The following is a 54,970-nucleotide window of genomic DNA, read 5'->3' on the forward strand; positions in this document are numbered from 1 at the left end:
GCTCTTACAGCCCAGAAAACCCCAGTCATATCTGACTGGGGTTTTTTGCTTTGGGCATGACGCTAATGCAGTGCAGGATGGCTTCGAGAGCGTTGCGTGCCGACTCTCCGGACACTGAAGCTACACGGCCAAAGGCTCCCGCCCGAGAGCAAGCCCTCTTGACCGCATCGCGCGCACAGCGCCAGGCCTTAGACGTCCAGTCTTCTGCCTTCGCAAAACACCAGCAATTCGCTTTTACCAAACGCTGTCCAGGTTTCATTGGTCGTCAGCGGGCTCGTCACAATCACGGCCACTTCGTCTTTTTCATTGGTTTCTCGCGAAAAGTCGAGGCTGACGTCTTCATCACTCAGTTGCGCCTGTCCAAACGGATACCGCCGCTCCAAGTAGTACAAGCTGGTAGTTGCATGGGACCATAGCGCCTGACCATTCGAGAGCAAGAAATTGAAGGTGCCGTGGGGGCTGATCCGTGCGGCCAGCTCTTTCAGCGTCAAGGTCAGTTCCGGGACGGACGGCACACTGGCATGGGACTTTGCCAACTCCTGCATGATCCAGCAAAAAGCATGTTCGCTGTCGGTGTCGCCCACCGGGCGGAAATGCGAGTGGAGGCGGGGGCGGAAATCCTTCAAATCGCCGTTGTGGGCAAAAACCCAATAGCGTCCCCAGAGTTCACGCACGAAGGGGTGGCAGTTTTGAAGGCTGACAACGCCCTGGGTCGCCTTGCGGATGTGGGCGATGACGTTTTTGCTTTTGATCGGGTATCGGCTGATCAGCTCTGCCACCGGCGACTCCACCGCTGCCTGATGATCTACAAAATGTCGTAGGCCTTTGTCTTCAAAAAAGGCGATGCCCCATCCATCGCTGTGGTGATCCGTTTTTCCTCCCCGTTGCGCAAATCCCGTGAAGCTGAAGGTCACGTCGGTGGGAACATTGCAATTCATGCCGAGCAGTTGGCACATGGGGAGATTCCGTTTCTCTGAAGTCTTGGCGGTGCAGCCAGATCATGCCCGATGCGGTCCAGCGAAGGCGATGGCGATAGGTGGCCCGTTTAACGGGGCTTGGCTTCCCGCAGTTGCCAGGCGGCTACCAAGGCCAGCAGGCACAACAAGGTCAGCATCAAAAAGGTTTCGCCGAACGCAGTGATACGGGCCGGGCCGCTGGCGCCCGCGACCAGCGAGGCGCCATGGGCGCTCAATCGCCACTCCAGGACGATGCCACACAGGCTGACGCCGGCTGCCCCGCCCAGCATGCGCAAGAAGCCGATGGTGCTGGAGCCCTGCGAGATAAGTGATTTGTCCAGAGGCCGCATGGCCCCGAGGTTCAACGAGGGCAGGATGAAGCCTAGACCAATGCGGCCCAAAATTGCAAACGCCACCAGCATCGACAATGAAGAGCCCAAGCCTACAAACACCATGAGTCCAAACGAAAGCGCCAGCAAGCCCAGTCCGATGCTGACCAGAAAATGGGTGGGCTGGCGGTCGGCAAGCCGGCCCACGACCGCGATGGTGATGGCAAGGACAAATCCTGCTGGCAGCATGAGCGTACCCACATGTGATGCCGACAAGTCCAGCCCCAACTGCATGAACACTGGCAGCAGATAGGTGGACCCGAACAAGGCCGTACCGTAAATGAATGCCACCACGCTGCCCATGGCGAACTGGCGGTACTGAAACAGACGCAGATCCATCAGCGGCTTGCGGCCCATGCGCAGCAACTTGCGCTGCCAGGTGATGAAACACGCGACGGCTACCACCGCGCCCGACAGCAGGCCGAGTGCTTCGGCCACGGAGCCGCCATGCAGCGACACCAAGCCATTGAGCAAGCACAGCGTACCCACAGTGCCCAGCAGGAGCCCGCGCCAGTCCAGCGCCTCACCTTGGCGGTTGGCCTCCACGCCGCCGGGGGCGGTGACGGGCACAAACTTGTAAGCCAACCAGATGGACGCCAGGCAAAGCGGCACCACCATGAAAAAAATCGAGCGCCAGCCAAACCAGTCCACCAGCAAGCCTCCGATGCTGGGCCCGATGGCGGGTGCCAGTACAACGCCCATGCCGAAGATGCCGCTGGCGCGGCCCTGCTCATGGGGTTTGAAGGCGTAAAGAATGATGACGGCCGGGACGGGCTGAACAACGCCTGCCGCCAGGCCCTCCGCCACCCGGGCGACCAGCACCAGGCCGAAGTCCTGGGCGAGTCCGCCGCCAATGCCACCCGCCAGCAGCAGCAACATGGCGCCCACGTAGGTTGCGCGGTACCCGTAGCGCGACAGCAGCCAGGGCGTGGTGAGCATCGAGACTGTGGTGGCCACCATGAAGCCCGAGGTGACCCACTGTGCGCGTTCCTGGCCCAGCGTGAAATAGTGGCTCATGTCGGGGATGGCCACGTTCACGATAGTGGACGACATGATCGACGCCATCGTTCCCACCATGACCGACAGCAATACCAGCCAGCGGTAGCGCTCTCCGTAGCGCTCCCTCAAAACGGCCAGCGAGCCTGCCTGGGTCATGGCGTCGCGTGCGTTAAATTTCTGAAACGGTGCGAGGGCGAAAACGCTAAGAGCCGCTCAGGTGCGCTCGGACCAGAGCTTGCCGCCCGTGGCCCAGTTTTCGCGCTTGATATCGGTGATGAGAATGTCCACCGACTCGGGCGAGCCGCCCAGGATTTCAACGGAAACGCGGGTGATTTCCTCCACCAGCTTCTTCTTTTGTTCGACCGTGCGGCCTTCCATCATTTCGACGTGGTACGTGGGCATTTCAGCTTCCTTGCAGTAGGGGTGGTTGCACAAACAAAAAACAAAGGCGAAATCATATCGACGCGGGCTGCTACGACGGTGCAAGCGGCGGCGACGACGGAGAGCGCGGCCTCCCGCGTGATCCGCAGGCCGGGCAGATACAGGTCTTGCCCCGTTGTTCGGGCCGCAGCGCGACCAGCGCCTCGGGGGCAACGGACCCGGGGGCCATGCACCAGCAACTCTCGGCTGGCTGTCCGGCGGCAATCGCGCAGAGGTTTGGCTGCCCGCACAGGGGGCAGACGGATGCGGTGGGCGCATCGGTAGTGCTACTAGCGCTGGGCGAAGGGGAAGTCATGGCGGATTCGGCTTGCAGATGGGTGGCCCGCCACGGGGGCGGGCGTGCCGAGGGCCAGTGTACGGCGCAAGCACATACCCCGCTGCGGAGCGAAACTGGTTGAACCCTCTGCCATGGGCCGATTCCCTCGACCTGTCGCACGTTCGTAAACCAACTTTGGGTTGTGCGCAGCGAGGTGGAGATGGGTTGAAAGAAGACTTTAAACAAAAATAGCTGCTAGCGCTTTACTATCAAGCGCAAGCAGCTATCAAAAACGGAGCAATCGCCCCATTGAAGCGCGCGCGATGCCCACGCGCGCGCCACCGCCTGCTGCTCAGGCGGCCTGCGCGGCCTTCAGCTTCAGGCGCCAGGCGTGCAGCAGCGGCTCGGTGTAGCCACTGGGTTGCTCCATGCCCTTGAAGACCAGGTCGCAGGCCGCCTTGTAGGCCATGCTGGTGTCGAAGTGGCCGGCCATGGGCTGGTACAGCGGGTCGCCAGCGTTCTGGCCGTCCACCACGGCCGCCATGCGCTCGAACGTGGCGCGCACTTGCGCCTCGGTCACCACGCCATGGTGCAGCCAGTTGGCAAGATGCTGGCTGCTGATGCGCAGCGTGGCGCGGTCTTCCATCAGGCCCACGTTGTGGATGTCGGGCACCTTGGAGCAGCCCACGCCCTGATCCACCCAGCGAACCACGTAGCCCAGGATGCCCTGTGCGTTGTTGTCCAGCTCCTGCTGCTTTTCAGCGTCTGTCCAGTTCGGGTTGGCGGTGACGGGGATGGTCAGCAGGCCGGTCAGCAGGTTGTCGCGCTCGGCATTCACGTCGGTCTTTTCCAGCTCGATCTGAATGTCGCTCACCTTCACCTGGTGGTAATGCAGCGCGTGCAGCGTGGCGCCCGTGGGGCTGGGCACCCAGGCGGTGTTGGCACCGGCCTTGGGGTGGGCGATCTTCTGCTTGAGCATCTCGGCCATCAGGTCGGGCATGGCCCACATGCCCTTGCCGATCTGCGCCTTGCCGCGCAGGCCACAGCTCAGGCCCACGAGCACGTTGTTCTTCTCGTACGACTGGATCCAGGCGCTGGTCTTCATGTCGCCCTTGCGCACCATGGGGCCGGCGTGCATGGCGGTGTGCATCTCGTCGCCGGTGCGGTCCAGGAAGCCGGTGTTGATGAAAGCCACGCGGCTCGATGCGGCGGCGATGCAGGCCTTGAGGTTGACGGACGTGCGGCGCTCTTCGTCCATGATGCCGAGCTTCACGGTGCTGTCGGGCAGGCCCAGCAGCTTCTCGACGCGGCCGAACAGCTCGGCCGCAAAGCCGACTTCGGCCGGGCCGTGCATCTTGGGCTTGACGATGTAGACGCTGCCCTTGCGGGAGTTGCGGATTCCGTTGGCGCCATGGCCTTGTAGGTCGTGCAATGCGATAGCCGTTGTGACCACTGCATCCATGATGCCTTCGGGGATCTCGCGCTGCGTGCCCTGCGCGTCGGTCCACAGGATGGCCGGGTTGGTCATCAGGTGGCCCACATTGCGCAGGAACATGAGCGAGCGGCCATGCAGGCGCACTTCTCCGCCTTGGGGGGCCGTGTAAACACGGTCAGGGTTCAGTCCGCGCGTGAAGGTCTTGCCGCCCTTGGCGACCTGCTCGGTCAGCGTCGCCTGGATGATGCCCAGCCAGTTGCTGTAGCCCAGCACCTTGTCTTCGGCGTCCACGGCGGCCACGGAGTCTTCCAGGTCCAGGATGGTGGAGAGGGCCGCTTCCAGCACCAGGTCGCTCACGCCCGCAGCGTCGCTCTGGCCGATGGGTGTGGAGCGGTCGATCTGGATATCCAGGTGCAGGCCGTTGTGCTGCAGCAGCACCGATGAAGGCGCTGCTGCACTCCCCTGGTAGCCCTTGAACTGCGATGCGTCCTTGAGGCCCGTGGTGCTGCCATTGGCCAGTGACACGACCAGCTGGCCGCCTTCCACCTTGTAGCCGGTCGAATCCTTGTGCGAGCCCGAGGCCAAAGGCGCCGTGTCGTCCAGCACCTGGCGCGCAAACGCAATCACCTTGGCGCCGCGCACGGGGTTGTAGCCCTTGCCCTTTTCGGCGCCGCCTTCTTCGCTGATGGCGTCCGTGCCATACAGCGCGTCATACAGGCTGCCCCAGCGCGCATTGGCGGCGTTGAGTGCATAACGTGCGTTCAGGATGGGCACCACCAGCTGCGGGCCGGCCTGGGTGGCCAACTCGTCGTCCACGTTGGCGGTGGTCGCCTTCACCTCGGCGGGCTGGGGCACCAGGTAGCCGATCTTTTCGAGGAAGCTGCGGTAGGCCACCATGTCCTTGATGGGGCCGGGGTTGGCCTTGTGCCAGGTGTCCAACTCGGTCTGCAGGCGGTCGCGCTCGGCCAGCAGGGCGATGTTGCGCGGGGCCAAGTCCGACACGATGGCGTCAAAGCCCTTCCAGAAGGCGGCGGCATCGACACCCGTGCCGGGCAGCACCTTGTCTTCGACAAAGCGGTACAGGGAGGTGGCCACTTGCAGGCCGTGGATTGCGGTGCGGTCGGTCATGAGGGTGCCTAAAGAGTTGAGTTGTTGAAACGTGGATCAAAGAAATGTCGGACCTTGGCGAGAAGGCCATGGACAGACTGTATTGCAAATGTTTGCCCACATAAATACGCTGAAAAGCTCGAAACCAGTGACTTTTACGCAAAACTGGCGACAGTCCGTAGTTGCACGGAATGGCGCACCGGCCGGTTAAGCACTACGCTGCGCGAAGAGCCAGGGCGGCCCCGCAACCTATTGCGAGGCCGTGACCTGGCTCATAAAAATAACCCCACCGGGAGACAAATCCATGCAGGCACCCTTGGCCGCTGGCGCGCTGAACGCTGCCTACAAGAACAAGATCGTCAGCGCCGCCGATGCGGTGCAGCTCATCCACGACGGCGATACCGTGGCCACCGGCGGCTTTGTGGGTATCGGCTTTGCCGAGAGCATCGCCGTGGCGCTGGCCCAGCGCTGGGAGTCCACGCAAACCCCGCGCGACCTCACGCTGGTCTACGCCGCAGGGCAGGGCGATGGCAAGCAGCGTGGCCTCAACCACCTGGGCCACGCGGGTCTGCTCAAGCGCGTGATCGGTGGGCACTGGGGCCTGGTGCCGCGCATCCAGAAGCTGGCGGTGGACAACCAGATCGAGGCCTGGAACCTGCCCCAGGGCGTGATCACGCATTTGTTCCGCGACATCGCTGCGGGCAAGCCCGGCACGCTCACGCGCGTGGGTCTCGATACCTTTGTGGACCCGCGCCACGGCGGCGGCAAGCTCAACGCGCGCACCACCGAAGACCTGGTGCGCGTGCTGCCCATCGACGGGCAGGACTACCTGTTCTACAAGGCCTTCCCGATCCATGTGGGCATCATCCGCGCGACCACAGCCGACGCGGACGGCAACCTCACCATGGAGCGCGAGGCGCTCACGCTCGAAGCGCTGGCGATTGCCATGGCCGCGCGCAACTCGGGCGGCGTGGTCATTGCGCAGGTCGAGCGCATCGCCGAGCGTGGGTCGCTCAACCCCCGCCAGGTCAAGGTGCCGGGCGTCCTGGTCGACGCCGTGGTGCTGGCCACCGAGCCCGCGCACCACCACCAGACCTTTGCCGAGCCCTACAGCGCAGCGTTTGCGGGCGAGCTGCGTGTGCCCGTGGACACCCTGGAGGCGATGCCGCTGACCGAGCGCAAGATCATCGCCCGCCGCGCGGCGCTGGAGCTGCGCCCGCACCAGGTGGTGAACCTGGGGATAGGCATGCCCGAGGGCGTGGCCAACGTAGCGGCTGAAGAGCGCATCATCGACCTCGTCACGCTCACGGCCGAGCCCGGCGTGATTGGCGGCATTCCCGCGGGTGGCCTGAACTTTGGCGCGGCCGTGAACCCGCAGGCCATCATCGACCAGCCCAACCAGTTCGACTTCTACGACGGCGGTGGCCTGGACATTGCGATCCTGGGCCTCGCGCAGGCCGACCAGCACGGCAACCTCAACGTGAGCAAGTTTGGCCCGCGCTTGGCGGGTGCGGGCGGCTTCATCAACATCAGCCAGAACGCTAAGACCGTGGTGTTTGTCGGCACCTTCACGGCAGGCGCGCTGCAGGTCGAAGCGGTGGACGGCCACCTGCACATCCTGCACGAAGGGGGCGCACGCAAGTTCGTTCGCGAGGTGGAGCACCGCACCTTCAGCGGCGCCGAAGCCCTGCGGCGCGGCCAGCGCGTGCTGTATGTGACGGAGCGCTGCGTGTTCCGCCTGGTGCCCTCGGGCGAGCCGGAGGGCGGCGGCGCGCTGGAGCTGATCGAGCTGGCCCCCGGCATCGACCTGCACCGCGACGTGCTCGCCCACATGTCCTTCACGCCGCGCATCAGCCCCGGCCTGCAGACCATGGACATGCGTCTGTTCGAGCCCGGCCCGCTGGGCCTGCGTGAGCAACTGCTCAATCGCCCGCTGGTGCAGCGCTTTGAGCTGGACGCCGCACGCCCACTGCTGCACATCGACTTCTCGGGCCTGCAGATCAACACCGCCAGCACCATAGCCGCCATCGAGCAGGAGGTGCGCCACCTGCTGGCCCCGCTCGCCACGCGGGGCGAACGCGTGGCGGTGATCGTGAACTACGACCACTTCACCATTGCGCCCGACCTGGCGGATGCCTATGCGGCCATGGTGCAGGGCCTCACGCGCGACCACTACGCGGAGGTCAAGCGCTACGGCACCGTGGGGTTTCTCAAGTCCCGATTGACCTGATTGCTATATTAATAATAGCTATCAAGGCAATGTGGTCGAGCGCAAGGGCCTGTTTTTGCCTCAGGTTTTTCAGCCACCGGGTGCTTCCGCGCTGCAGCGGCCGTGTGCAGGCCCCCGCGTAGATGTCTCCATAATCACCGCCCATGGACAAACTCAAGGCCTTCGAATCCTTTGTATCGGTGGCCACGCGCGGCAGCCTCACGGCAGCCGCCAAGGCCGAGGGCGTGGCGCCCGCCATCATGGGCCGTCGGCTGGATGCGCTCGAAGAGCACCTGGGCGTGAAGCTCTTGGTGCGCACCACGCGCCGCATCAGCCTCACGCACGAGGGCAGCGCGTTCCTGGAAGACTGCCAGCGCCTGCTGTCCGACGTGGCGAATGCCGAGGCCAGCGTGTCCGAAGGCGGGGTCAAGGCCACGGGCCACCTTCGCATCACCGCGCCCGCCGGCTTTGGCCGGCGCCATGTCGCGCCTCTGGTGCCGCGTTTTCGCTCGGCGCACCCGGACGTGACCATCTCGCTCAACCTCAGCGACCGCGTGGTCGATCTGGCTGGCGAAGGTTTTGACTGCGCGGTGCGTGTGGGCGACCTGCCCGACTCGTCGCTCGTGAGCGTGCGCATCGCCGACAACCGCCGCCTGTGCGTGGCCACGCCCGAGTATCTGGCGCGGCGCGGCACCCCGCGCGCCCCGGCCGAGCTGGTGCAGCACGACTGCCTCACGCTGTCGAGCGACGCCTCGCAGACGCGCGGCTGGGCGTTCCGGGTGCCCCTTGCGGATGGCGCCACGGAGGTCATGCACCTCAAGCCCGGCGGGCCGCTCGACTGCTCCGACGGCCAGGTGCTGCACGACTGGTGCCTGGGTGGCTGGGGCATTGCCTGGCGCAGCACCTGGGAGGTCGAGGCCGAGATCGCCGCAGGCCGACTGGTCGCGGTACTGGAGGACTTTGCCGCCCCGCCCAATGGCATCTACGTGGTCTTCCCCCAGCGCAAGCACCTGCCTCTGCGCGTGCGGCTGTGGATCGAGCACCTCAAGCACCAGTACGCGCAGCCCGCGTTCTGGAAAGGCCCCCAGGGCGGCTGATGGCCCCTTGGCAGACTGCACATTCCATGTCCTCCGCGCCCACGCTCCTCGTCGCTGACGACCACCCGCTGTTCCGCGCGGCCGTGCTGCACGTGCTGCGCGAGCGCCTGCCCCAGTACCGCACGCTGGAGGCGGCCAGCGCCACCACGCTGGGCCAGGCGTTGCAGGAGCACCCGGAGATCGAACTCGTGCTGCTGGACCTGAGCATGCCCGGCACGCGCGGCTTCTCGGCCCTCTTGCATGTGCGCGGCGAATACCCCGAGCTGCCCGTGGTCATCATTTCGTCCAACGACCACCCCCGCGTCATCCGCCGCGCCCAGCAGTTTGGCGCGGCAGGCTTCATCCCAAAGTCCGCGCCTGCCGACGCCATGGGCGACGCCATTCAGGCCGTGCTGGACGGCGGCAGCGGGTTCCCGCCCATGGCTGCCGAGCGCTCCGAGGCCGACGCCGAGTTGGCCGCGCGGCTCGCGCAGCTCACGCCCCAGCAGTTCCGCGTGCTGCTGTGCCTGGCCGACGGGCTGCTCAACAAGCAGATCGCCGCCGCGCTGGGGTTGGCGGAGAACACGGTGAAGGTGCACGTCACCGCCATCCTGAAAAAGCTCGCGTGCTACAGCCGCACGCAGGCGGCGGTGCTGGTCAAAAGCCTGGAGACGGAAGACGGCGTGTCTTCCTGAGGTGGAGATCTGCATCAAAACGGCCGCTGTCGCTTATCCAAAAAGCCCTGGCAGCTACTAAAAGCGTAGCGACGAGCGCAGCCTATCCAACCGGGCGCAGCACCCTGCGCGAGGCGCCGTGCAAGGGCCGCCCCGCCGCGCAGCGGCTCAGGGGGATGCTCCCTGTCTCAGCAGCGTCTGGCTCACCAGCGCCCGCAGCGCGGGGGCGCGCACGGGCTTGGCCAGAAAGCCCCAGCCGCGCTCGGCGGCCTGGCGGCGCAGGGTGGCATCGCGCTCGGCGGTGACCAGGATCACGGCAGGCGTCTGGCCCCAGCGCTGGCACAGCTGCGCGAACACTTCAGGGCCGTGGAGGCCGGCGCCCAGGTGCACGTCCAGCAGCACCAGCTGCGGTGCCTGGCCGGGCTGGGCGGCGGCCAGGGCCTCGGGCGCGCCAGCGGCTAGCGGCACCGTGCACCCCCAGCGCTGCAGTAGGGCCTGCGTGGCGGCGCAGGTAGGGCCGTCGTCATCAATGACCCAGGCACTGCTGCCTTGCAGGGGGGCGTCGTCGGCGGGTTGCTGCGTGGTGGCGGGGGGCGCAGCCTGCTGCGCGGCGGCGGGGTTGCCCAGCGGCACACACACCCAGAACACGCTGCCGCGCCCCAGTTGCGAGCGCAGGCCAATCTCGTGCCCCAGCAGGCGGCCCAGGCGTTCGACGATGGCCAGGCCCAGGCCTGCGCCCCGGTCGTCGGCGCGGCCTTCGTCCAGGCGGCGGAATTCTTCGAAAATTTCACGCTGCAGAGCCTCGGGGATGCCGGGGCCCTGGTCATGCACTTCGATGCGCAGGTAGTCATTGCCCACCCTGCGGCAGCCCACCACGATGCGCCCCCGCCGGCTGTAGCGGATGGCGTTGGAGACAAAGTTCTGCAGGATGCGGCGCAGCAGGTTGTCGTCGGTGCGCACCACGGCGCGCGTGGGCACGCAGCGCAGTTGCAGGCCCTGGCTTCCGGCCAGCACGCCAAAGTTGTGGCCCAGCACCTGCAAGAGTGGCCCTAGGGCCACGTCGTGGATGTGCACATCGAACTGGCCCGATTCCATGCGCGAGATGTCGAGCAGGCTGTTGAGGATGGCGTCCTGCGCGGCCAGGGCGCCGTCGATGCTGTCCACGGCGTGCCGTTCGGCGTCGCCTGGCAGATGGCTGCGCAGCAGCGAGGTGAACATGCGCGCGGCGTTCAGGGGCTGCAGCAGGTCGTGCACGGCGGCGGCCACAAAGCGGGTCTTGGAGCGGTTGGCCTGCTCGGCCTCGCGCCGCGCGGCGTCCAGGTCGCGGGTGCGGTCGGCCACGCGCTGCTCCAGCGCATCGGCCAGCGATCGCAGCTCGCGTGCGGCGTTCTTGTAGCTGGTGATGTCGGCGTAGCTGGTCACAAAACCGCCTTCGGGCAGCGGATTACCCCGGATCTCCAGCACCGTCCCGTCGTCCTTGGCGCTTTCGTGCAGGTGTGGCGTGCCGCTGCGCAGGTGGGCCAGCCGCCGTTCGATGGCCTCATCCACCGGGCCGGGCCCCAGCAGGCCCCGGCGCGCGTTGTGGCGCATCAGGTCGGCAATGGGCTGGCCCACGCGCATCAGGTCTGCCGGGAAGCGAAACAGCTGCACATAGCGCGAGTTCCAGGCCACCAGGTTCAGGTCGGCGTCGATGATGACCACGCCCTGCGGCAGATGTTCCAGGCTGCGCGAGAGGCCCGTGTCGGTCTGCTGGGCGGCCTGCTGCGCCGCCTGCACGATGCCGTCCTGCGCGGTGCGAAGCTCCTGGGCGTGCTGGCGCAGCACGGTCTCCAGCTCCTGGCGGCTGCGCTGGCGCAGGCTGGACAGGCGCTGGCGCTGGCGCACAAACAGCACGAGCAGGCCCAGCGCCAGCCAGCCGCCCGCGCCTGCCGCAGCGGCCCACCGGCTGTCCGCGAAGCTGCTGTGTGTCTCGTGCAGCAGGTGCAGCTGCCACGGGGTGCCGGGCAGGGGCTGGGTCCGCCACAGCACGCGGCCGGGCAGGGCAGGGGCCTGCACGCTGACCAGCCGACCGCCAGTGTCCAGGGCTTCCACCACGCGGACTTCCAGCGGGCGCAGCGGCTGGTCGGCGTACTGCCGGGTGGCGTTCAGCTCGCGGCGTTCCTCATCGTCCAGTGGCTCCAGCAGGCGGTAGCGCCACGCATCCTGGCTGGCCAAAAAAACCACGCCATGCGCGTCCGACGCCAGCACGATGTCGGTGGTCTGCAGCCACTCGCGTTCCAGCTCCTGCAGCGCGATCTTGATGGCCACCAGCCCCAGCGTCTGGCCCTGGTCGTCGTGGATGGCCTGAGACAGAAAGTAGCCCGGCTCACCCGTGGTCACGCCAATGCCATAGAAGCTGCCGCGCCCCTGGGCCAGCGCCTGCTGCACGTAGGGGCGAAAGCTGTAGTCCACCCCCACATTGCTGGTGGCCGTGCGCCAGTTGCTGGCGGCCACGGCCAGGCCGTCGCGGTTGAGCAGGGTAAGGGTGGAGGATTGGCTGGCACCGTTGGCCTGCTCCAGCTTGCGGTTGAGCTGCTCCCCATCGGCCGCACTCAGTGGGTGGGTCAGCGCGTTGCGCAGCTGTGCATCCAGCGCCAGCACTTCGGGCAGGGTGCGGTAGCGGTCGATGCGCTGGGCCAGGGCCTGGCCGTAGAGCGCCAGTTGGCCCTGCACGCTGCGGTTTTCTTCCTGCAGTGAACGCTGCCAGGCCCATTGGCCGGCGATGAACATGCTGCCCACCATGCCCCCAAGCAGGATCAGCAGGGTCCAGAATTTTCGGAGGCGGGGCGTCATCGTCATGGGGAAAATTTGTTCCTGGCGCGGTCCGTAGGCTGGGATGTTGCGGGGAGCGAGTGTGCCGCATCCCGGCCAAGTGCTAGGTGTTTTCCCTATATTGGGGCAAGCGGCGCCCTATGGCGGTGCCCCTGACTAATACCAATAGGTTATCGGCTCAAACAGCGTGCGGCGGTACAAACGGCACCCTCGACGCACCCCGGTGGTGCAGTCTTTCGTGATTTCAGGAGACCTCCATGCACGCCATTTCCGCCCCCACAGCCCACCCCGTGCGGCTGCCTTTTTACCGGCAGCTGTATTTCCAGGTGGTGCTCGCCATCGTCCTGGGTGTCTTGCTCGGGCATTTTGAACCCGCCTATGGCGAGGCGCTCAAGCCGCTGGGTGATGCCTTCATCAAGCTGGTCAAGATGATCATCGCGCCGGTGATCTTCCTGACCATCGTGACCGGCATTGCGGGCATGTCGCAGCTGAGCAGCGTGGGCCGCGTGTTTGGCAAGGCCATGGCGTACTTTTTGTTCTTCTCCACGCTGGCCCTGGTGGTGGGTCTGGTGGTGGCCAACGTGGTGCAGCCCGGCGCGGGCATGAACATCAACGTCGCCGATCTGGACCAGACGGCCGTGAAGAGCTACGTGGCCAAGTCGCATGAGATGAGCCTGACCGGGTTTGCCATGGACATCATCCCCAAGACGCTGGTCAGCCCCTTCGTGGGCGACAACATCCTGCAGGTGCTGCTCGTGGCCGTGCTGTTTGGCGTGGGCCTGGCACTGGTGGGTGAGGCGGGCCGTCCGGTGCAGCATTTTCTGGAAGCGCTGACCACCCCCGTGTTCAAGGTGGTGGGCATTGTGATGAAGGCCGCGCCCATCGGTGCGTTCGGTGCCATGGCGTTCACCATCGGCAAGTTTGGCCTGGGTTCGCTGGTCAATCTGGCCTGGCTGGTGGGCTCGTTCTACATCACCTCGTTGCTGTTCGTGGTGGTGATCCTGGGCTTTGTGGCGCGGCTGTGTGGATTCTCGGTGTTCAAGCTGTGCCGCTACCTGAAGGCCGAGCTGATGCTGGTGCTGGGCACCTCGTCGTCTGAATCCGCCTTGCCCTCGCTGATGGAAAAGATGGAAAAGGCCGGTTGCAGCAAGTCGGTGGTGGGTCTGGTGGTGCCCACGGGCTATTCCTTCAACCTGGACGGCACCAACATCTACATGACGCTGGCCGCGCTGTTCATCGCCCAGGCCACGAACACCGAACTGACGCTGGGTCACCAGGTGGCGTTGCTGCTGGTGGCGATGCTCAGCTCCAAAGGCGCAGCAGGCGTGACCGGTGCAGGCTTCATCACCCTGGCCGCCACCCTGGCCGTGGTGCCTGAAGTGCCGGTGGCCGGCATGGCGCTGATTCTGGGTGTGGACCGCTTCATGAGCGAATGCCGCTCGCTGACCAACTTTATTGGTAACGCCGTGGCCACCGTGGTGGTATCCCGTTGGGAAAACGCGCTGGACCATGAGCGCCTGGATGCCGCGCTGAACGGTCATCACCTGCCCGCCCCGGCCACTGCCATGGCCCCGGTGGTGCCTGCGGATGTGCCCGCAGGCGCGATGGCCCGCACGGTGGCCTGATCGCGTCCGCTCCGGTGTTCGGTCAAAGCGGCGCAGGCCCTCGGGTCTGCGCCGCTTTTTTTGGGGGGACGCAATGCGGTGGCACACATACCGGCATGCCGCGTTGCGCGGCGGTCGCGAAATTCCTCAAGCAAAATGGCGGCCACCCGGGTTTCAGAAAAGCAGCGCGCACTGAGGTCCTGGGTTTTGCAAAGGAAACCCCCATGACCCTCGAAGCCGTCCTCGCCGCCCTGCACCTGGTGGCCATCCTGACCTTTGTGGTCTTTTTATCGAGCCAGGCGGCGCTGTGCCGCATGGAGTGGATGAACGCCGCTGTGGTCGAGCGTCTGGCGCGGCTGGATGTGATCTACGGTGTGGCGGGGGCGCTGATGATCGCCAGCGGCGTGGCGCGTGTCCTCTGGGGCATCAAGGGGGCTTCGTGGTATCTCTCGCAGCCGCTGTTTCACATCAAGATCACCATCATTCTGGTCATGATTCTCCTGTCCTTCTGGCCTTCGCTGGTGTTTCGCCGCTGGCGCCATGCCCTGCGCAGCACGGGGGCACTGCCAGCGGCGCAGGAGGTGGCCAAGGTACGCCGCCTCGTGATGATCCAGTCCCACGTGTTGCCCGTGGTGGCGGTGATCGCGGTGTTCTGGGCGCGGGGCTGGTAGGCGTCGCAAGAAAGACGTTCCGCCCAGAAAAAAGCCGCTGACCCTCACGGGCAGCGGCTTTCTTTGTTTTGGCAGGGCTTATTTGTTCTTCAAGCATTCGCTCATGAAGGCCTTGCGCTCGTCGCCCTTGAGCGTCTTGGCTTTTTCGTCGGCGTTGCAGGCCTTCATCTTGTTTTGCTGGGTTTCTGGCTTGTTGCTCAGGCAGGTCTTCATGAAAGCCTTGCGCTCGTCGCCCTTCTTGTCCGCCGCTTCCGCATTGCAGGTGGCCATGCGGGTCTGCTGCTTGGTGGGCGCGGCGGCCGATGCCGCAGGCGCTGCCGGCGTGGCGGGGGTTGCTGCCGTGGCCGGGGCGGCGGCCTTGGCTCCGGCGGCAGGGGCGTCGGCAGCGTGGGCTGCGCCGAACGAAAGGACCAGGCTCAGGGCTGTCAGGGAGAGAAGCTTGTTCATAGGGGCTCCAGTAGAGATGTGGCATCTGACGCAACCTGCGTCGGATTGCCCGATTACAACGTATGCCCTGGAGACGGGGCTGACACGCCGCAGGCCAGGCCATGATTCTTTACGATCTGTTGCGTACTGGCTGCGCAGGGCTGCTTTGGCGGTGCTGGCGGCATGCTCGGTGAGCGCCCCGGCCCGGCCCCGTAAAATCCGCCGATGCTCACAGCCAAAAATGAATTGCTCGCTGCGCTTGCAGCCGAGCTGGAAGTCCTGTCCCCTGGCGCTGGCGCCAAGGCGGCGTTTGAATCCCCCAAGGTGGCGGCCCATGGCGACTTCGCCTGCACCGCCGCCATGCAACTGGCCAAGCCGCTCAAGCTCAATCCCCGCGCCTTGGGTGAACAGCTCAAGGCCGCACTGGAGGCCACGCCCGCCTTCACCCGCTGGGTGGATGCCATTGAAATCGCCGGACCGGGCTTTCTGAACATCCGCTTGAAGCCAGCCGCCAAGCAGGAAATCGTGCGCGAGGTGCTGGCCGCTGGCGAGCGTTTCGGCTATCAACCCGACAACGGCCAGCGCGTGCTGGTCGAGTTTGTCTCGGCCAACCCCACCGGCCCCCTGCACGTGGGCCACGGCCGCCAAGCTGCTCTAGGCGATGCGATCTGCAACCTGTTCAGCACCCAGGGCTGGAAGGTGCACCGCGAGTTCTATTACAACGACGCGGGCGTGCAGATCGATACGCTGACCAAGAGCACGCAGCTGCGCGCCAAGGGCTTCAAGCCCGGCGACGACTGCTGGCCCACCGACAGCGACAACCCGCTGGCCAAGAACTTCTACAACGGCGATTACATCGCCGACATTGCCGAGGCCTTCAAGGCCAAGGCCACGGTGAAGGCCGACGACCGCGAGTTCACGGCCAACGGCGACGTAGAGGACTACGACAATATCCGCCAGTTCGCCGTGGCCTACCTGCGCAACGAGCAGGACAAGGACCTGCAGGCGTTCAACCTGCACTTTGACGAGTACTACCTGGAGTCCAGCCTGTACACCAGCGGCCGCGTCGAGGCCACGGTGAACAAGCTCGTCGCCAATGGCAAGACCTACGAGCAAGATGGCGCGCTGTGGCTGAAAAGCACGGACTACGGCGACGACAAGGACCGCGTCATGCGCAAGCAGGACGGCTCCTTCACCTACTTCGTGCCCGATGTGGCGTACCACATCGCCAAGTGGGAGCGTGGCTTCACGAAGGTCGTCAACATCCAGGGCACGGATCACCACGGCACCATTGCCCGCGTGCGCGCGGGCTTGCAAGCGGCCGACGTGGGCATTCCGCAGGGCTACCCCGACTATGTGCTGCACACCATGGTGCGTGTGGTCAAGGGCGGTGAAGAGGTCAAGATCAGCAAGCGCGCAGGCAGCTATGTCACGCTGCGCGACCTGATCGAATGGACCAGCAAGGACGCCGTGCGTTTCTTCTTGCTCTCCCGCAAGCCCGATACCGAGTACACCTTCGACGTGGACCTGGCCGTGGCGCAGAACAACGACAACCCCGTGTACTACGTGCAGTACGCGCATGCCCGCATCCAGTCGGTGCTGCGCGCGTGGCAAGAGGCTGGCGGTGGCAACGTGGCTTCGCTGCACGACGTCGATCTGTCGGCTCTCGAAGGCCCACAGGCCCAGGCGCTGATGCTGCAGCTGGCCAAGTACCCCGAAATGCTCACGGCTGCGGCCGACGGCGAAGCCCCGCACGATGTGACCTTCTACCTGCGCGACCTTGCCGCCAGCTACCACAGCTACTACGACGCCGAGCGCATCCTGGTGGACGACGAGGCCGTGAAGAAGGCTCGCTTGGCGCTGGTCGCCGCCACCGCGCAGGTATTGCACAATGGCCTGGCCGTGCTGGGCGTGTCGGCTCCAGCCAGAATGTAAGCAGTCACTATGAAGAAACAACAGACGGGCGGGACCATCGTCGGCTTTATCGTTGGGGTCATCGTGGGCCTGGGCGCTGCCTTGGCTGTGGCGGTGTACGTGACCAAGGTGCCGGTGCCCTTCCTCAACAAGGGCAATGGCCGGGGCGTGGACATGGACGCCGCCGAGACCCAGAAGAACAAGAACTGGGATCCCAATTCGCCTTTGTATGGCAAGAATCCGGCTCGCCCGGCAGCCCCGCCCGCTGTGGCTGCCTCGGCGCCCACCCCAGCCGCGCCGGATGCGCGGGCTGTGGCATCGGCGCCCGCACCCAAGCCCGCTGCCAGCAAGCCCGAGGCCAAGGCTGAAACCAAGCCCGGCGCCGACCCGCTGGGCGATCTGGCCGTGGCCAAGGCTGCTGCCAAGGGCAATCTGGACCCGTTCGACTACTTTGTCCAGGCCGGGGCTTTCCGCACCCAGGCGGACGCCGATGCGCAGCGCGCCAAGCTGGCCATGCTGGGCTGGGAGGCCCGCGTGAGCGAGCGTGAGCAAAATGGCCGGGCGGTGTTCCGCGTGCGTGTGGGGCCGTTCACCAAGCGCGACGACGCCGAGCAGCTCAAGGAGAAGCTCGATGGCGCCGGTCTGGAGTCGGCGCTGGTGCGCGTGCAGCGCTGATGCGCCAGACTTCGGGTGGCTGAACTTTTTGCGGGGGCATGGCTCACATCCCCCAGACCTGTAACAGGAGAGTCTTTGTCATGAAACGCCGTGAGTTTTCTTTGTCCGCCGCCTCGGCGGTTGCCGCTTCCGCCCTGACGTTGCCAGTGGCCACCCCCGCGCTGGCTCAGGCCCGCCAGTTCAAGGAGGGCAAGGACTTCCGGCGGCTGGACAAGCCGGTAGCGCCCGACGCGCCTGCGGGCAAGGTCGATGTGATCGAGTTCTTCTGGTACAGCTGCCCCCACTGCAACGCTTTTGAACCCGCGCTCGACGCCTGGGTCAAGGCCGCCCCCAAGGACCTCTCCGTCCGTCGTATGCCCGTGGCCTTCAACGCGAGCTTTGTGCCGCAGCAGAAGTTGTACTACGCCCTGGAAGGCATGGGCAAGCTCGAAGCCCTGCACGCCAAGGTGTTCCGCGCCATCCATGTGGAAAAGCAGAAGCTGGCCAAGGACGACGAAATTTTTGCCTGGGTGGCCCAACAGGGTGTGGACGCCGCCAAGTTCAAGGAAATCTACACCTCGTTCAGCGTGTCCAACCAAGTTCGCCGTGCTTCGCAACTGCAGGACGCCTACGGTGTGGAGGGCGTGCCCTCGATGGGTGTGGCGGGCAAGTTCTACACCGATGGCACCATGGCGGGCAGCATGCAAAACGTGCTGCAGGTGGTGGAACATTTGGCGACAGTGGCCCGCAAAGGCTGACGGTTTTCGCCCGGCCGCCGGTTCCCATTGGCAAAAGCCCGCACATGCGGGCTTTTTTCATGGAGGAACGCGACGGGGTGGCTACAATGATTGCAAGATTCGTGCCCTATGAACCATCGCCTCCTTCCGATCCTCCTGCTCGCGGCCCTGGCCTGCACCTTCGGTGTGGCCCATGCCGAAAAGGCCGACCGCGCCAAGCCCATGAACATCGAGGCGGACGCTTTGCGCCACGATGAACTCAAGCAAACCAGCGTGTTCTCTGGCCGCGTGGTCATGACCAAGGGCTCCATCGTGCTGCGCGGCGCGCGGCTGGATGTGCGCCAGGATGCCGATGGCTACCAGTACGGTGTGGTCACGGCAGAGCCCGGCAAGCGCGCTTTCTTCCGGCAAAAGCGCGACACCCTGCCGGGAGCACCCGACGAGTTCATCGAAGGCGAGAGCGAAGTCATCGAGTACGACGGCAAGGCCGACAACGTGCGCTTCATCACCCGTGCCGAGCTGCGCCGCTACCGGGGCGCTGTGCTCAGCGACGAGATCACAGGCGCCGTGATTGTCTACAACAACCTGACCGACGTGTTCTCCGTGGACGGCAAGCGCACCGCCACCAACGCTGCGGGCGATGCCCCCGCACCAGGCAGCCGCGTGCGCGCCGTGCTGGCCCCCAAAGATCCACCGCCCGCTGCGGCGGCCCCCGAGGCGGCGTCCCCGGCCTCAGCCCCGGCGCTGCGCCCCAGCAACAGCCTTGGCGGCGGCGCCAAGTGAGTGGGCCCGCTGTGAGTACCGGTCCTGACACTCAGGCGGGTAGCCGCCTGGGGCCTGATTCCCAGGCGGGCAGCCGCCTGGAGGTGCAGCACCTGGCGAAGTCTTATGGCAGCCGCAAGGTCGTCAAGGACGTTTCGCTGGTCGTGCAAAAAGGTGAGGTCGTGGGGCTGCTCGGCCCCAACGGCGCGGGCAAGACCACCTCGTTCTACATGATCGTGGGCCTGGTGCGCAGCGACGAGGGAGACATCCGCATCGACGGCCAATCGGTGGCCCACATGCCCATCCACCGGCGCTCGCGCCTGGGCCTGTCGTACCTGCCTCAGGAAGCCTCGATCTTTCGCAAACTCACGGTCGAAGAGAACGTGCGCGCCGTGCTGGAACTGCAGCGTGGTGATGACGGCCAGCCGCTCTCGCGCGACGCCATCGAGGAGCGCCTGACGGCCCTGCTGCAGGAGCTGCGCGTGGACCACCTGCGCGCCTCGCCCGCCATGGCCCTGTCCGGTGGCGAGCGCCGCCGCGTCGAGATTGCCCGGGCCCTGGCCACTCAACCGCGTTTCATCCTGCTGGACGAGCCCTTTGCCGGCATCGACCCCATTGCCGTGATCGAGATCCAGCGCATCATCGGCTTCCTGAAGGCGCGGGGCATCGGCGTGCTCATCACCGACCACAATGTGCGCGAAACCCTGGGCATCTGCGACCACGCCTTCATCATCAGCGATGGCCGCGTGCTCGCGCAGGGCACGCCGTCCGAGATCGTGGACAACGCCGAGGTACGACGTGTTTACCTTGGCGAACACTTCAGGATGTGATGAAGCCTGGACTCTCGCTGCGCGTCTCGCAGCATCTTGCATTGACCCCCCAGCTTCAGCAGTCCATCCGGCTGCTGCAGTTGTCCACGCTCGAACTCTCGCAGGAAGTCGAGCAGATGCTCGACGAAAACCCGTTCCTCGAACGCAATGCCGACGAAGCTCCGCGCGAGGAGTTTGGGCTCGAAGCCGCCGACACGCCCGCGCAGCCCGATGAGTACAGCGCCGATGATGCTATATTTTCAGGAGCTAACAGCGCAAGCAGCACAAGCGCTGAAGGCCAAAATGATGCTGAAACACCGAGTGCTGGCGCTGACGAGCCTGACTGGAGCGGTGACGGCACGGTAGAAATGGCGCCCAACGACGCGGAGTGGGGCGGGGATGCGCCCGCCCGCAACCGCAACGACTCCGAAGGCGACGAGGCCGACGCCACCGAGCTGGCCCGTTCGCATGAATCGCTGACCGCCTTTTTGCACCGTCAGGCACTGGCGCTGCGCTTGTCAGAGATTGACCGCGCAGCGCTGCGTTTTCTCATTGAATCGCTCAACGACGACGGCTACCTCGAAGAGCCGCTGGAAGAGCTGGCCATCAGCCTGGCCGGGCCGGACGACCTGGAGCAGATTGAAGAGCTGGTGCACCGCTTCACCGTGGCCCAGCGCCTGCTGCAAAGCCTGGAGCCCACCGGCGTGGGTGCGCGCAACCTGGCCGAATGCCTGACGCTGCAGCTCACGGCGCTGGCTGCCGACGAGGACAGCGATGCTGACCCCGACACGGTGCAGACCGCGCTGCGCATTTGTCAGCAGCCGCTGGAGATGCTGGCCCGCCGCGACATCCGCCGCCTGACGCAGCTGTGTGGCGACGGCGAAGAGCGCACCCGCGCCGCCATGGCGCTGATCGCTCGCCTGGAGCCTCGCCCCGGCCGTCGCTTTGCCGACGTGGAGCGCAACATCATCATTCCCGACGTCATCGTGCGCAAAGCCGGGCGCGCTAACGGCCGCGACGGCCAGCACAACTTCATCGTCAGCCTCAACCCCGATGTGATGCCGCGCTTGCGCGTGCACGACATCTATGCTGGCGCCCTGCGCGGCCACAAGGGCGGCGAGGGCCACCAGGGCATGCAGCAGCGCCTGCAGGAGGCGCGCTGGTTCATCAAGAACATCCAGCAGCGCTTTGACACCATCCTGCGCGTCTCGCGCGCCATCGTGGAGCGGCAAAAAAGCTTCTTCACCCACGGCGAGTTGGCCATGCGCCCGCTGGTGCTGCGCGACATCGCCGACGAACTGGGCCTGCACGAATCCACCATCAGCCGCGTGACCACCGCCAAATACATGGCCACGCCAATTGGCACGTATGAGCTGAAGTACTTCTTTGGCTCGGGCCTGGGTACCGAGACCGGCGGCAACGCGTCCAGCACCGCCGTGCGCGCCCTCATCAAGCAGTTTGTGGCCGCAGAAAGCCCCGCCAAGCCGCTGTCCGACAGCCAGATCGCCGAGATGCTCAAGGAGCAGGGCATCGAGTGCGCACGCCGCACCGTGGCCAAGTACCGCGAGGCGCTCAAGATCGCGCCGGCCAACCTGCGCAAGGCGCTGTAGGTACCCCGGTTGGGGGCGCATGGCTCGCCCTGTTTGAATTTTTCGTTTTTCTATCCGCCACCCCACCATGGCCCGCATCGTCTTCGACCTCCCCCCGCACTTCGGCTTTGCCACCGAGCTGCAGATCTACATCAGCCACGTGAACCAGGGCGGGCACCTGGACAACGCGCAACTGCTGAGCCTGGTCTCTGAAGCGCGGGTGCGCTTCTTCCAGTCGCTGGGCTACCCCGAGGCCGACGTGGGCGGGCTGTCCATCGTGGTCGGCGACATCGTGGCGCAGTACAAGTCCGAAGGTTTCCATGGCGAGACCATGCGCGTGGAGATGGCCCCGGCGGACTTCAACCGCTATGGGTTTGACCTGGTCTTTTGCATGACCGAGAAGACCTCAGGCCGCGAGGTGGCGCGCGGCAAGATCGGCATCGTCTTCATCGGCAAGGCCGACCGCAAGGTGGCGCCGATCCCCGAATCCATCCGCCAATTGCTGCTGGCCCGCGCGGGAACGCAGGATTCCCACGCATTGTCTGAGCGCGTATCCTCCCCATCGACATGAACCAACTCCAACTTTTTCTCCCCTGCGCCGCTGGTGTGGAGGGCTTTCTGGCCGATGAGGTGCATGGCATCACCGGCCTCACGGGGCAAGACCTGCTGGTCGGCCGCGGCGGCGTGCTGCTGCGCGCCTCGTGGCGCGAGGCGCTGCTGCTCAACCTGCACAGCCGACTGGCCCAGCGCGTACTGGTGCAGTTGGCGCACCGCCCGTACCGCTCCGAGAACGATCTCTATGCCATGGCCAGCGACGTGGCCTGGGAAATCTGGTTCACCACGCGCCAGACCTTCAAGGTCGAGGTGACGGCCCAGCACAGCCCGTTGCAGAGCCTCAACTTCGCAGGTCTCAAGGTCAAGGACGCGGTGGCCGACCGCTTCCGCGCCAAAAGCGGTGTGCGGCCCGACGTGAACACCCAGTGGCCCGATGTGCGCATCCACCTGCACCTGACCACCGACGAGGCCACGATCTACATCGACACCTCGGGCGAGCCGCTGTTCAAACGCGGCTGGCGCGAGGACAAGGGCGATGCGCCACTGAAAGAAACCCTGGCCGCCGCCATGATTGCCGCCAGCGGCTGGGACCCGCATGGCGACAACCCCCAGCCGCTGTACGACCCCTGCTGCGGCAGCGGCACCATCGTGATCGAAGCCGCGCAGATCGCCTGCCGCATCCCGGCGGGCATGCTGCGGCGCTTTGCGTTCGAGAAGCTGCTGCCGTTCCAGGCCCATGTCTGGGATGCTATTAAAAACGAAGCTGAAAGTGCAATACAGAAAAGCGCTGTGCCCCTGTTTGGCAGTGATGTGGCCTTCCGCATGGTCGACTTTGCGCAGCGCAATGCTGAGCGCGCAGGCGTGGCCGATGCCGTGCAGCTGCGCGGCGGCGACGCCCTGCAGCGCATGCCACCGTGCGACCAGCCTGGCGTGATGCTGCTCAACCCGCCCTACGGCGAGCGCATTGCTGCAGCCGGTGCCGCGGGCCGCAACGCCAGCGAGCGCGCCGCCGACCGCGCCCAGGGCATGGCCGTGGGCCGCGAAGAGGCGCAGACCGAGGATGGCGGCGAATTCTTCAGCCAGCTGGCCTCGCACTGGAAGAAGAACTACGCTGGTTGGCAGGCCTGGATGCTCACACCCGACCTCAAGCTGCCCGGCAAGATGCGCCTGAAAGAATCGCGCCGCGTGCCGATGTGGAACGGCCCCATCGAATGCCGCCTCTTCCGCTTCGACATGATCAAGGGCGCGGTGCGCGACCGTGCTGCAAAACCCGCCCCTGACAACGACCCGCGCAATGCAGGTTGAACTGCGCCTGCCCGCCGAGGCCGCACCGGGCGAACCCGCCCGCCCTGTGGTGGTGGACACCAACGTCGCGCTCGACCTGCTGATCTTCAGCGACCCGCGCACCGCCCCCCTGCGCGCACTGCTGGCCCAAGGGCGCCTGGCCTGGATAGCGACCCAGGTCATGCGCGACGAACTGGAGCGCGTGCTGGCCTATCCGCACATCGTTGGGCGCATGGACTACTACCGCGTGGATGCAGCGCAGGTACTCGCTGCATTTGATGCGCAGGCGCGGCTGGTGGAGATCGCGCCCAAGGTGCCCTATGTCTGCAAGGACGCGGACGACCAGAAGTTCATCGACCTGGCGGCGGCACACCGGGCGATTTTGCTGAGCAAGGACAAGGCGGTGATCTGTATGCGCAAGCGCTTGATGAATTTCGGGGCGGATGTGGCGACTGCGCTGGTGCTGGAGGCGGGGGTAGCAGCACTTGCGGTTTGATAGTCCTGCCAAGTCTTCGACAAGATCGTGGGGACTGTTACCCTCCGATGATCGTTTGTCACCGCACATGAGTTCAAGGCGGCACTTCCTCTGGCATACCGCTGGCGCTGTCTCATTTTTTGCGAGGCCGTCTTTGGCTCAAAGTCTTCCGTCGTCAATCCTTCGTGATCTCCCCTGGTCTTTTTCTGAGCCGTCTTGCCAGGATGTGGAGACTTTGCTCTCAGCCCTGCGTGAGTACAGCAGGAGCATTGGACAAAGCCTGGATGAGCAGGAGCTCCAGAGGCAGTTTCCGGGCAGGACGTTGGACGTGACCTATGCGTACTGGGTTCGGGATAACGGTGGCGTTTGGACCGAATTGAGCGCTACGGTTCAGATTCGCAGGGACCACAACCCAACCTATGCAGAGGTGCTGTTCCTTTTGCACCAGGAGGCCGCGCACCTGCTGGCTGACCAGGATCACCATTTTTTTGAGGGGCTGGTGCTGTCTGCAGATCCGTTGTCAGACACGCCAAGGTACGAAATGCTGCTGGGAAGTTGATCGTAAGTTTGGTGGGATGGGTGGGCGCAGTCGGACCTGCCACGTTGGCAATCCAAGCCCTGGAAATCAGGACGTCAAAACCTTCTTCAAATACACCAGCTGAAATCCCTGGATGTAGTTGTCGATGTGCCCAAACTCCTCATAGCCCTGTTTAAGATAGAACTCGCGCGCCTGCCACTCAAAGGTGTTCAGCGTCACGCTGTGCGCGCCCAGGTTGCGGGCTTTCTGTTCTGCCGTGGCCAGCAGGTTCCGGCCCACTCCATGGTGCCGGGCGGCTTCGTCCACAAACAGCAGTTCCACGTTCAGCCACTCCAAAAACACGAATCCGCGCAGCCCGCCTACCAATTCTCCCTGCGCGTCACGCGCGCTCACCCACACCGGCTGGGACTGGCCGTACTCACCGACGAACCCGTAGTTGAATTGCCGCATCCGACGGCCTAAGACGCCGGAGTGAACTTCTTCTGCTGTGGGTGTGTAGATCTCAAAGTCGGTCATTGCGGAAGTCATGTAGGTCGCGTTGGCGAAGCGTAACCCGACCTGCTCTCATCGGGCGAAGCTGCCCCGCCGTCGCTTGAGCCGCCGCGCTCAGCTATCAAATCTGAAGTCCGCTGCCGCGTGCAACTCCCAAGCCCCTTCGCCCTTGAACTCCAGCACGTGCGTGTGGTGTTTGAGCACGGCGGGGCGGTGGGCGATGCTGATGAGGGTGGTGCCGCTGGCGCGCAGGCGTTCGTAGAGGGCGGTTTCGTTGGCGCTGTCCAGCGCGCTGGTGGCTTCATCCAGGATGACGATGCTGGGCTGGCGCGCCAGCACGCGGGCAAAGGCCAGGCGCTGTTGCTCGCCCACGGACAGCAGTTTCTCCCAGTCGTAGGACGCGTTGAGCCCACCCACACGCTCGGACAGTGATTCGAGGTGCACCTCCTGCAGCAGCTCCAGCAGGCGTTCGTCGCTCAGCGCCGTCTGCTTGCTCGGGTAGATGATCTGGCTGCGCAGTGTGTCAATCTGCATGTAGGGGCGCTGGGGCAGGAAGAACATGTCTTCCAGGGGCGGGTGCTGCACGGTGCCACTGCCCGTGTGCCACAGGCCGGCAATGGCACGCAAGAGCGAGCTTTTGCCGCAGCCACTCGGGCCGGTGATGAGCAGCGCGTCGCCGGGCTGTAGCTGCAGCGAGAGGTCGGCCACGAGCAGGCGACCGAAGTGGGGGGTGTAAAGCGAGAGCCCTTCGATGGCCAGCGTGTCGCCGATGCGGGTGGTGATTTGCGGTGGGGGCTCGGAGGGGTCGTGGGCGTTGATCGCGGGCGTCGCATCGTCCGCAGGTTGGCCTGCTGGGGCGGGCTCGGCCCAGGGGGTGGGCGCGGCAGGGGTTTTGAGCACGACCTGCGACAGGGTATGGAGCCGGTCGATGCCCGCCACAAACCGGCTCAGGCTCTCGAAGTTGTCCACGATGAGCGAGATGGCGCCCAGCACGGCGGCAAAAGCGCCTGCCGCCTGTATGGCCCGGCCCACCTCCAGCTCACCCGACAGCACCGCATTGGCCAGGAGGATGCTGGGCAGGATCAAGGTGAGCTGGCTGAAAGAGCGCTGGTACAGGTTGAGCGAGAGCTGCTTTTTGATGAGCCGGGCGAAGTTGGTAAACGCAGCCTCGAACCGGTGGTCGATCTGCACGCGCTCCTGGGGTTCGCCCCGGTAGAAGGCGATGGATTCGGCGTTTTCGCGCAGCCGCATCAGCCCGAACCGGAAGTCTGCCTCGCGGCGGATCTGCCAGAAGTTCAGCCGGATCAGCGGCGCGCCAAAAAAGTACAGCGCCCCGAAGGTGCCCAGCAGGGCATACACCGCCAAAAAAGCCACCAGCGTCTTGGAGATGGACCACAACACCGCGCTGAACGCCACCAGCTGCATCAGGGAGCCGATGAAAATCAGCAGGAAGTGCGTGGACCGGCTTGTGAAGGTGTTGATGTCTTCGCTGATGCGCTGGTCGGGGTTGTCGATGTCGCCGCCAGCGCCGATCTCGTAGTACTTGCGTTCGCTCAGATAGCCATCCAGGAAACGGTGGGTGAGCCAGCGCCGCCAGTGGTTGGAAAACGCATCGCGCATGTAGTAATAAAAGGCGTACACCGGCACCGCGAATGCCAGAACAACAAGGCTGGTGCGCACCGCGATCCAGAAGCGGTCAGCCTGCTTGGCCGCCAGGGCCGATGTCATCTCCCCCGTCTTGTCGATCAGCATGACGGCCAGCTGGGTCTCGCACACCATCAGGGCGATCAGCAGTGCCATCAGGCCCCAGGCGGTGCGCTTCTTGTCGCCTGCCCAGTAGGGCCGGGCCACGCCCATGAACTGCTTCCAGGCAGCCCGCGACAGGGTGGGCGGTCGGCTGCGGCGGGTCTTGTCGGAGGTGGTGGGCAAGGGCGTGGGCTCAGGGGCGGCTGGGCTGGCAGCGGCGGGCAGTGGCATGGAAAGAAGGGAGGGCTGGAGGAAGCTCCACCTGAACGATAGGCGGTCAGCGCGCTTGCCGCTGTCAGCGGACAACCACAGCTTGATAGGAGCGGCCGCGTTTCATCTGCTTAGCAACTCGTACGCCGCCCGCACCCGCTGCAAATCCCGCCCCAGCCTGCGGCTTTCCGGCAGAAGCCCCATCCACCCCATCCGCCGGACGCTGGTCGCCAGCACCGCCCGCATCTCCGCGCTCTCCTGCCCCACCCACGCCACCCAGCGCTCGCGCCCCTCGGTCAGCGTGCCGCTGGTGTGCAGGTAGATCGCGGTGGAGTGCGCGTAACACAGCGCATCGCGCACATGGCACACCGCCAGGGGCAGCACGGCGGCGGGGTCGTCCTCAAAGTCGATGCAGGCCACTTCGCCATCGGGGCAGCGCACCATGTTGCGAGCAAAGGCCTGGCTCAGGCAGGTGCCTTGGCGGTGCACCTGGGCCAAGGTGTCCAGCCCCTGCTGCCACAGCGCCAGAACGGTGGCCGTGTCACCCGCCTGTACGGCATGGTCGATCTCGTTGCCCAGCGAATGAATCTCTTCCCCCGTGTGGCCCAGGTGGAGCATGGCAAAACCATGGGGCAAGGCAGCCAGCACCACGGGCACGCGGATGCCGCGCGCGGCCAGGTCGCGCAGGCGCTGCACTTCGGTGGCTATGGCCGCAGGGCCGCCGGGGTTGGGCACGGGGCGCAGGGCGTCCAGCCGCAGCAGGGCAGCCAGCGCGGCCATGGCACGGTAGCGGCCCATGCCGTGGGGTGCACCCGCACGCTTGATCCAGATCTGCTCATCGCCCAGTACGTGGGCCATCACGTTGTGCGGCTGGGTGGCCAGCTGCTGCTGCAAAAAGGCGGCGTAGTCCGGGGCGGCGGTGTGGGTGGGGGCGGATGCGTCCATCGTCAAGTTCATACAGCGGCGTCCCCCGCCACGGCCGCTGCGGTGCCCGCGGCTGCTGCGTGCACCAGCTCGACATGGTGGGGGATGGAGGGTTCCAGTTCAGGCTCGCTGGCCTGAAAGCTGTGCGCGCTGGCCAAGGGCCAGTACAGGCGGAACACGTTGTGCTGCGCGTCCAGCGGGCCCAGCAGCGCGCCCGGTTGCATGCGCGTGATGAGGTTGGACAGCAGGCGCACCTCGGTGTCGCTGATGCGGCGCACGATGTGGTGGGCTGTGATGTCCTTGGGGTGGCGCAGCCCGGCGGCCTGCACCAGCTCCTGCAGCGCGTGCAGCGTGCTGCGATGAAACTGCGCCACGCGCGTGGCCTTGTCGGGCACCACTAGGGCCTGCTGGCGCAGCGGGTCTTGGGTGGTCACGCCGGTTGGGCAGTGGCCGGTGTGGCAGTTTTGCGCCTGGATACAGCCGAGCGCCATCATGAAGCCACGCCCCGCGTTGCACCAGTCGGCGCCCAGCGCCATCATGCGAGCGATGTCGAAGGCGCTGATCACCTTGCCCGCGCAGCCAATGCGCACGCGGTCGCGCAGGTTCACGCCCACCAGGGTGTTGTGCACCAGCAGCAGGCCCTCTTGCAGCGGTGCACCCACGTGGTCGGTGAATTCCACCGGTGCCGCGCCCGTGCCGCCCTCGGCGCCATCGACCACGATGAAATCGGGCGTGATGCCCGTGACCAGCATGGCCTTGACGATGGCAAACCACTCCCACGGGTGGCCCAGGCAGAATTTGAAGCCCGTGGGCTTGCCGCCCGAAAGCGTGCGCAGTTTGGCGATGAACTGCATCATCTCGACCGGCGTGCGGAAGGCGCTGTGGCTGGCGGGCGAGATGCAGGCTTCGCCTTCCTTCACGCCGCGTGCGGCCGCAATCTCGGCCGTCACCTTGGCGCCGGGCAGCACGCCGCCGTGGCCGGGCTTGGCGCCCTGGCTCAGCTTCAGCTCGATCATCTTCACCTGTGGGTCGGTGGCGCTGGCTGCAAAACGTTCTTCGCTGAAGGTGCCGTCGGGGTTGCGGCAGCCAAAGTAGCCCGAGCCGATTTCCCAAATCAGGTCGCCGCCGTGCACGCGGTGGTGCTGGCTGATACTGCCCTCGCCCGTGTCGTGCGCGAAGCCGCCTTTTTTTGCACCCTGGTTCAAAGCCAGGATCGCATTGGCCGACAGCGCACCAAAGCTCATGGCCGAGATGTTGAACACGCTCGCGTGGTAAGGCTGGGTGCAAGGCGCCACAGACGGCGACGGCGCATCGGGGTTGCCGCCGATCCACACGCGAAAGTCATGCGACGGCAGCTGTGTGGGAGCGAGCGAGTGGTTCACCCATTCATAACCCTGCGCGCCCACGTCCAGGTGCGTGCCGAAGGGGCGGTTGTCCGGGTCGCCCTTGGCGCGCTGGTACACCAGCGAGCGCTGGGCGCGCGAAAACGGCGCGGCCTCGCTATCGCTCTCGATGAAATACTGGCGCACCTCGGGCCGCACATATTCGAGCATGAAGCGGATGTGCCCGATGACCGGGTAGTTGCGCAAAATGGCGTGGCGCGACTGCTGCAGGTCGTACACGCCCACTGCTACCAGGGCAGCAAACACCAGCACCACGGGCAACCCCACGTGAAAAGCCACCAGCGCAAACAGCGACAGCAGCAGCCCGAAAACGCACAGCGCAAAGGCCGTGTAGCGCACCGGGTACAGGGAGTTCAGTTGGTGGAGCATGGGGGTCCTGGTTCTGGTGGCGGTGCGAGAGGGGGCTACACTGGCCGCCTTTTTATCGGGTTGCCATGTTGCGCAAGGCGCTTTTGAGGCCCGGCACCACCCCGGGTCGCCGTACCTCCGCCGCTACACCAGCGCCACGGCACAAGGCCTGCGCATCATAAAAGTAAAACAATGTTTTACCGCCCCCGCTTTCTCGCTTGACGACCGGAGCCCCCCATGACCGAACCCACATCGCCCACTCCCTCCACCGACGATCTTGATGACCCCGCGGGCGCCCCGGCGGCCGCACTGGGCCCTGAAGAGCTGGAAGAGATCGACAACATCCTCGACGACCTGCGCTCGCGCGGCGAGGAAATCCCGCAGTGGGAGTTCTGCGACGGTTTCATGACCGCGCTGATCTGCAGCCGCCGCCCCATCGCCCCGGCCGAGTACCTGCCCATGCTGCTGGGCGACGGCGCCGAGCTGGATGTTGCCGAAGGCGACTCGCTGCCCCAGTTGCCCGCCTTTGCTGACGCCGCCCAGCAGGCGCGCTTTTTAGAGCTGTGGAATCGCCGCTGGGCCGAAATCGTGACCCAGCTCGACACCGACGTGAAGACGCTGGACGACGACCGCACCTTCCAGCCCGAAGCCATGGACATGCGCGGCGCCGTGGCCAGCCTGACCGACGAGCAGCGCGCCGAAATGGGCGACGACCAGGAGATCCCGTCCTTCGGTCAGGTGTGGGCCCTGGGCTTCATGTTTGCCGTGGAAAACTGGCCGGAGGACTGGGCCGCCCCGCGCGACAAGGAAGCCGCCAAGTGGCTGGATGACGCGCTGGACCGCATCGTTGCCCTGACCGAAGACGACACCGGCAAGCCCGAAGTCTGCATGTACGACGAAGACGGCCCACCCAGCACCAGCCAGGCGCGCGTCGAGGCCTTCGGCGAAGCCATCTGGGCCGTGTACGACCTGCGCCAGTTGTGGAAGAGCATGGGCCCGCGCGTGGAGACCGTGCGCAAGGCGCCCGAGCCGGGGCGCAACGACCCGTGCCACTGCGGCAGCGGCAAGAAGTACAAGAAGTGCCACGGGGCTTGATCTTGTTGGGCAATTTGCTATTGATTGGATAGCTATTGGCGCTTGATGGATAAGCGCTAGAGCCTATTTTTATCTGAAATTCCTCGCAGCGCGCCTTCGGGCGCGCTTTGTTTTTTGCAGGGCACACCGCATGAACCCTTCCACCCTGACCCGCCTGCGCGCCGAATGGGCGCCCAGCATTCCGCGCGAGCTGCTGGCCGGGGCTGTGGCCACCTTTGCGCTCATCCCCGAAGTCATCGCCTTCTCCTTCGTGGCGGGCGTGGACCCTTCGGTGGGGCTCTTCGCCTCGTTTGTCATCAGCCTGGTCATCGCCTTCACCGGCGGGCGGCCTGCCATGGTGTCGGCGGCGGCAGGCTCGGTGGCGCTGGTGGCTGCGCCGCTGGTGCAGTCACACGGGCTGGGCTACCTGCTGGCGGCGGGGCTGCTGGCAGGCGCGGTGCAGGTGGCGTTTGGGCTGATGAAGCTGGGCGTGTTGATGCGCTTCGTGTCCAGCTCGGTGCGCACGGGCTTCGTCAATGCGCTGGCCATCCTGATCTTTGCCGCGCAACTGCCGCACCTGCACGGCGCCAGCACGGCCACCTGGGGGGCGCTGGCGTTGGGGCTGGCGCTCATCTACGGCCTGCCGTGGCTGGGCCAGCGGCTGGCATGGCCTGCGCTCACTGCCATTCCGTCACCGCTGATCTGCGTGGTGGTGCTCACGGTGCTGGCATCGGCGCTGGGGCTGCACCTGCCCATGGTGGGTGACCTCGGCAAACTGCCCGACGCGTTGCCTGTGTTTGCGCTGCCGCAGGTGCCCGCGTCGCTCGACACCCTGCGCATCATCCTGCTGCCCGCGCTGGCGATCGCCATGGTGGGCCTGCTTGAATCAGTGCTCACCGCCGCCGTGGTCGATGAGCTGACCGACACCCCCAGCGACAAGAACCGCGAATGCGCGGGGCTGGGCGTGGCCAACATCGCGGCCAGCCTGTTCGGCGGCATTTCGGGCTGCGGAATGATCGGCCAGGCCGTGGGCAACGTGAAGTACGGCGGGCGCGGGCGCCTGTCCACGTTGTTTGCCGGGGTGTTTTTGCTGATCCTCATGGTGGTGCTGAAAGACTGGGTATCCAAGGTGCCGGTGATTGCGCTGGTGGCCATCATGGTCATGGTGTCGGCCGAAACGTTCGACTGGAAGTCGCTCGGCGCCCTGGTGCGCCACCCGCGCCTGTCCAGCGCCGCCATGCTGGCCACGGTGGTCGTCACCATCGCCACGCACAACCTGGCGGCAGGCGTGGCCGTGGGCGTGGTGCTCAGCGGGGTGTTCTTTGCGTTCAAGGTCTCGCACATGCTGGAGGTGCGCGTGCGCGACGATGCGGATGGCGCCGATCACGCAGATGGCGCTGGTGCCACGGCCTTGGGCCAGCGCACTTGGCGCGTGTCCGGCCAGGTGTTTTTTGCCTCGGCCGACGCGTTCATCGAGGCGTTCGACGTGCTCGGCGCCGAGGGCCGCGCGGTGGTCATCGACGTCACACACGCCCACTTCTGGGACATCACCGCCGTCGCCGCGCTCGACAAGGTGGTGGAGCGCCTGCGCCACCATGGCTGCACGGTGCAGGTGCTGGGGCTTAACGAAGCCAGCGCGGTGCTGATTGATCGGATGGGAAGCGATGTCGCACCGGCCCGTGCGAAAGGAGGGGTGGGCGGTTGAGCGGGGTGGGGGCCGCTGGCGTTTTAGCGAAGGCGACCAGCCCCGCAGCACACCCAGCAGGCCCAGCGCTTGGCTGCCGGCCCTTTTGTCGCCGTGCACAGCATCGCCACATGTCCTGTCGCAATGCTCCGTGCCATTGCGGCAGTGGCAAGAAGTACAAGTGTGTTACGGGGTTGGGGTAGGAAAACTACTGATTTGATAGCTGCTGACGCTTATTGAATAAGCGCTAGAGGCCAATTGGGCTTGATTTTTCCACTGCTGCCCGTTGCAGATGTGAGGGCGGGGTTTAAGGTGGGTAGCTGCCTGTCGCTGATCGATCACAGTGATAGGGCGCCTTGGGCCCTAAGCAGCCGGTGGACGAAACTACCGCAGACTCACTACCCACTGGCTTGACGTCCAAACCGCGCTGTCTCAGTGCCCGGTGCCTGCCTACTGGCAAGCTATAGTTTGCTGAGTTGATGCTTGCCGGGCTTGACGGGAATTTTTATACCTGCGTTTTTGAACAGCGCACTGACCGCAAGCCCAATCTGCAAGCCATTTTCAGGAGGAATCAGTGTCCAGAATATTCCGCACGGTCCAGTTTATCCCGCAGGTTTTGCGGGATACATCACGTTAAGGCTCATGGGACCGCATCGCGTGAACATCATCAATGTGCTGCAGCTCATTGCGGCGCCAGCGGATCAGTTGCGATACCAAGCCAATGCCCCGGTTAATGTCGCGAACGAGCTCGTGAACCAATGGTTTGATGATTTCTACCACCCGACTTCGCCCCCGTTCGCCTCCGAGTTCTCCGGCGAAGAGCTGGAAAGGCTCGCCGAGTTCAACAGGTTCTTCGACGAGCGGGTTAACTTGCTTCCGGACTCTCTGGCAGAGATGATGAAAGTGGCGGCATGGTCTGAGGTGGTCGCCAAAGCGAACGCGGTTCTGGCAGTCTGCGGCTGGCAAGAAGTGCAGGCGCGATATGAGCTTTAACCTGCCATTCGAGCGGACCGCCTTCGGCGTCCGCTCGCTTTCACGTTAGGCCTCACAAACCACATGTCTATGCGCCTGCGCCTTATTCTTCTTTCGGCATCCCTCCTCCTAGCAAACTCGGTGGGCGCCCAGACGTCCAAGGATCTTGCTCTTATGGGCAGAGTCTCCTGGTCTGCGTTCGAGTGTTCATCCCTCGCTTCGGTCATGAACGAGGACAAAGATCAGGAGCGACTTTTCGCCCTAGGCTATCAGCAGGGAAAGGCCTTCATCGACGCGCTCCAGAAGAATCGAATCGAACTCAAGGACCGAAATGAGCAGGTGCCCAGCGGCTTCCTGCTACTACTTCAGGGCCCAACACCGGACTTTGTGCTTGGTCGCGTGTTCGAGTCGGCGCAAGAAAACGCGCTAAAGGATGTCATCACTCCGGACGGCATCACCTCCAAAGACCTTCAAGCCACGCTCGCAAGGAGCAAGTTCACAAAGCAGAACTGCAGTCTTCTGCGCGCTGTGCGGTGAGGCCTAACCCCTCGGTCAATCTGACCCGCTACGGCAAGCCTTGTACCCGGCCTGAGCCAGTCGTACTATCGACTCAGTCCGGGCTTACAAGCCCTGCCTCCACGGGCAGGTTACCTCGAACGTTAGGCGTCTGCTTTCATCTGCGGCCACAGACCGCTCTTGGCCGAAATCTGAACTACGAACGGGCGCGCAAGAGATGATGCGGCTCAACGGTATCGTGCTGAATTGTCAAACCTGATGATGAGCTAGGGCCTCCATCCAGCGCCTCATTAATCTGCAGCAGCACTTTCCAGTGCGGTGTGGCTTGAAGTGCCTGCTGAATCGCGGAAACAAGCTCTGCTGTAACGAACCCCAGACGAGAGATGTAGACCTTGAGAGACGGCCCCTCATAATCGTCGTCGAGTATCCAATAGTCGCCCTCGCCGTAAGCGTCTTCCTTGCCAAACTGAATGAGGACAGCGTCAAGGGCGCGAATCAAAGCTTCCCATTCCTTGAAGTGCTGGCTTTGCTTCGCCACACCAACACCAGTTTCCTGGCTTGGTTGTGCGACCACCATGGCGTCCCAAACATCGACGCCATAGCGCTGCTCTATATCAGGGCTCACACGCTCAAACGCTGCACGCAACTCTTTATCGCTAACCTCTTCGTTTGATCTCCCCTCACGAGCCGCTTCGGCCGCAACGGCTAAGTCGTGTCGCAGCGCATCAATGTCCATTGACGCGCGCAGTTGGTTCAGGTGGTCGTTGTCGCGAATTGGCATGGTGTCTGAAGGTCTGCTTCTGGCCGAATTGAGCCGATGCACGGCATGCCGAAAATACCTGCAGCATGCATTATTGACCTGCGATGTCGTAGACACCCTCAGAGTCAAATCGACAGCACCACTTGACGTGAGACCAGGTGCCCGTTGAGTTGATTTCGACGACTCCGCGAGCAAACAGCACTTCGTGCGTGCCGTCGTCATAGAGACTTTCTTGTTGGACCTCAATGGGTAGACCATCAATAAGCAGCACGAGCGAGCCATCTATCTCCTTCCGGAGGTCAGTCTGGGACAGCATGACGAGATCGCTCTCAAGGAGTTCGTTGAAATCCACAGAGAAACGAGGGGTCATATTGAATGTCCGGTTCTGGCCGATAGCGGGCGTGTTGCCAAGCGCTGGCACGGTTGCACCAATTTCCCTCCGCACAGACTTTCGAGGGCAGAGCTCGGCTGCGGTCGAACCGGTCGCTGAAACCCCTCCGTTTTGGCCGCGTTGCTAAGCCTCAATCACTTCTCCGAAGATGGCAGGCACTGAGTCGGAAAACCACAATACTTGCATTCTCTAGTGAATAGCGACGCAGTCGGGACACCATCTTCGACCGTGGAGCCAATAAAAGGCTTTGTGCAGGAGGGACATTTAACAGAAGCAATGGCACCGAGTAAGAAAAGTGCCGTGAAGAAGCTCGCAAGGGCACCTACCAGTGCCACGTTGCTCAATGAGTTGGGGAAAAGAAGAGGTTGAATCCCAAGCGACAGAAAGCACACCGTTGCAACCGCTAGCGCCGCCTTGCAGCAGCGTTGGAGCAGTTTGATTTTTGTGAGCTTCATTGCAATGTATTAGGCGTAGGGGCGACTTACGATTTCAAGCCGCAAGGCACCAGTTCTAGCAGACTTCCCGCCAAGTGAACCATGGGCACATTTGCTAGAGACTGCTTTTTGCCGAGAGCCGCAGTTCCCAATGCATTGAGCGATCTGCGTCACCGCAACACCACCCCTCACCCCTGCGCCAAAAACTTCTTCAAATTCCCCGCCGCCGTACTCCGCACCTTGCGCTTGAGCGATGGCGACCAGCCCAGCAGCAGCCCTGGCGCCCCCAGCGCCTGCCGTGCCCAGCGCCAGAAGTTGAAGCGGTCGCGGTGGGTGGCGATCAGCCCGTCGGGCGTGAAGGTGAAGGTGCCGTCGATGATGTTGTGCACCTTGCGCCCCGTGGCGCTGAAGAGGTAGTGCGCCTCCCAGTGCGCCTTGCCGCCGGCCGCGTCGGCTTCGATACCGCTGAACGTGAGCTTCCAGTGCTCGGCCGCGCCGGGCTTTTTGGTGGCGGTGCATAGCATGCGCCACATGCCGCCGATCTGGTCGCGGCCCTTCAGGGAAAAGGCCTCGTCGTCGAACGTGGCGTTGGGCGCATAGCAGGCGGCCATGGTGGCGTGGTCAAGCTGCGCAAACGCGGTGTAGAAGCGCTGCAGGGTCTGGGCGTTGGGGTGCATGGGGTCTCCTCCTCAAGGGCGCCCATGCTACACCGGTGCCTGCCTGTTGCATGCCGCTTGGGCGACCGGGCCGTGTGGTGCGTTCTCAACGGGTGCGCAGCCCGCCGATGCGCCGGCGCTTGATGTCATCCAGTCCGTCCAGCACCTGGATGCCATGTGCATACCCCTGCTGCACGATCTGCTCGAAGCGGTTCCACTGCAGCATGCCGACGCGGTCCATGGGTGGGTTGAAGTACAGGTCGGTGAGCTGCTGCGACTGGCGCTGGCGCGACATGCTGTACAGGATGGTGACCTGCATGAGGTAGCTGGCCAGCGAGGGCAGCTTGTAGCGGCGCTGGGCGCGCGGGCGCAGCTTGTCGCGCAGTAGAGCCCAGCTGGTGGGGATGTCGTCCAGCTCGATGCGGCGCGGCTTGCGGAAGTTCAGGTCTACGCCGATCACCGTGCCCACGCCGCGCATGCTGCTGCGCATCACATCCACGGGAAAGTTGTTGAACGTGCCACCGTCGCACAGCAGGTCGCCTTCGTGCACCACGGGCGGCAATGCACCGGGGATGGAGATGCTGGCCAGCAGCGACTTCACCAGGCTGCCACGGCGCACCACCTGTTCGCTGGCGCGCGAGTAGTTGGTGGCCACGCAGTAGTAGTTCTTCCACAGGTCTTCCACCTGGGCCGGGAAGCCCACTAAGCTCCCCACGGCCTCGTGCAGGATGTGGCGCAGTCGGCGGCCCTTGATGAGCGACATCAGCGGCAGCAGGTTGAAGTCTCCCGTGGGGTTGGTGCGAAACGCCTCGCGGGCGTTGGCCATCACCGTCGCCAGCGGCCGGTCGGATGCCACATACGCGGCCATGACCGATCCGATGCTGGTGCCGCCCACGCAGTCGATCTCCACGCCTTCCTCCTGCAGCGCGCGGTAGATGCCAAGGTGCGCAAAGCCGCGCGCACCGCCGCCCGCCAGCACCAGGCCCACGGCGGTGCGGCTCTGGATGCGGGCCAGGCGCGCCATGTCGCGGTCGAGGGTGGGGCGCACATGCACGTGGTCGGCCACGGGGCGGCGGTCCAGCCATTGCTGGGTGCCACGTGGGCACTGCGTGCCTTCCGGGTGCAGCAGCACCAGGATCTCGGCGGCCTCGGCCAGGGGCGCGCGGCGCAGCAGGCAGTTTTCTTCGATGGGGTGGATGGCGGGCTCGGCCTGAGCGTCGGCCAGCAGCAGCAACTCGTCGCAGTGGCGGCTCACGCGCCGTGTCCAGGGCGTGGGCTCGGGGTCTGCCAGAAGCAGCACGAAGTCGTTGCGCGCCTCGATCTCGTCGAGCAGCATGGCGATGCGTCGGTTGGCAGTGGCGTCGGCGCCTTCGCGCTGGGCAATGCCGGGCTCGTGCAGCTCTGCGTCCACGGTGGCGGAGTCGACCACACGCACGCGGCCGATGGTGCCCAGCTGGCGCGCCAGGCTCTGGCCAAAGCCCTGCAGGTCCACGCAGCTGCTCACGGGCAGCAGGCCCATGGCCACGGGCCGCTCTTGTGCGGCCGTGTGGGTGGCTGTGCCCGTTTGCAGGCGCTGGATGATCTGGCGCGTGAGGGCAATCGACACCTGGGCGCTGCTGGCCAGCAGGGTCTTGAACACATCCTTGGTCAGTCGCACCAGCACCGAGTCGCGCACGGCGACCACGGTGGCGGCGCGCGGTGCGTCGGTGAACAGACTGATCTCGCCAATCACCTGGCCCCGGCCCATATCGGCCACACGACGCTGCGGGCCGATGCTGCCGTCATCGCTGCGCACATAGGCACGCAGGCGGCCGCTCACGGTGAGGTACATCGACTCGCCGGGCTCGCCCTGCGCCATCAGCGTGCTGCCGCCGGGCACCTCCACCCACTCCAGCTGGGCGCGCAGCAGCTCCAGCGCTTCGGGTTCGATGCCTGGCAGAAAGCTGCGCAGGTGCTCGGTGAGCAGTTGGTTCTGGGTGGCGGTAAAGGGGGGCATGGTCACGCAATCGGCAAGGCTCGGTGGGGCGCTGCGGAAAGCGGGGGGCTCGCCAACACGTCGTGTTTGCGATGGGTTCCGCAGCGTGCGAAGCGGCGGATTCTAGGAACGCAAGGGCACCTGTGCGCACTGTGCAAGGCATGGTGGCCGGGCAGCGCGTGAATAAATGCACGGCGGGCCCTCGCGATTGCCCTTCCGTGCCGATGCGAAACCGGTCGTCAGCGCATGAAGGCGCTCAGCGCGCGGGCCGTGGCCTCGGGCAATTGCTCGGGGATGAAGTGCCCTGCAGGCACGGCCTGGCCCGTCACCACGCCCGCGCATTGCGCCTGCCATAGAGCCAGTGGGTCGAACAGGCGGTGAACTACGCCGTGTTCGCCCCAGATCACCAGCGTGTCGCACGCGATCTTCTCGCCGCGCGCGCGGCTTTCGCGGTCATGCTCCAGGTCGATGCCTGCGCTGGCGCGGTAGTCTTCGCACGCGGTGTGGATGGCTTCGGGCGTGCAAAAGCAGCGCTCGTAGTCGGCCAGGGCCTGGGGCTCGATGTGGGCCAGGCCCGCGCTGCCCCAGCCGCCCAGCTTGGCGTGCAGGTAGGCGAGCGGGTTGCCGCCAATCATGGCCTCCGGCAGCGGGGCGGGCTGGATGAGGTGGAACCAGTGGTAGTAGGCGCGCGCAAACTCCATGTCGGTACGCGCGTACATGTCGAGCGTAGGGGCGATGTCGATCACGCACAGCTTCTTCACGCGCGCGGCGTGGTCCAGCGCGAGGCGGTGGGCCACACGGCCGCCCCGATCGTGCCCGCACAGAAAGAAGTGATCGTGACCCAGCGCGGTCATCACCTCGGCCATGTCCTGCGCCATGGCGCGTTTGCTGTAGTTGCGGTGGTCCGGCAGGCCGGGCGCGTGCGATGAATCGCCATAACCGCGCAGGTCGGGCAGCACCAGAAAGTAGTCGTGCGCCAGCTGCTGCGCCACGCGGTGCCACAGCGCATGCGTTTGCGGAAAGCCGTGCAGCAGGAGCAGGGGCGGCCCGTCGGCTTTGCCGCCCGTGCGCACAAAGATATCTGCCCCGCCCGTGGCGATGCGGTGGGTGAGGAATCCCTGGAACCAGTTCATGGTGTGCACCGCGAGTGAGGTGCGCCCATCGGTTGGTGCGACGTCAGGCCGGCGGCCCCGCTGTCCAGCGTGGCACCAGACGCGCTGCGGGCCGCGTCGGAGGGTTGCAGGGGCTGGGCGTGGGGGTGTATGGGGGCTCCTTCTTGGATAGCTCATGCTACACCGCGGCTCTGTGGCGCGAGCGCGGGTGGACCCACAGGGATACGCACCGGCCCGCAAGCCGTCGTTCCCGCTATGGGATGCCCACATGCCGCTTCTTCGGCGGGGCTGCCGGATGGGAGAAATTCCTGAATTACATGCCGTTACACTGGCGGCCCATCGGGGGGGTGGACTTCCCCAAGGGTTCTGCATCCCAGGGTTTTTACAAGGTGCGCCATACCTGCTTGCCCGGCAGGCCCCCCGTGGGAGCATGGGGCGGAAAGAGGCGGTGCCGGCGGATCAAAGGAAAGTCGTGGGTACGATCAATGTGGCCTGTACGGGCAGGACAGGGATAGGAATGGTTTCAGCGGGGCCTTGCAGGCTGATCGCACGGTTGCTGCTGTCGTGGTGCCTGTGCCTGGTGGCGTTGTTTGCGCAGGCGGCTCCGGTGGTGCTAACAATCGTGCCAAGTCACTCCCCAGTGTCGGGCGGAGACGCCTTTCATTTGACGGTGACCTACGACACCGCCATGGACTCCACCGTCAATCCGGTCATCTCGTTTCCCACGGTGGGCGAAGACCCCGGGGCATTTCTTGTGCCCACCACATCCACTTGGCTCGACGCCACGACGTTCAGGCAGAACTACGACACCGTTGCCATGATTTTGAACATGAGCCCGTTGGACGTGGCGGCCAACGGTGCGCAAGACACCTTGGGCGAAGTCCAGTCTCCAGGCTTTCAGGCCAACGTGTTCGAGATTACCTACATCCCGCCCACACACGTCATTGACATGAAGGGTACGATCGACGGCGGTACCCCCGTGCATCCGGCTGGCACGGGCCATGTTCTCACCGACGCCGATATCGGCAAAACCGTCGAGTTCATCATCCGCTATGACATCCCTACCGACTATGGCGGGTGCCCCAACGGGGTGGTGCAGAACTTTCTGTGCACCAACCTTGTGTTCACCAACACCGGCGGCACGCCCCTGAGCCTGACCAACGTCACCTCGGAATGGGTGACACGCAACCGCTATCGGGTGACCTGGACGATTGCGGATGGTGATGAGCAGTTCGGCAGCATCAATGTCATGGTGGCGGGTGGCGTGGGCCGCAAGGACGATGTCAACAACAAGAACACCGATTTCGAGTTGACGGGCGTGTTCAGCATCGACACCAAGAACCCCACCGTGGCCAGCGTGGCGCCCAGCGCTGCGTCCATCAGCAGTGGTGTGCCCGCCAGTGGCGTATTTACCCTCACGGTGGCGTTCAGCGAGCCCATGGACATGTCCAGCACGCCCACGCTGAGCTTTCCCAACCAGAGCTTGGGCGCTTTGCTGACACCAACCACCGGCAGCTGGATCGACAGCACGCACTACGCGCAGAACTTCGCCATTGCCACTGTCGCGAACACGGCCAGCGCAATGCAGGCAAAGGCGATGCAGGCGAAGGCGGCGGTGGTGTTCCCTGCTGTGGATGTGATGGTGGCTGGTGCGCGCGATGCCAATGGCAACCTGCAAAGCGCGGGGGTTGTGGCAGGTGTGTTTGCGGTCAACTTTGCGGGAGCGGCGGCTGCGGCGGCCATTCCCACGCTGTCCACCTGGGGCTTGATGCTGCTGGGCACCTTGTTGCTGGGCCTGACGGCTATTTCACAAAGCGCCGGACGCCGCACGCGAAGCGTCTGAGACGGGCACGCGCCCGCGCACCGTGCTGCGCGGGCCGACCTCTCCGCCGCCCTCAGCCCAGCAGAAACCCCAGCAACCGCTGCAGTGCGTAGCGCACCGTGGCCGCACGGATGGCGGCGCGGTCGCCCGCAAAGTGCTGCATCTCGCTGTGGGTTTCGCCATTCACGCACCAGGCAAACCACACAGTGCCCACGGGCTTGGCCTCGCTGCCGCCTGTAGGGCCGGCCACGCCGGTTACGGCCAGGCTCACATGCGCCTGGGAATGGGCCAGCGCCCCATCGGCCATGGCGCGGGCCACGGCCTCACTCACGGCGCCTTCCTGCTCAATGAGTGCGGCGGGCACGCCCAGCATCTCGACCTTGGCGGCGTTGGAGTAGGTGACAAAGCCGCGCTCGAACCACTGGCTGGAGCCCGCCAGGTCGGTGCAGGCCGCCGCGATCATGCCGCCCGAGCAGCTTTCGGCCGTGGCCAGCAGGTGGCTGTGTTTGAGCAATTCCAGAGAAATTTGGGTCAAATTGGCCTCTAGCGCTGATGTATCAAGCGCTAGCAGCTCTTTATTTGATAGCGATGCGGTTGTCATAGAAACCTCCACACTGCAATGACCAGCAGGGTACAGAAGGCTGCCACAAAGTCGTCCCACAAGATACCCCAGCCGCCGCGCCAGCCAAAGCCCTTGAACAGGCTGTCGGCCCAGCCCACCGGGCCGGGTTTGGCCGCGTCAAAGAATCGGAACAGCCCAAAAGCCACCAGCTGCCCCCACCAGCCCATGGGCATGGCCAGCCACAGCACCAGCCAGAAGGCCACCACCTCGTCCCACACGATGCTGCCGGGGTCGGCCACGGCCATGTTGCGTGCGGTGGTGGTGCAGGCCCACCAGCCCACTACGGTGCTGGCGGCAATCAGCAGGCCCATGTGTTGGGGTGACAGCCATTGCTGCAGTGCCAGGGAGCTGAGCCAGGCCCACAGCGTGCCCACGGTGCCCGGCGCCACGCGCGACAGCCCGGCGCCAAAACCCAGTGCGATGAAGTGGGCCGGGTGGGAGAACATGAACGCCACGGTAGGGCGGCGGGAGGGCAGGGGCTGCGGGGGCTCGGAAACGGTCATGGCACGAGGGAGGGGCTGTCAGGCGCTGGCGGCCACGTCTGCCCCTGCGGGCAGGCGCACCAGCAACACGGGCACGGGCGCGGTGCGTGCAATCTGCTCGGCATCGCTGCCCATCAGCACGCGGGCCAGGCCACGGCGCCCGTGCGTGCCCAGCACGATCAGGTCGGCCCCCCAGGCCTGGGCATGCTCCACCACCAGCTGCGCCACGCGGGCGTCCAGGTTTTCAATCAGCACAGTGTCTACCGGTACACCGCGTTGCGCCACGCGCTCCTGGGCCTGGCGCAGCAGGGCTTCGCCGGCCTTGCGCAGGCGGGGCAGTACCTCCTGGCTGTAGACCTCGGGCTGCTCAAAGCCGCTGATGTGGGCCACCGGGTCCATCACATTCAGCAGCCGGATGCGGCCGCCCGTGGATTGCGCGAGGCTGGTGGCCTGGGCCACGGCGTGGTCCGAGGTGGGGCTGCCGTCAACGGCAACGAGGATGTGTTGGTAACTCATGGTGGGGCTGGCTCCTCGGGCTCTTTCGTGAGGCGCTGTTGTCGATTGTGAACGACTGTTGTGGGTGAGTGCGGGCTGCAGTTGCCGGTTCACTGGCGTTCTTGCAGCTCCACATCCTTGGGGTAGCGGATGGTGTGCTCGGCGCTGAACTGCGCCGTGGCGCCTGCGGCCAGCGGCTGCTGCCAGGCCACGGTGCCGGGCGTGCGGTTCCAGGCTGTGTCGGTGGGCTGGGGCTGGTAGCGCGATTCGACCTCGATCTTCTCGTTGCGCGATACCGGCGCGGCATGCAGCACCTGCAGCGTGATGCCGGTCTTGTGGCGGTTCTCCACGCTGTAGGCGCGGCGGGTCTTGCGCTCGGTGCGCGAGCCGGTAAAGCCGGTGCTGCCCGTCAGGTCCTGCGCGGGCTCGGCGCGCACGGTGACGAGTTCATCGCGGCCAAATGACAGGCTGGCGCTGCCCTCGGGTGCGCCCGCGCTGGGGGTGGAGAAGTCGATGCGCCCGTTGCCCACAAACGCGCCGTCGCGGTACAGGCCTGCCGGCCCTGCGGGCCACACGCCGGGCGGCTGGGCCATGTGGGCCACCAGGTAGGCGGCTTCTTCCACGGCGGGGGCTGTGCGGGTGATCAGCGTGGCGGGGGCCGTGTGGTTGCCCAGCGCCAGCGTCACGCGCTGGCCGCTCGATGGCACGGTGATGCGCTGCGGCACGGCGAACTCGGTGGCAAAACCCTTGTCGAGGGTGCTGACATCGAAGGTGGGCATGGCCTCCTCGACCGCGTTGCGCGAGCGTGCCACGGGCGAAGGCGCTGCCGCCATGGCCATCGCAACGGCGGGGGCGGCGGCGGGCATGGGACGCGGCGGCGGGGCTACATCCAGCGTCCATTCGCGCGGCAAGCGGCCCTGCGTGGCGCGGCCTGGTTGGCCGGTGGACAGGGTCAGTTGAACGTTGCTCCAGTCTTCGCCACTGTTTTGCGCCACCAGCGCCTGGCGCTCGATCAGCACGGTGGATTTGGTGGCATCCAGCGTGGCACGGTAGGTGGGTTGCCAGCCAGGGCCGCGTACCTGGTAAGACAGGCGCAGCTCGGCCTCGCGCTCGGCGGCCAGGTTGATGGTGACGGAAACCACCCGCGCACGCTGGCTGGCCACGCGGTCGCGCTCGGCCACCAGGGGCTTGAGGGCCAGCTCCAGCGCCTCCTGCTTGCGTTGCAGTTGGTGCGCGCGTGCAAAGCTGTCTTGGCCAGACTTGCGCAGTACATCGGCGGTAGCGGTGATCTGTGCGGGCGTAGGGGGGGCGACACGGGGGGCGCTTGTAGCGGGCGCTGCCGCCTCCTGGCCATTGCCGGTGTGTGCCACGCTGCGCAGGTAACCATCCACCAGTTGCAGGGCGGAGGCTTCGGCCTTCACTACCGCGATCTGGTCTTCCAGCTCGCGGATGCGGCTGTCCAGCGGGCTCGCGCAGCCTGCCGCCACATCGCGGTCCTCGGTGAGCACGTTGAACTCGCCCACACGCACGGCAGGGTCGGCGTTGATCTGGAGGCTTTGCACATCCAGCGACGCGGGCAGGCAGGTCAGCGTGAGGCTGCGCGCGCCAGCGGGCACCTTGGCCGCACGCTCCACCGTGGCGCTGCCGGGGTAGACGGTGACGCGGGCGATGCGGGAGGTGTCCTGGGCGTGGGCCGACGAGGCCGCGATGGAGAGCAGTGCTGCGCTCAAAAGGCCCAAGGTACGGTGCAGGCGCGGGATATTGGGGCTATGAATCACGGGACTCCTTGGGCGTGGATGGACAGCGAAGGATGCTAGCAGCCCGCGCTGCGGATGCAGTGCCCCCGCGTGGTGTGCCTCCGGCGATTCGTGGGGGGATCGCGCTACCGCCGCTCAATCAGCTCTATCTGATAGCCGTCAGGGTCTTCTATGAAGGCAATGTTATCTGGTGAAGTCCGGTCTGGAGAGAGGGACTGCATGGGCCCCGCCGCGCGAACTACCGAAACCCCGGCGGCTTGCAGGCTGGCGCAGCTTTTGGCCACACTGTGAACGGCCAACGCGATGTGTCCGTAGGCCGTCCCACGTTGATAGGCAGACTGGTCCCAGTTGTAGGTCAGTTCAATGCTGGCGTCGGTGGACTCGTGGCCATAGCCGACAAAAGCCAAGGTGAAGCGGCCTTGGGGGAAGCGCTCCTGGCGGTGCAGGCGCATCCCCAGCTTGTTGGTGTAGAACTCGATGGACCGCTCCAGATCTGCCACCCGCAACATGGTATGCAGCAATCGGGTGGGCCGGGGGCTCAGTCCTTCATCGTCAAAAGTCGTCATGGTGGGCCTTAGGGTGGTTTGGACACACGGTGTGGCAATGTGGGGCGATACAGTCGCACACACCGTGTTGAGGCGTGCTGGATTTACCCGCGGGCTGCTGCTTCGCCCAGCTCCTGGTTGGTGTATGCCTTGCCGCCAATGCCCCACATGCCGTCCACCGCGTATTTCAGGTTGACCCAGATGTTTTCGCGGGGCTGCTTGCCGCCGCAGGCTTCAAAGAGGATATCGGTGGCCTCGGCGACATAGGCGGTTTGCACTTCCCGTGTGGCAAATGCAAATGAGGGCGTGAGCCATTCCACGATGGCGACGTTGGTCGGGCTTGTTCCCGCGTAGGTGCTGCCCTCAGGGAGCTCTGAAATATGCCCAATGACGTTGGGTGTGAAGAACTTGTTGCCAGCCAAGCCGTGCAGCTTGAGAAAGGCCTCCGACAGGCGTGCCATGGTGCTTTGCTGGCGGTTTTTGGGCAGGACGCCTTCGGTGATGATGAGTGTGAGGGGCATAGCAGCTTCAGAAAGTTGATGGCTTGGTGCGGACCATCCGCACACCCGGACTGTCGCGAATCGCAAAGACTTCGGAAACAGCTGGCCGGACACAGCGCTTGTGCAGAAAATGCACAACCATGGACAACCTCACGCTGGATGACTTCGCCTTGTTTGTGCAAATTGCCTCTGCACACTCGTTTTCAACCGTGGCACGCGAGCGCAACGTGGCTGCAAGCCACGTCTCGCGCGGCATGGCCCGCATCGAGGCGGCCTGCGGCTTGCGTCTGGCCCACCGCACCACCCACAGCCTGTCGCTCACGGAAGAAGGCGAAATGTTCCTGGAGCACGCGCGGCGGATTCTGGGCGAATATGCCCAGTTGCGAGACGGATTTGGGGGGCGTTCGCTGCACATTGGCGGCACAGTGCGCATCAGCGTCAGCCAGCTGCTCGCTGAATATGTCTTGATTCCCAAGCTGCACCTTCTAGGGGCCCAGTACCCGGGGCTGACGGTCGAACTTCAGGTGGAAGACCGTGTGGTGGACATGGCCGATGAGTCGATTGATATTGCGATTCGCGCTGGCGTCGACCCGGCGCAGGCATCCGTGGCGCGGTCGCTGGGCAGCCATGGCCGTGCGCTCTATGCATCACCTGGGTATGTGCAAACGTACGGAGCTCCGATATCCGTGCAGGATTTGGCTGCGCATCGGCTCATATCCAACGCCTCCACCCCGTCGCACAACCAATGGGATTTTCGGGTGAACGGCGAGCCCACCATGCTGATGGTGAAGGGCAAAGTGCAGGTCAACAGCAGCGCAGCGGTGATCTCCCTCGCCCTGGGTGGCGCGGGCATTGCACGCATGAACGACGTGATCGGCCAGGCGCTGGTGGACCAGGGCAAGCTCTTGCCGGTCTTGCCACAGGCCGTGGAACGCGGGAGCCATCCCATATTTGCGGTGATTCTGAGCACCCGGCACCGCGCGCCCAAAGTGCTGGCCACCATGGACTATTTGCAGACCTGCTTTGCGTCGTTTGCAAAACCATCGGGTGAACCCGGCATGCTCTTGCGCCCCGACAGGGCGTAGGTGTGCAGCGCAGGCACGGGGCTACAACACCCCAGGCACTTCTGCCGCCAAAAAGTCATACACCGCCCGAATCCTGCGGCTGGTGCGGATCTCGCGGTGCACCGTGAGCCAGATAGGCAGCTCGGGCAACGCAAGCTGGGGCAGCACCGCCACCACGTTTGGGTCGGTGCGGGCCATGTAGTTGCCCACAAAGCCTATGCCCAATCCTGCGCGCACGGCTTCCCAATACGCCATGAGGTCGTCGGTGCGAAACGCGAAGTGCTGGCGCTCCACCGGGTAGCCCATGGCGGCAAAGCCTTGCAGGATGTCCTCGTGCCGGTCGTTGCCCACCAGCTCGTGCTGCAGCAGGTCGGGCGGCTGCCGAGGTGTGCCTTTGCGGCGCAGGTAGTCGCGGTGGGCATAGGCGCCCAGCGTGACCGCGCCAATGCGTTTGGCCACCAGGCTGGCCTGGTCGGGGCGCACCATGCGCAGCGCAATGTCGGCCTCGCGGCGCAGCAGGTTGGTGACCTGGTTGCTGGCCACCAGCTCGACCTGCACCTCGGGCAGCGCCTGGCGCATGCGCGCCAGCACGGGCGGCAGCAGCACGCAGGCCACGGGCTGGCTGGCGGTGATGCGCACGGTGCCGCTCACGCCTTCCTCAGCGCCCGACACGCTGCGTGCCAGCTGGTGGGCGCCCATCTCCATGGCGCGGGCCGATTCGGCCAGCCGCAGCGCCGTGGCCGTGGGCAGCAGGCCGCGCCCGGTGCGCTCAAACAGCACCACGCTCAGCTGCGATTCGAGCTCGGCAATGTGGCGACCAATGGTGGGCTGGCTGGCGTTGAGCACCCGGGCTGCGCCCAGCAGGCTGCCCTGGTCCAGCGCGGCCAGAAAGGACTGCACCAGGCTCCAGTCAAAGGTTTGGTTCATGGCGATAGCGTGCCTGCAACGGGGTAACAGCAGGGTGGTTGGAGGTATTCAAATTTGCATTGCTGTTATGGATGCTTAGCCAATTGTGTAACGGGCTCTGCGTTTCCACAATCGATACATCCCTTGTGAATGGAGCCCTGACATGACCACCCAACCCCGTTTTCCGCCCCGCGCGGACAACCCTTCCACCGTGTTGATCCTGGGTGCCCGGGGCCGGCTGGGACTGGCGGCGGCCCGGGCCTTTGCCCAGGCCGGCTGGCAGGTGCTGGCCCAGGTGCGGCCCGGTGCGCGCGGGCCTGCGCTGCCCGCTATCGCCGGTGTATGGTGGATGCCCGTGGCGGTGGAGGACACCGCCGCACTGGCGGCCCAGGCGCAAGGCGCGCAGGTGGTGGTGCATGCGCTCAACCCCGCCTACACGCACAAGGCCTGGCGCGAAGAGGCGCCCGCGTTGATGGAAGCTGCCATTGCCGTCACCCGCCAGCTGCGCGCCACGCTGATGCTGCCGGGCAACGTCTACAACTTTGGCGAAGGCATGCCGCCCGTGCTGCACGAAGGCACACCCCAGGCCGCCACGGGCTTCAAGGGCCGCATGCGGGTGCAACTGGAGCAGCGCCTGCAGGCTGCCACGCAAGGTGGCGACATGCGCGCCGTGGTGCTGCGCGCCGGGGACTTCTTTGGCAGTGGCACCGGCAGCTGGCTGGACCAGGCCATTGCCAAGGACCTGCCCCGGGGACGCATCACCTGGCCCGGCCCGCTGGACGTAGCCACGCCCTGGGCCTATCTGCCCGACCTCGCCCGCACCTTCGTGCGCGTGGCGCAAGAGCGGGACCGGCTGGCCCCCTTCGAGTGCCTGCATTTCGCTGGCCATCACGTCACGGCGCAGCAGTGGCTGCACAGCTTCACGGCCATTGCTGCAGAGCAGGGCTGGCTGCCCGATGCGGGCGCGCTGCGGGTGGGTCAGTTGCCGTGGCCGCTGCTGCGCGTGATGGGGCTGGTGGCCCCCACGTTCGCTGCGCTGGCGGACATGCGCTATCTGTGGCGCACGCCCCACCGTCTGGACAACACCCGCCTGCGTGCGCTGATCGGCGACGAGCCCCACACCCCCTTCGATCAGGCCGTGCGCCAGGCGCTGGCAGATTTGGGGCTCGTAGCCTTGCGTTCGACCCGCGCTGCGCTGGCCTGACGGCACAACGTTTGAACCACCGGAGTCTTCTCATGAACCGTCGCAACTTCATTCGTTTGGCAGGGGGTGGCACCATCGCCGCCGCCACCACCGGCACGCTGGTCGCCTGCGGCGCCGTGGGCTCGCACTATCCCGCCGAGGCGGTCGAGGCCTGGCAGGGCCCCGTGGGCGAGACCGATGTGCGCCGCCGGGCGGTGGCCTACGCCATCACCGCGCCCAATTCGCACAACCTGCAGCCCTGGCTGGTGGACTTGCGCGAGAGCGGTGTCATCACCCTGCGCACCGACCCTGCGCGGGTGCTGCCACAGACCGACCCGTGGGGGCGCCAGATACTCATCGGCCACGGCGCCTTCCTGGAGCTGCTGGTGATGGCGCTGGCCCAGCAAGGCGTGGCCAGCGAGGTGCTGCTGTGGCCGCAGGGCGAGATGCCTGCGGCCCTGAAGGACTGGGACGACCGTCCCGTGGCGCGCATCACCCTCAAGCCGGGCGGCCAGCCCGACCCGCTGTTTGCCCAGGTGCTGCTGCGCCGCACGCCCAAGACCGATTTCGACACCACCCGGCCCGTGGCGCCCGAGTTGCTGGCCCGGTTGCTGCGCAGCGCGCCGGTTCAAGCCCCGCTCAGCGTCGGCGGCACCGTCAGTGACGCCCAGTTGCCTGCGCTGCGCGCGCTGTGCTGGGAGTCCGCCCGGGTGGAGCTGCTCACACCGCGCACGATGATGGAAAGCATCCAGCTCACCCGCGTGGGCCCGGCCGAGATCCTGCAGCACCGCGATGGCATCTCGATCAACTCGCCCTTTGTGCGCGCGGTGTCGGCCCTTGGCCTGTTCGACCGCTCCGCACCACCCGCCGAAGGCAGCGCGGCGTACAAAAATGCCATGGGCCGCTTTGAAGGTCACAGCCGCACGGCCATGGGTTTTGTGTGGATTACCGGCCCCAACACCCGCAGCGACCAGATCCACACCGGGCGGCTGTATGTGCGCCAGCAGTTGCAGGCCACGGCGCTGGGTGTGGGCATGCACCCCATGAGCCAGGCGGTGCAGGAATTTGCCGAGATGGTCCCGCACTTCGAGCGCGTGCACCAGCTGGTGCTGGGGCGGCCCGCGCCGCGCACACCCCAGGAGCCCACCGTGCAGATGTTCTGCCGCATGGGTTACCCGCAGGGCGAGGTGCCTGCCACGCCGCGCAGGCCGCTCGCGCGTTTTGTGCAGGCATGATTCGGAGGAGGACAGCACCTGCGCAAAGGGCTGATGCAGATCAACCTCCGGCCACAAGCTGGCGCGCTTTGCCGCTGCTTCACACACTGTTCAGGTGGCGTTCATCGCGGGTTTCTACAGTTGCTGCATTGCAACAATTAGTGGGGCTGGTGATGTGGAAGAAGGTTTTGGGGGGCACTCTGGCGGTGGCCATGGGCGTGTGGATGTTGGCTTTGATCGTGCCCCAGCCTGCACCGCCCGCGTGGGGCGATGTCTGGTGGTGGCGTAACCAGCTGATCCTGCTCACCGGGGTGGCAGCCTGGGCGCTGATGTCGCTGATCATGGTGCTGGCCGTGCGGCCCGCGTGGCTGGAAAAGCCGCTCGGTGGCCTGGACAAGAGCTACCGCCTGCACAAGTGGGCGGGTATCGGCGCGATTGTGCTGGCGTTGCTGCACTACGGGCTGCAGCTGTCGCGCAGCCTGCTGGCTGACTGGGTAGGCCGCCCGGTGCGCACGCCGCGCGCGGATTGGTGGCTCAACACCTTCCGCCACCTGGCCGAGGAGATGGGGGAATGGGCCGTGTGGTTCCTCGCGGCCATGCTGGTCATCACGCTGTGGCAGCGGTTCCCGTACCACGTGTGGCGCTACCTGCACAAGCTGCTGGCCGTGGTGTACCTGGTGCTGGCCTTTCATGCCGTGGTGCTCACGCCGCCCGCCTGGTGGGCGCAGCCAGCGGGCGTGCTGGTGGGCCTGTGCACGCTGGTGGGGGTGCTGTGCGCAGTGCGCTCGCTGGCCGGGGCCATCGGGCGCAGCCGCCGCCATGCGGCCCGTGTTGTGAGCGTGTCGCCCCAAGGGGCTGGGGTGCTGGATGTGAGCTGCCAGGTCAGCCCTGCCAGTCGCTGGAAGCATGCGGCCGGTCAGTTTGCGTTTGTCACCTTTGGCCGTGCCGAAGGGGCACACCCATTCACCCTGCTCAATGCTGACCAGGGCAACGGCGTGCTGCGGTTTGCCATCAAGGCGCTGGGCGACCACACGGGGCAGCTGCCCCTGCAGGTGCAGCCGGGCCAGACGGTGAGCATCGAGGGGCCGTATGGCTGCTTTGACTTTCGCAGCGACAGCGCCACCGAGCAGGTGTGGGTGGCCGCAGGCATTGGCGCCACGCCGTTCATGGCTTGGCTCGAGTCGATGCAGTCCACGCCCGCGCTGGCGCCCCGCGTGCACTTGCACTACTGCGTGCGCCATGCGGGCGAGGCGGTGTTTGCCGAGCGCATGGCCGCGCTGTGCGCGCGCCTGCCCAGCGTGACGCTGGAGATCCACTACAGCGACGATGCTGGGCCCGTGACACCCACAGCGCTGCTGGCGGGCACCAGCCCGGCGGCGAGTGTGTGGTTCTGTGGGCCGCAGGGTTTTGCCGAGGCGGTGCGCCTGGGCATGCAGCAGCTGGGGCGCTCGCCTGCGCGCTTTCACCAGGAGCTGTTCCAGATGCGCTGAAGCGGGGTTTTCACCCCAGCGCTATGGGTGGGCAGGGAAAATGGTTCTAATTGCCACTCAGCGCTTTACAGGTAAACGCAAGCAGCTATTGAATATGTAGCAAATGGTGTCCGTAATGTCGGCCGTGAGGTGCTCATGCCTCCGGCGCTACGAACGCAATCAGCCTGCCCATGCGCCGTATCCAGTCTGCGGTGACGATGAACTGGGGCTTGTCTCTCTTCACACAGGGCTCGATGTCCGGTGGGTTGTCGGCCGGGTAGGGCGAGGTGTCATGCACATCACCCACATGCGTGCTGCGGTAGGCCTCCATCTGGTTTGCATCACCCCGTGGGGCAAGCTTTCGGCCCAGAACCGCATGGCCTTTGCCGATGCGGGCGCGCAGTCCTCGCGTGAAGATTTGCTGACCATCATTGCGAAGTAGCCGGGGTCTTCGGCACCTGCCCCGCAGGGCGGACTCTCAGGCGGGAAACGATGGGCCGTGGGGCTGCAGGCACATGGGCCGTTCATCGAACGCCAGCCAGCCCAGCGCGTCGCACAGCGCCTGCACCCAGGCGGTGTAGTCGGTGCGCAGCGAGCAATGCATGGCGAGCGGGCCATCGGACACGTTGTCGGGGAGATGGAATTCCACCCCGTGGCCCAGCACCGTGGCGTGGCCCCAGGTGGGCAGGGCCCACTCCAGGCCCGGCACCATCTGCGCGAGCGATTTTTTGATGTGATGGATGTCGCGCAGCATCAGCACCGTGTCGGGTGAGAGCTCGTCGGTGGACAGCGGCAACCTTGCGGGCTGAAAGAACAGGTAGGTATAAGCCATGGAGCGCGATGTTGCACCTTGTTGCACGGGCCACGCACAAGCCTGTAGCGTGCTGCGTGAACTATTGCGCAGCCCGTTAGATTGCGTGCGCAGCGGGGCTCAGCGAGCCGCAGGCGCCGATGGCACCAGGTACTCGCGCACCAGGGCCCTTGCCCGGTGCAGTCGGCTTTTGGCGGCCTCGCGCGTCACCCCAAGCCGCTGCGCCATCTCCTCGATGGTCAGCTCCTCGAAGTCGCGCAGCAGCAGGGCCTCGCGGTACAGGGGCGGCAGCGAGTCGATGGCCAGGGCCAGGTCGTGGCGCAGCTCGTGGTCGGGGCGGTGCGACCAGGCCAGCGCGTCCTCCACCTGCGCCAGGGGCTCGGCCTTGAGCCACGCGAGCATGGGCCGCATGCACAGCCGCTGCACGATGCGCACCACCCAGCCGCCAAATGCCGCCACCTCGCGCAGCGCGCCCACCCGGCGGTAGACGATGATGAGCGCCTCCTGCACCACGTCGTCGGTGGCTGTGGTGACGGCGCAGTGGCGCAGCGCATAGCGGCGAATATCGGGGCGGGCCAGGCGCAGCAGCTGCTCCATCGCCACGGCATCGCCGCTGCGCGCGGCGGGAAGCAGCTGGGCGAGTGTGGGTGCGGTCATGGTTTTAGTCCTCCACAGTGCATTGCGCCACCCGCAGCCTGTGAAGCCGGTGCGACCCCTGCGCGGGCAGCCGCGCAAGGGCCGCCCCGCCGCGCTGGCTGCGTCCCCCTGCCCACGCACAGCATGAGAGCAGGGGGTGAAGGCGCGAAGCGACTCAGGGGGTGTTGTTTCATGTCATTCGACAGGCTTGCGGCCCACCATGGCGCAGGCGGGGCAGTAGCCAAATGCGCCGCTCAGGATGCTGCCAACGCCCGAGGCGGCCAGTGCCAGGCCCAGGGGCGATGCGGCCAGCCACCACAGGCCCGCAGCGATGAGGGCGACGCCCCCGACAACGCGCAGCAGGCTTTCGGGACGGGTGATGTTTTTGCGGTACAGCATGGGAATGGGCTCCTTGGTCGGTTGAAGGAGGTGCCAACACAGGGCGCCTCCACCACCAAGAGCTGCGGGTATCGCAAAAGGATTCATGGTTTGCGAAAAAAAGTCGCGGCCAGTCACGGCTGCCCGTTACCGGAAATGGTCAAACGAGGCGTAGCCCTTGTCTACCGGTTGGCCCTGTGCATCCACCAGTTGCAGTCCAGGTGTGACCAGCACCGTGCCGATGCGGGCGACGGGCGTGCTGCTTGCATGCGACGCGGCGGCCACCGCGTCACGCTGCGTGGGCGGGGCGGTGAAGGCCAACTCGTAGTCATCGCCGCCTGCCAGCGTGCATTGGTGGATAAATTCAGCATCAAATAGGCTGCTAGCGCTTGATGGATAAGCGCTAGCAGCTATCAGTTTTGAAGTGATGTGCGTGTCGATCCGGGCCCCTACGCCTGAGGCCTTGAGGATGTGCGACAGGTCGCCCAGCAGCCCGTCGCTCACATCCATGGCGCTGCTGGCCACGCCGCGCAGGGCCAGGCCCAGGGCCACACGCGGGGTGGGGCGCTCCAGCCGCTGGCGCGCGCGGGCCAGCATGTCGGCGGGCAGGGGGGTGTGGCCCAGCAGGGCCTCCAACGCCAGGCGGGCGTCGCCCAAGTTGCCGCTCACGTAGATGTCGTCGCCGGGCCGCGCACCGCTGCGCAGCAGGGCCTGGCGGGGGGGCACCTCGCCAAACACGGTGATGCAGATATTGAGCGGGCCCTGCGTGGTGTCGCCGCCCACCAGCTCGCAGCCGTGGGCATCGGCCAGCGTCCACATCCCGCGCGAGAAGCCTTCCAGCCAGGCCTCATCCACCCGGGGTAGTGACAAGGCCAGGGTAAACGCCAGCGGGCGCGCTCCACAGGCCGCCAGGTCCGACAGGTTCACGGCCAGCGCCTTGTGGCCCAGGGCTTCCGGGTCCACGTCTGCGAAGAAGTGGCGGCCCTCTACCAGCATGTCGCTGGAGATGGCCAGCTGCATGCCGGGTGTGGGCGCGAGCAGCGCGCAGTCGTCGCCCACGCCCAGGGCCACGGCACCGCCCGGGCGCGCGGGGCGCGTGAAGTAATGTGCAATCAGGTCGAATTCACCCACGGTGCGGTCCTAAAGAATCGGAGGAAGAAAACGGCGCGAACCCGCTCAGTCGGTCGGCTCTGCGGTGGAAAACCACTGCGCCCAATGGTCGATGCAGGCCTGGATCTTGGGCAGCCGGTGCCTGCGGGTGAGTGTGATGGCATGGATGGGGCTGGGCTGCAGGTCCACGCAGTCGGCCAGCACCGGCGCCAGCAGGCCCTGGCGCACCAGGGGCTCAGCCACCACCGTGGCCAGGCGCGCAATGCCCAGGCCTTGGAGCGCCAAACGCGCGGTGATGGCCGTGCTGCCCGAGCGCCAGTGGCCCTCGGCCACCAGCACCCGCGGTTCGCCATTGATCTGGAAAGGCCAGTGGTTCAGAAACGCCATCGCGCTGTTGGTGATGAGCCGGTGCTGGCGCAGATCGTCGGGGCGCTGGGGCACGCCGTGTGTCTGCAGGTAGCCGGGTGTGGCGTACAGCGCGCGTGCCAGCGTGCCCAGCGGGCGCGCCACCACGGTGTCGGTCAGCGGCGGGCCGGTGCGGATGGCGATGTCGATGCCATCGCGCGCCATGTCGGCCATGCGGTCGTCCACTACCAGTTCCACACGCAGTTGCGGGTGCTTGTGCTGCAGGCTGTCGAAGCTGGGGATCAGCAGGTGTTCGGCCACCACCGAGCTGGACGCCACTCGCACCCAGCCGCTGGGCTGGCCACTTTGCTGGGCGAACTCGCCCTCCAGCTCGTCGAGCGTGCCGGTGATGCGGCGGCAGTAGTCCAGAAAGGTCAGCCCCTCGGGTGTGGGAGTGAGGCCGTGGGTCGTGCGGTGCAGCAGCCGTGCGCCGCAGGCTTTCTCGATGCGCGCCAGCGTGCGCGAGACCTGGCTCACCGGCGCATCGCGCTCGCGCGCTACCG

Annotated in this window: 54 protein-coding genes (1 of these 54 cut by a window edge); 25 read left to right on the forward strand and 29 right to left on the reverse strand. The window is 65.5% G+C overall.

From position 1 onward, the window contains the following. Positions 1 to 188: 188 nt before the first annotated feature. The 5 genes from ACODS0_RS08945 to ACODS0_RS08965 form a co-directional block, all read right to left on the reverse strand. The gene (locus ACODS0_RS08945) at positions 189 to 956 is read right to left on the reverse strand and encodes a class II glutamine amidotransferase (RefSeq protein ID WP_488834380.1); all 768 of its coding nucleotides are present in this window, start codon (positions 954 to 956) and stop codon (positions 189 to 191) included. 89 nt (positions 957 to 1,045) lie between these two features. Next, positions 1,046 to 2,500 carry a DHA2 family efflux MFS transporter permease subunit gene (locus ACODS0_RS08950; protein ID WP_488834381.1) on the reverse strand — a complete coding sequence of 485 codons (1,455 nt, stop codon included), beginning with the start codon at positions 2,498 to 2,500 and terminating at the stop codon, positions 1,046 to 1,048. 57 nt (positions 2,501 to 2,557) lie between these two features. Then, positions 2,558 to 2,746, reverse strand: coding sequence for a 4-oxalocrotonate tautomerase (locus ACODS0_RS08955; RefSeq protein WP_010466444.1), 189 nt, complete (start codon positions 2,744 to 2,746; stop codon positions 2,558 to 2,560). Between the two features lie 70 nt (positions 2,747 to 2,816). Further along, complete coding sequence (locus ACODS0_RS08960) at positions 2,817 to 3,080, reverse strand: cysteine-rich CWC family protein (RefSeq protein ID WP_488834383.1); 264 nt, start codon at positions 3,078 to 3,080, stop codon at positions 2,817 to 2,819. 313 nt (positions 3,081 to 3,393) lie between these two features. Next, entirely contained in the window at positions 3,394 to 5,604 is a 2,211-nt protein-coding gene (locus ACODS0_RS08965) for a malate synthase G (protein WP_488834384.1), read from the reverse strand. Between the two features lie 283 nt (positions 5,605 to 5,887). On the opposite strand from ACODS0_RS08965, the gene ACODS0_RS08970 reads away from it, so the two are divergent. The 3 genes from ACODS0_RS08970 (at position 5,888) to ACODS0_RS08980 (ending at position 9,563) form a co-directional block, all read left to right on the forward strand. Continuing rightward, complete coding sequence (locus tag ACODS0_RS08970; protein WP_488834385.1) at positions 5,888 to 7,813, forward strand: acyl CoA:acetate/3-ketoacid CoA transferase; 1,926 nt, start codon at positions 5,888 to 5,890, stop codon at positions 7,811 to 7,813. 143 nt (positions 7,814 to 7,956) lie between these two features. Then, a complete protein-coding gene (locus tag ACODS0_RS08975) occupies positions 7,957 to 8,889 on the forward strand; it encodes a LysR family transcriptional regulator (protein ID WP_121421459.1) in 933 nt (310 codons plus the stop codon). A 26-nt stretch (positions 8,890 to 8,915) separates the two neighbouring features. After that, the gene (locus ACODS0_RS08980; protein ID WP_487257311.1) at positions 8,916 to 9,563 is read left to right on the forward strand and encodes a response regulator; all 648 of its coding nucleotides are present in this window, start codon (positions 8,916 to 8,918) and stop codon (positions 9,561 to 9,563) included. 147 nt (positions 9,564 to 9,710) lie between these two features. On the opposite strand, the gene ACODS0_RS08985 is transcribed toward ACODS0_RS08980, so the two are convergent. Further along, complete coding sequence (locus tag ACODS0_RS08985; RefSeq protein WP_488834387.1) at positions 9,711 to 12,380, reverse strand: hybrid sensor histidine kinase/response regulator; 2,670 nt, start codon at positions 12,378 to 12,380, stop codon at positions 9,711 to 9,713. Between the two features lie 230 nt (positions 12,381 to 12,610). Between ACODS0_RS08985 and ACODS0_RS08990 the strand changes: the two genes are divergently transcribed. Both ACODS0_RS08990 and ACODS0_RS08995 read left to right on the forward strand, forming a co-directional pair. Next, positions 12,611 to 13,978, forward strand: a complete 1,368-nt coding sequence (locus ACODS0_RS08990) for a dicarboxylate/amino acid:cation symporter (RefSeq protein WP_488834390.1) — start codon at positions 12,611 to 12,613, stop codon at positions 13,976 to 13,978. A gap of 203 nt (positions 13,979 to 14,181) precedes the next feature. Then, complete coding sequence (locus ACODS0_RS08995) at positions 14,182 to 14,628, forward strand: DUF2214 family protein (protein WP_055397981.1); 447 nt, start codon at positions 14,182 to 14,184, stop codon at positions 14,626 to 14,628. Between the two features lie 78 nt (positions 14,629 to 14,706). Here the strand turns inward: ACODS0_RS08995 and ACODS0_RS09000 are convergent, their stop codons facing one another. Then, a complete protein-coding gene (locus tag ACODS0_RS09000; protein WP_055397983.1) occupies positions 14,707 to 15,075 on the reverse strand; it encodes a PsiF family protein in 369 nt (122 codons plus the stop codon). A 204-nt stretch (positions 15,076 to 15,279) separates the two neighbouring features. On the opposite strand from ACODS0_RS09000, the gene argS reads away from it, so the two are divergent. From argS to ACODS0_RS09050, 10 genes are all read left to right on the forward strand, one after another. Continuing rightward, positions 15,280 to 16,989, forward strand: coding sequence for an arginine--tRNA ligase (argS, locus tag ACODS0_RS09005; protein ID WP_218301424.1), 1,710 nt, complete (start codon positions 15,280 to 15,282; stop codon positions 16,987 to 16,989). A 9-nt stretch (positions 16,990 to 16,998) separates the two neighbouring features. Continuing rightward, positions 16,999 to 17,643, forward strand: a complete 645-nt coding sequence (locus ACODS0_RS09010) for an SPOR domain-containing protein (RefSeq protein WP_055397987.1) — start codon at positions 16,999 to 17,001, stop codon at positions 17,641 to 17,643. An 80-nt stretch (positions 17,644 to 17,723) separates the two neighbouring features. After that, entirely contained in the window at positions 17,724 to 18,380 is a 657-nt protein-coding gene (locus ACODS0_RS09015; RefSeq protein WP_055397989.1) for a thiol:disulfide interchange protein DsbA/DsbL, read from the forward strand. A 108-nt stretch (positions 18,381 to 18,488) separates the two neighbouring features. Next, entirely contained in the window at positions 18,489 to 19,142 is a 654-nt protein-coding gene (gene lptA / locus ACODS0_RS09020) for a lipopolysaccharide transport periplasmic protein LptA (RefSeq protein ID WP_055402492.1), read from the forward strand. Between the two features lie 11 nt (positions 19,143 to 19,153). Next, positions 19,154 to 19,951, forward strand: coding sequence for an LPS export ABC transporter ATP-binding protein (gene lptB, locus ACODS0_RS09025; protein ID WP_055402495.1), 798 nt, complete (start codon positions 19,154 to 19,156; stop codon positions 19,949 to 19,951). Further along, a complete protein-coding gene (locus ACODS0_RS09030; protein ID WP_121508307.1) occupies positions 19,951 to 21,540 on the forward strand; it encodes an RNA polymerase factor sigma-54 in 1,590 nt (529 codons plus the stop codon). Before lptB ends, ACODS0_RS09030 begins: the two co-directional genes overlap by 1 nt. 67 nt (positions 21,541 to 21,607) lie before the next feature. Further along, complete coding sequence (locus ACODS0_RS09035) at positions 21,608 to 22,090, forward strand: acyl-CoA thioesterase (protein WP_121508308.1); 483 nt, start codon at positions 21,608 to 21,610, stop codon at positions 22,088 to 22,090. After that, complete coding sequence (locus tag ACODS0_RS09040) at positions 22,087 to 23,379, forward strand: THUMP domain-containing class I SAM-dependent RNA methyltransferase (RefSeq protein ID WP_488834395.1); 1,293 nt, start codon at positions 22,087 to 22,089, stop codon at positions 23,377 to 23,379. Before ACODS0_RS09035 ends, ACODS0_RS09040 begins: the two co-directional genes overlap by 4 nt. Then, the gene (locus ACODS0_RS09045) at positions 23,369 to 23,854 is read left to right on the forward strand and encodes a putative toxin-antitoxin system toxin component, PIN family (protein ID WP_218301428.1); all 486 of its coding nucleotides are present in this window, start codon (positions 23,369 to 23,371) and stop codon (positions 23,852 to 23,854) included. Before ACODS0_RS09040 ends, ACODS0_RS09045 begins: the two co-directional genes overlap by 11 nt. A 307-nt stretch (positions 23,855 to 24,161) precedes the next feature. Further along, positions 24,162 to 24,392: a hypothetical protein gene (locus ACODS0_RS09050; protein WP_147433794.1), complete on the forward strand. Its 231-nt coding sequence runs from the start codon at positions 24,162 to 24,164 to the stop codon at positions 24,390 to 24,392. 66 nt (positions 24,393 to 24,458) lie between these two features. Here ACODS0_RS09050 and ACODS0_RS09055 read toward each other — a convergent pair whose 3' ends face one another. The 4 genes from ACODS0_RS09055 to ACODS0_RS09070 all read right to left on the reverse strand — a co-directional run bounded on the left by ACODS0_RS09055 (position 24,459) and on the right by ACODS0_RS09070 (position 29,515). After that, on the reverse strand, positions 24,459 to 24,887 hold the full coding sequence (locus tag ACODS0_RS09055; protein WP_055402480.1) for a GNAT family N-acetyltransferase: 429 nt from the start codon (positions 24,885 to 24,887) through the stop codon (positions 24,459 to 24,461). A gap of 90 nt (positions 24,888 to 24,977) precedes the next feature. Next, positions 24,978 to 26,840: an ABC transporter ATP-binding protein/permease gene (locus tag ACODS0_RS09060; RefSeq protein ID WP_488834398.1), complete on the reverse strand. Its 1,863-nt coding sequence runs from the start codon at positions 26,838 to 26,840 to the stop codon at positions 24,978 to 24,980. Positions 26,841 to 26,942: 102 nt separating this feature from the next. Next, entirely contained in the window at positions 26,943 to 27,764 is an 822-nt protein-coding gene (locus ACODS0_RS09065) for a BUD32 family EKC/KEOPS complex subunit (RefSeq protein ID WP_488834399.1), read from the reverse strand. Positions 27,765 to 27,772: 8 nt separating this feature from the next. Beyond that, positions 27,773 to 29,515: an FMN-binding glutamate synthase family protein gene (locus ACODS0_RS09070; RefSeq protein ID WP_488834402.1), complete on the reverse strand. Its 1,743-nt coding sequence runs from the start codon at positions 29,513 to 29,515 to the stop codon at positions 27,773 to 27,775. A gap of 216 nt (positions 29,516 to 29,731) precedes the next feature. Here ACODS0_RS09070 and ACODS0_RS09075 point away from each other — a divergent pair, with 216 nt between their 5' ends. The 5 genes from ACODS0_RS09075 to ACODS0_RS09095 all read left to right on the forward strand — a co-directional run bounded on the left by ACODS0_RS09075 (position 29,732) and on the right by ACODS0_RS09095 (position 33,761). Further along, complete coding sequence (locus tag ACODS0_RS09075; protein ID WP_488834403.1) at positions 29,732 to 30,589, forward strand: UPF0149 family protein; 858 nt, start codon at positions 29,732 to 29,734, stop codon at positions 30,587 to 30,589. 130 nt (positions 30,590 to 30,719) lie between these two features. Next, the gene (locus ACODS0_RS09080; RefSeq protein ID WP_488834405.1) at positions 30,720 to 32,273 is read left to right on the forward strand and encodes a SulP family inorganic anion transporter; all 1,554 of its coding nucleotides are present in this window, start codon (positions 30,720 to 30,722) and stop codon (positions 32,271 to 32,273) included. Between the two features lie 110 nt (positions 32,274 to 32,383). Further along, the gene (locus ACODS0_RS09085) at positions 32,384 to 32,455 is read left to right on the forward strand and encodes an SEC-C metal-binding domain-containing protein (protein ID WP_488834746.1); all 72 of its coding nucleotides are present in this window, start codon (positions 32,384 to 32,386) and stop codon (positions 32,453 to 32,455) included. Between the two features lie 454 nt (positions 32,456 to 32,909). Further along, on the forward strand, positions 32,910 to 33,245 hold the full coding sequence (locus ACODS0_RS09090; RefSeq protein WP_488834407.1) for a hypothetical protein: 336 nt from the start codon (positions 32,910 to 32,912) through the stop codon (positions 33,243 to 33,245). A gap of 204 nt (positions 33,246 to 33,449) precedes the next feature. Next, complete coding sequence (locus tag ACODS0_RS09095) at positions 33,450 to 33,761, forward strand: hypothetical protein (protein WP_488834409.1); 312 nt, start codon at positions 33,450 to 33,452, stop codon at positions 33,759 to 33,761. Positions 33,762 to 33,936: 175 nt separating this feature from the next. Here ACODS0_RS09095 and ACODS0_RS09100 read toward each other — a convergent pair whose 3' ends face one another. The 5 genes from ACODS0_RS09100 to ACODS0_RS09120 form a co-directional block, all read right to left on the reverse strand. Further along, the gene (locus tag ACODS0_RS09100) at positions 33,937 to 34,521 is read right to left on the reverse strand and encodes a hypothetical protein (protein WP_488834411.1); all 585 of its coding nucleotides are present in this window, start codon (positions 34,519 to 34,521) and stop codon (positions 33,937 to 33,939) included. Between the two features lie 70 nt (positions 34,522 to 34,591). After that, on the reverse strand, positions 34,592 to 34,870 hold the full coding sequence (locus tag ACODS0_RS09105; protein ID WP_488834413.1) for a hypothetical protein: 279 nt from the start codon (positions 34,868 to 34,870) through the stop codon (positions 34,592 to 34,594). A 643-nt stretch (positions 34,871 to 35,513) separates the two neighbouring features. Next, complete coding sequence (locus tag ACODS0_RS09110) at positions 35,514 to 36,002, reverse strand: nuclear transport factor 2 family protein (protein ID WP_218301436.1); 489 nt, start codon at positions 36,000 to 36,002, stop codon at positions 35,514 to 35,516. Positions 36,003 to 36,087: 85 nt separating this feature from the next. After that, the gene (locus ACODS0_RS09115; RefSeq protein WP_488834417.1) at positions 36,088 to 37,977 is read right to left on the reverse strand and encodes a patatin-like phospholipase family protein; all 1,890 of its coding nucleotides are present in this window, start codon (positions 37,975 to 37,977) and stop codon (positions 36,088 to 36,090) included. Between the two features lie 218 nt (positions 37,978 to 38,195). Next, a complete protein-coding gene (locus ACODS0_RS09120; RefSeq protein WP_488834419.1) occupies positions 38,196 to 39,089 on the reverse strand; it encodes an alpha/beta fold hydrolase in 894 nt (297 codons plus the stop codon). Positions 39,090 to 39,756: 667 nt separating this feature from the next. Between ACODS0_RS09120 and ACODS0_RS09125 the strand changes: the two genes are divergently transcribed. Beyond that, positions 39,757 to 40,911, forward strand: a complete 1,155-nt coding sequence (locus ACODS0_RS09125) for an IPTL-CTERM sorting domain-containing protein (RefSeq protein ID WP_488834421.1) — start codon at positions 39,757 to 39,759, stop codon at positions 40,909 to 40,911. A 52-nt stretch (positions 40,912 to 40,963) separates the two neighbouring features. Here the strand turns inward: ACODS0_RS09125 and ACODS0_RS09130 are convergent, their stop codons facing one another. From ACODS0_RS09130 to ACODS0_RS09155, 6 genes are all read right to left on the reverse strand, one after another. Beyond that, positions 40,964 to 41,491, reverse strand: a complete 528-nt coding sequence (locus ACODS0_RS09130; protein ID WP_436130697.1) for a CinA family protein — start codon at positions 41,489 to 41,491, stop codon at positions 40,964 to 40,966. Further along, positions 41,488 to 42,015, reverse strand: coding sequence for a phosphatidylglycerophosphatase A family protein (locus ACODS0_RS09135; RefSeq protein ID WP_488834423.1), 528 nt, complete (start codon positions 42,013 to 42,015; stop codon positions 41,488 to 41,490). Before ACODS0_RS09135 ends, ACODS0_RS09130 begins: the two co-directional genes overlap by 4 nt. A gap of 18 nt (positions 42,016 to 42,033) precedes the next feature. Further along, entirely contained in the window at positions 42,034 to 42,510 is a 477-nt protein-coding gene (locus ACODS0_RS09140) for a universal stress protein (RefSeq protein WP_487257293.1), read from the reverse strand. An 89-nt stretch (positions 42,511 to 42,599) separates the two neighbouring features. Next, positions 42,600 to 44,267 (reverse strand): DUF4139 domain-containing protein, encoded by a 1,668-nt coding sequence (locus tag ACODS0_RS09145; protein ID WP_488834425.1) that lies wholly within the window; start codon positions 44,265 to 44,267, stop codon positions 42,600 to 42,602. Positions 44,268 to 44,371: 104 nt separating this feature from the next. After that, complete coding sequence (gene gloA, locus ACODS0_RS09150; RefSeq protein ID WP_488834427.1) at positions 44,372 to 44,812, reverse strand: lactoylglutathione lyase; 441 nt, start codon at positions 44,810 to 44,812, stop codon at positions 44,372 to 44,374. 83 nt (positions 44,813 to 44,895) lie between these two features. Further along, positions 44,896 to 45,312 (reverse strand): tautomerase family protein, encoded by a 417-nt coding sequence (locus ACODS0_RS09155; protein ID WP_488834429.1) that lies wholly within the window; start codon positions 45,310 to 45,312, stop codon positions 44,896 to 44,898. A 119-nt stretch (positions 45,313 to 45,431) separates the two neighbouring features. Between ACODS0_RS09155 and ACODS0_RS09160 the strand changes: the two genes are divergently transcribed. Further along, positions 45,432 to 46,376 carry a LysR family transcriptional regulator gene (locus ACODS0_RS09160; RefSeq protein WP_121421431.1) on the forward strand — a complete coding sequence of 315 codons (945 nt, stop codon included), beginning with the start codon at positions 45,432 to 45,434 and terminating at the stop codon, positions 46,374 to 46,376. 21 nt (positions 46,377 to 46,397) lie between these two features. On the opposite strand, the gene ACODS0_RS09165 is transcribed toward ACODS0_RS09160, so the two are convergent. Continuing rightward, positions 46,398 to 47,282, reverse strand: a complete 885-nt coding sequence (locus ACODS0_RS09165; RefSeq protein ID WP_488834433.1) for a LysR family transcriptional regulator — start codon at positions 47,280 to 47,282, stop codon at positions 46,398 to 46,400. A 142-nt stretch (positions 47,283 to 47,424) separates the two neighbouring features. Between ACODS0_RS09165 and ACODS0_RS09170 the strand changes: the two genes are divergently transcribed. The 3 genes from ACODS0_RS09170 to ACODS0_RS09180 all read left to right on the forward strand — a co-directional run bounded on the left by ACODS0_RS09170 (position 47,425) and on the right by ACODS0_RS09180 (position 51,148). After that, positions 47,425 to 48,465, forward strand: coding sequence for an NAD-dependent epimerase/dehydratase family protein (locus tag ACODS0_RS09170; RefSeq protein WP_488834435.1), 1,041 nt, complete (start codon positions 47,425 to 47,427; stop codon positions 48,463 to 48,465). 32 nt (positions 48,466 to 48,497) lie between these two features. After that, a complete protein-coding gene (locus tag ACODS0_RS09175; protein ID WP_488834437.1) occupies positions 48,498 to 49,679 on the forward strand; it encodes an Acg family FMN-binding oxidoreductase in 1,182 nt (393 codons plus the stop codon). 128 nt (positions 49,680 to 49,807) lie between these two features. Next, positions 49,808 to 51,148, forward strand: a complete 1,341-nt coding sequence (locus ACODS0_RS09180) for a ferredoxin reductase family protein (protein ID WP_488834440.1) — start codon at positions 49,808 to 49,810, stop codon at positions 51,146 to 51,148. 133 nt (positions 51,149 to 51,281) lie between these two features. Here the strand turns inward: ACODS0_RS09180 and ACODS0_RS09185 are convergent, their stop codons facing one another. The 6 genes from ACODS0_RS09185 to ACODS0_RS09210 all read right to left on the reverse strand — a co-directional run. Further along, complete coding sequence (locus tag ACODS0_RS09185; protein WP_488834442.1) at positions 51,282 to 51,458, reverse strand: hypothetical protein; 177 nt, start codon at positions 51,456 to 51,458, stop codon at positions 51,282 to 51,284. Positions 51,459 to 51,605: 147 nt separating this feature from the next. Beyond that, positions 51,606 to 51,959, reverse strand: a complete 354-nt coding sequence (locus ACODS0_RS09190; RefSeq protein ID WP_488834446.1) for a hypothetical protein — start codon at positions 51,957 to 51,959, stop codon at positions 51,606 to 51,608. A gap of 99 nt (positions 51,960 to 52,058) precedes the next feature. Beyond that, positions 52,059 to 52,595, reverse strand: a complete 537-nt coding sequence (locus ACODS0_RS09195) for an RNA polymerase sigma factor (RefSeq protein WP_488834448.1) — start codon at positions 52,593 to 52,595, stop codon at positions 52,059 to 52,061. Between the two features lie 174 nt (positions 52,596 to 52,769). Next, positions 52,770 to 52,973: a YgaP family membrane protein gene (locus tag ACODS0_RS09200; RefSeq protein WP_010466405.1), complete on the reverse strand. Its 204-nt coding sequence runs from the start codon at positions 52,971 to 52,973 to the stop codon at positions 52,770 to 52,772. Between the two features lie 126 nt (positions 52,974 to 53,099). Then, a complete protein-coding gene (gene thiL, locus ACODS0_RS09205; RefSeq protein WP_488834451.1) occupies positions 53,100 to 54,083 on the reverse strand; it encodes a thiamine-phosphate kinase in 984 nt (327 codons plus the stop codon). A 45-nt stretch (positions 54,084 to 54,128) separates the two neighbouring features. Beyond that, positions 54,129 to 54,970 carry the 3' portion of a LysR family transcriptional regulator gene (locus ACODS0_RS09210; RefSeq protein ID WP_488834452.1) on the reverse strand. 67 nt of this gene lie beyond the right edge of the window, so the window shows 842 of its 909 coding nt (coding positions 68-909); its start codon lies beyond the right edge, outside the window — the gene reads right to left on this strand; it ends in the stop codon at positions 54,129 to 54,131.

The sequence above is a fragment of the Acidovorax sp. FG60 genome, assembly GCF_057808995.1.

Excerpts from the sequence above, each read along its gene's own strand:
- ACODS0_RS08945 (WP_488834380.1), bottom strand. The coding sequence starts at position 956 with ATGTGCCAACTGCTCGGCATGAATTGCAATGTTCCCACCGACGTGACC.
- ACODS0_RS08950 (WP_488834381.1), bottom strand. The coding sequence starts at position 2,500 with ATGACCCAGGCAGGCTCGCTGGCCGTTTTGAGGGAGCGCTACGGAGAG.
- ACODS0_RS08955 (WP_010466444.1), bottom strand. The coding sequence starts at position 2,746 with ATGCCCACGTACCACGTCGAAATGATGGAAGGCCGCACGGTCGAACAA.
- ACODS0_RS08960 (WP_488834383.1), bottom strand. The coding sequence starts at position 3,080 with ATGACTTCCCCTTCGCCCAGCGCTAGTAGCACTACCGATGCGCCCACC.
- ACODS0_RS08965 (WP_488834384.1), bottom strand. The coding sequence starts at position 5,604 with ATGACCGACCGCACCGCAATCCACGGCCTGCAAGTGGCCACCTCCCTG.
- ACODS0_RS08970 (WP_488834385.1), top strand. The coding sequence starts at position 5,888 with ATGCAGGCACCCTTGGCCGCTGGCGCGCTGAACGCTGCCTACAAGAAC.
- ACODS0_RS08975 (WP_121421459.1), top strand. The coding sequence starts at position 7,957 with ATGGACAAACTCAAGGCCTTCGAATCCTTTGTATCGGTGGCCACGCGC.
- ACODS0_RS08980 (WP_487257311.1), top strand. The coding sequence starts at position 8,916 with ATGTCCTCCGCGCCCACGCTCCTCGTCGCTGACGACCACCCGCTGTTC.
- ACODS0_RS08985 (WP_488834387.1), bottom strand. The coding sequence starts at position 12,380 with ATGACGATGACGCCCCGCCTCCGAAAATTCTGGACCCTGCTGATCCTG.
- ACODS0_RS08990 (WP_488834390.1), top strand. The coding sequence starts at position 12,611 with ATGCACGCCATTTCCGCCCCCACAGCCCACCCCGTGCGGCTGCCTTTT.
- ACODS0_RS08995 (WP_055397981.1), top strand. The coding sequence starts at position 14,182 with ATGACCCTCGAAGCCGTCCTCGCCGCCCTGCACCTGGTGGCCATCCTG.
- ACODS0_RS09000 (WP_055397983.1), bottom strand. The coding sequence starts at position 15,075 with ATGAACAAGCTTCTCTCCCTGACAGCCCTGAGCCTGGTCCTTTCGTTC.
- argS (WP_218301424.1), top strand. The coding sequence starts at position 15,280 with ATGCTCACAGCCAAAAATGAATTGCTCGCTGCGCTTGCAGCCGAGCTG.
- ACODS0_RS09010 (WP_055397987.1), top strand. The coding sequence starts at position 16,999 with ATGAAGAAACAACAGACGGGCGGGACCATCGTCGGCTTTATCGTTGGG.
- ACODS0_RS09015 (WP_055397989.1), top strand. The coding sequence starts at position 17,724 with ATGAAACGCCGTGAGTTTTCTTTGTCCGCCGCCTCGGCGGTTGCCGCT.
- lptA (WP_055402492.1), top strand. The coding sequence starts at position 18,489 with ATGAACCATCGCCTCCTTCCGATCCTCCTGCTCGCGGCCCTGGCCTGC.
- ACODS0_RS09030 (WP_121508307.1), top strand. The coding sequence starts at position 19,951 with ATGAAGCCTGGACTCTCGCTGCGCGTCTCGCAGCATCTTGCATTGACC.
- ACODS0_RS09035 (WP_121508308.1), top strand. The coding sequence starts at position 21,608 with ATGGCCCGCATCGTCTTCGACCTCCCCCCGCACTTCGGCTTTGCCACC.
- ACODS0_RS09040 (WP_488834395.1), top strand. The coding sequence starts at position 22,087 with ATGAACCAACTCCAACTTTTTCTCCCCTGCGCCGCTGGTGTGGAGGGC.
- ACODS0_RS09045 (WP_218301428.1), top strand. The coding sequence starts at position 23,369 with ATGCAGGTTGAACTGCGCCTGCCCGCCGAGGCCGCACCGGGCGAACCC.
- ACODS0_RS09055 (WP_055402480.1), bottom strand. The coding sequence starts at position 24,887 with ATGACCGACTTTGAGATCTACACACCCACAGCAGAAGAAGTTCACTCC.
- ACODS0_RS09060 (WP_488834398.1), bottom strand. The coding sequence starts at position 26,840 with ATGCCACTGCCCGCCGCTGCCAGCCCAGCCGCCCCTGAGCCCACGCCC.
- ACODS0_RS09065 (WP_488834399.1), bottom strand. The coding sequence starts at position 27,764 with ATGGACGCATCCGCCCCCACCCACACCGCCGCCCCGGACTACGCCGCC.
- ACODS0_RS09070 (WP_488834402.1), bottom strand. The coding sequence starts at position 29,515 with ATGCTCCACCAACTGAACTCCCTGTACCCGGTGCGCTACACGGCCTTT.
- ACODS0_RS09075 (WP_488834403.1), top strand. The coding sequence starts at position 29,732 with ATGACCGAACCCACATCGCCCACTCCCTCCACCGACGATCTTGATGAC.
- ACODS0_RS09080 (WP_488834405.1), top strand. The coding sequence starts at position 30,720 with ATGAACCCTTCCACCCTGACCCGCCTGCGCGCCGAATGGGCGCCCAGC.
- ACODS0_RS09095 (WP_488834409.1), top strand. The coding sequence starts at position 33,450 with ATGAACGAGGACAAAGATCAGGAGCGACTTTTCGCCCTAGGCTATCAG.
- ACODS0_RS09100 (WP_488834411.1), bottom strand. The coding sequence starts at position 34,521 with ATGCCAATTCGCGACAACGACCACCTGAACCAACTGCGCGCGTCAATG.
- ACODS0_RS09105 (WP_488834413.1), bottom strand. The coding sequence starts at position 34,870 with ATGACCCCTCGTTTCTCTGTGGATTTCAACGAACTCCTTGAGAGCGAT.
- ACODS0_RS09110 (WP_218301436.1), bottom strand. The coding sequence starts at position 36,002 with ATGCACCCCAACGCCCAGACCCTGCAGCGCTTCTACACCGCGTTTGCG.
- ACODS0_RS09115 (WP_488834417.1), bottom strand. The coding sequence starts at position 37,977 with ATGCCCCCCTTTACCGCCACCCAGAACCAACTGCTCACCGAGCACCTG.
- ACODS0_RS09120 (WP_488834419.1), bottom strand. The coding sequence starts at position 39,089 with ATGAACTGGTTCCAGGGATTCCTCACCCACCGCATCGCCACGGGCGGG.
- ACODS0_RS09125 (WP_488834421.1), top strand. The coding sequence starts at position 39,757 with ATGGACTCCACCGTCAATCCGGTCATCTCGTTTCCCACGGTGGGCGAA.
- ACODS0_RS09130 (WP_436130697.1), bottom strand. The coding sequence starts at position 41,491 with ATGACAACCGCATCGCTATCAAATAAAGAGCTGCTAGCGCTTGATACA.
- ACODS0_RS09135 (WP_488834423.1), bottom strand. The coding sequence starts at position 42,015 with ATGACCGTTTCCGAGCCCCCGCAGCCCCTGCCCTCCCGCCGCCCTACC.
- ACODS0_RS09140 (WP_487257293.1), bottom strand. The coding sequence starts at position 42,510 with ATGAGTTACCAACACATCCTCGTTGCCGTTGACGGCAGCCCCACCTCG.
- gloA (WP_488834427.1), bottom strand. The coding sequence starts at position 44,812 with ATGACGACTTTTGACGATGAAGGACTGAGCCCCCGGCCCACCCGATTG.
- ACODS0_RS09155 (WP_488834429.1), bottom strand. The coding sequence starts at position 45,312 with ATGCCCCTCACACTCATCATCACCGAAGGCGTCCTGCCCAAAAACCGC.
- ACODS0_RS09160 (WP_121421431.1), top strand. The coding sequence starts at position 45,432 with ATGGACAACCTCACGCTGGATGACTTCGCCTTGTTTGTGCAAATTGCC.
- ACODS0_RS09165 (WP_488834433.1), bottom strand. The coding sequence starts at position 47,282 with ATGAACCAAACCTTTGACTGGAGCCTGGTGCAGTCCTTTCTGGCCGCG.
- ACODS0_RS09170 (WP_488834435.1), top strand. The coding sequence starts at position 47,425 with ATGACCACCCAACCCCGTTTTCCGCCCCGCGCGGACAACCCTTCCACC.
- ACODS0_RS09175 (WP_488834437.1), top strand. The coding sequence starts at position 48,498 with ATGAACCGTCGCAACTTCATTCGTTTGGCAGGGGGTGGCACCATCGCC.
- ACODS0_RS09185 (WP_488834442.1), bottom strand. The coding sequence starts at position 51,458 with ATGGAGGCCTACCGCAGCACGCATGTGGGTGATGTGCATGACACCTCG.
- ACODS0_RS09190 (WP_488834446.1), bottom strand. The coding sequence starts at position 51,959 with ATGGCTTATACCTACCTGTTCTTTCAGCCCGCAAGGTTGCCGCTGTCC.
- ACODS0_RS09195 (WP_488834448.1), bottom strand. The coding sequence starts at position 52,595 with ATGACCGCACCCACACTCGCCCAGCTGCTTCCCGCCGCGCGCAGCGGC.
- ACODS0_RS09200 (WP_010466405.1), bottom strand. The coding sequence starts at position 52,973 with ATGCTGTACCGCAAAAACATCACCCGTCCCGAAAGCCTGCTGCGCGTT.